Below are 57671 nucleotides of genomic sequence, written 5' to 3' on the forward strand. Positions count from 1 at the left end.
CGGTAGTTCAGTTGGTTAGAATACCTGCCTGTCACGCAGGGGGTCGCGGGTTCGAGTCCCGTCCGTTCCGCCACTTATTAAGAGCCCTGAGCTAACGCTCAGGGCTTTTTCTTTCTCTGCAATTTAATTATTGCTGAATCCGCAAAAATCCTCTGCATTTTTCACTCTTTTTCTATAAAGAGCTTGAGCTCATAATCCTCTCAGTTAACGAACATAGTGATTAAAAAGAGGAATTCTATGACTATCCCTGCATTCGGTTTAGGTACTTTCCGCCTGAAAGACGATGTGGTTATCGCTTCTGTTAAAACGGCGCTTGAGCTAGGCTACCGTGCTGTCGACACTGCGCAAATCTATGATAATGAAGCGGCTGTTGGTCAGGCGATTGCCGAAAGCGGCGTGCCGCGTAACGAGCTGTATATCACCACCAAGATTTGGATTGAAAATCTCAGCAAAGAAAAACTGATCCCAAGTCTGAAAGAAAGCCTGAAGAAGCTGCGTACAGATTATGTCGATCTGACGCTGATCCACTGGCCATCTCCAGGTGATGCGGTATCTGTTGAGGAATTCATGCAGGCGCTGCTCGAAGCAAAACAGCAGGGGCTGACTCGCGAAATTGGTATCTCAAACTTCACCATTCCGCTGATGGGAAAAGCCATTGCCGCAGTAGGTGCAGAGAACATTGCGACCAATCAGATTGAGCTGTCTCCGTATCTGCAGAGCCGTAAGGTGGTTGACTGGGCGAAAGCACACGGTATCCACATCACCTCTTACATGACGCTGGCTTACGGTAAAGCGCTGAAAGATGAAGTGATTGCGCACATTGCCGCTAAACATAACGCGACCCCGGCGCAGGTTATTCTGGCATGGGCAATGGGGGAAGGTTACTCCGTAATTCCTTCTTCTACCAAACGTGAAAACCTGGCAAGCAACCTGCTGGCGCTGGAACTGCATCTGGATGCCGAAGATAAAAAAGCGATCGCGGCACTGGACTGCAACGATCGTCTGGTCAGCCCGGAAGGCCTGGCCCCTGATTGGGATTAATTGCCTGACCCTCTGTACCCATTAACCCTCTTTCACAGCTCCTTCGGGAGCTGTTCTTATATATTCACTTAAAAAGTCGATAAATGCCCGGATGCGCGTACTGACGGCACGATCGCTGTAATAAACTGCGCTAAAAGGCATCTCTACCGGCAGACGTTTATCTGCCAATAACTCCACCAGTTCACCCCGCGCTATCTCTTTATCTATCATATAATCTGAAAGACATGCGATGCCGTTGCCATTCAGGCAAAGCTGTTTTAGCGTTTCTCCACTGTTGGAAGAAATTCCGCACTCGACCTCATGCAGCTGTCCGTCGCTACAGGCAATCGGCCAGGTATTGAGTGAAACTGGTTCGGAAAACCCCAGACACAGATGCTGGTTTAACTCCTCGACGCTCTCTGGCTTGCCAAAACGGGCAATGTAGTCCGGTGAGGCAATAATCTTACGATAGCTGGTAAATAGCGGACGCGCACGTAGACTCGAGTCAGTCAGTGTACCCGCTCGTATAGCAACATCCACTTTTCGTTCAATAAGATTGATGAATGTTTCTGAGGAGACGAGAGACAACGTCATCTCGGGATACCGTTCCCGGAACGGCTTGATTAGTGGCATCAGGAAATGCAACATCACCGGTGTTGCTGCGTCGATGCGCAGCAGGCCGCGCGGAGTATTCCGCGACTCCATGATTTCCGTTTCTGCTGCAGCCATCTCTTGCAGTATCTGCTGCACCCGCCTGAAGTAGCGCTCTCCTTCTTCGGTCAGGCTTAGCTGTCGGGTCGTGCGATTAAGCAAACTGACGCCCAGTTTCATCTCCAGCTTTTTTACTGCCCGGCTGACCGCGGAATTGGCTTGTCCAAGCTGTTCTGCCGCCCGGCTAAAGCTGCCGCTTTCCACTACCGCCACAAAAATTGCGAGTTCTTCGGAGGTTGCTTTCATTTTTGCACCTGACGCAAAATTATATTGAGATTTTGAATATTTTGTCATTAAAACATCCAGGCATACTGCGTGTCATCTGATTACTGATGTTACGGAGTTATTTATGCCTCTCGCTTTATTTGCACTAACAATAAGTGCCTTCGCTATAGGCACTACCGAGTTTGTGATTGTTGGTCTGGTGCCGACCATCGCTCAACAGCTGGCGATCTCGTTACCTTCCGCCGGGATGCTGGTTTCAATCTATGCGCTGGGTGTGGCAATTGGCGCACCGGTACTGACGGCTCTGACCGGACGCCTGCCACGTAAACAGTTACTGGTTGCGCTGATGGTTCTGTTTACGGCGGGGAATTTGCTGGCATGGCAGGCACCCGGGTATATGACACTCATTGTTGCTCGTCTGCTGACTGGGCTGGCACATGGCGTATTCTTCTCGATTGGTTCTACCATCGCGACAAGTCTGGTGCCAAAAGAGAAAGCGGCTTCCGCCATTGCCATTATGTTTGGTGGCTTAACGGTAGCGCTAGTCACCGGCGTGCCGCTGGGAACATTTATCGGTCAGCACTTTGGCTGGCGTGAGACTTTCCTCGCGGTATCAATGTTAGGCGTGATTGCACTGATCAGTAGCCAGTTACTGATCCCTGCCAACATTCCCGGTCGTGCTGCCGCCAGCATTCGCGACCAGGTGAAGGTGCTGACTCATCCCCGTCTGTTGCTGATTTACGCCGTTACGGCACTGGGCTACGGCGGTGTATTCACGGCATTCACCTTCCTTGCACCGATGATGCAGGATCTGGCGGGATTCTCCCCGGCAGCAGTAAGCTGGATCTTACTGGGTTACGGTGTTTCAGTGGCTATCGGTAATATCTGGGGTGGTAAGCTTGCAGATAAGCATGGTGCGGTTCCTGCGCTGAAATTCATTTTCGCCGCGCTGTTTGTTCTGCTGATGGTCTTCCAACTGACGGCCTCCACGCAGTACGCCGCGCTGGCTACCATTCTGGTGATGGGGATCTTTGCCTTTGGTAACGTACCGGGATTGCAGGTCTACGTGGTACAGAAAGCTGAGCAATTTACGCCAAATGCTGTAGATGTGGCGTCAGGGTTAAACATTGCGGCGTTTAACATTGGGATTGCGCTGGGGTCAGTGATTGGCGGGCAAACGGTCGAGCATTATGGTTTAGCACAGACGCCGTGGATTGGCGCCCTCATTGTTCTGGTAGCTTTTCTGCTGATGGGTGTCAGCGGTCGTCTTGATAAACCCGTGCGTGTTGCTCTGGGGTAAATCATTGATGTAAGCGCCCACTTACAAAACAAACTGCAATTGTTCGTTGAAAGTGAGTGCTAAAATCCCTATAACAGAAGAACCAGTCCGGCTGCGGACTGGTTGACGTTACAGAGGTTTGAAAGTCTAAAGTGCGAAAAAACACCTATGCCATGCGTTATGTTGCCGGACAACCCGCCGAGCGGATTTTACCGCCGGGGTCGTTTGCGCATATTGGCCAGGCATTACCCGCAGGCGTTCCGTTAAGCAGTGAAGACCGCATTCGCGTGCTGGTATGGAATATTTTTAAACAGCAGCGCGCAGAATGGCAGTCGGTGCTGAAGAATTTTGGCAAAGATGCGCATCTGGTATTATTACAGGAAGCGCAAACCACGCCAGAACTGGTGCAGTTTGCGACCGCTAACTACCTTGCTGCCGATCAGGTTCCTGCCTTTGTGCTGCCTCAGCATCCCTCTGGTGTCATGACGCTCTCTGCTGCTCATCCTGTTTACTGTTGTCCATTGCGCGAGCGTGAGCCTATTTTACGGCTGGCGAAATCGGCTCTGGTAACGGTGTATCCGCTGCCTGACTCTCGATTATTAATGGTGGTGAATATCCACGCGGTTAACTTTAGCCTCGGCGTCGATGTTTATAGTAAGCAGTTACTTCCCATTGGCGATCAGATCGCTCATCACAGCGGTCCGGTTATTATGGCCGGCGATTTCAATGCCTGGAGCCGTCGACGGATGAATGCGCTGTACCGCTTTGCGCGTGAAATGTCGCTGCGCCAGGTACGTTTTACTGACGATCAGCGCCGACGCGCGTTTGGTCGCCCTCTCGATTTTGTGTTCTATCGTGGTCTGAACGTGAGTGAAGCCTCTGTGCTGGTCACCCGTGCATCCGATCACAACCCGCTACTCGTTGAATTCAGTCCCGGCAAACCTGAACAATAACGGTGTGTCAGGTCTGCCGTAGGGCAGGCCTGTGATGGTTGCCCTTCCTATTTCACAACAACCGAAGGACAACACAATGACAACACGCTCTCACCATGACAACGTCGAAAAACAGTTTGGCTCTCAGGCTAATGCCTATTTAACCAGTGCGGTGCACGCCTCTGGCCGTGACTTGCTGCGTCTGGGGGAAAGGTTGTCGGCATTTCCGCAGGCCCGTGTGTTGGATATGGGATGTGGAGCGGGGCATGCCAGCTTTGTAGCCGCGCAACACGTAAAGCAGGTTGTGGCTTATGATTTATCGTCGCAGATGCTTGAGGTGGTCGCTGAGGCGGCAAATGACAGAGGCCTGGAGAATGTCGCCACACGCCAGGGTTATGCCGAAAGTCTGCCATTTGAAGATAGCGAATTTGACGTGGTGATTAGCCGCTATTCTGCGCATCACTGGCATGATGTCGGACGCGCGCTGCGGGAAGTGAACCGCATTCTGAAGCCCGGTGGTGTATTAATTGTGATGGATGTGATGTCGCCAGGCCACCCAGTACGTGATATCTGGTTGCAAACCGTGGAGGCGTTACGTGATACCTCGCACGTTCGTAACTATTCCAGTGGAGAGTGGCTGTCGTTAATCAACGATGCCAATTTGATTGCCGATACTTTGTTAACCGATCGCCTGCCACTGGAGTTCAGTTCGTGGGTCGCGAGGATGCGCACGCCCGCGGCGTTGAGCGACGCGATTCGTGCATACCAACAAAGTGCTTCTGCAGATGTGAAAGCCTACTTTGCGTTACAGGAAGATGGCTCGTTTACCAGCGACACGATAATGGTTGAGGCACATAAAGCGGGATAAATAAAAAAGGCACTGGGGGGAATCCAGTGCCTTCATTTCTACAATGCTATCAGGAGTCCGGCATTCCGTTGTTTTTCACAAACAACGTGAGCTGATCGCCTGGCTGTAGATTGTCCGTATCGCTGTTCCAGCGCATGACATCTTTGATGTTAACCCCGTGACGTTTGGCAATGCTCGACAGCGAGTCGCCTTTACGCACACGATAGGTGATGCTATCGCTGTTGTTCGCCAGACGCTGTGCGCTGGTACCCGCACCCACCGTCAGGTTTTGACCCACTTTCAGGGATGACCCGCGCAGGTTATTCCACTGCTTAAGGTCATTGGTGCTCACGCCAAGGCGTGACGCGACGCCAGAAAGCGTATCGCCAGAGCGAACTTTGTAGCTACGACTGTTCAGCGGCGTGTTATCCGCGACCAGCGTTGACTGCACGGCTGCAATTTCGCCTGAAGCCAGAGACTCACGCAGCTTCTCTGCATGCTTCTTTGGCACCATCACATATTGCGGGCCGCTGGCACCCAACGTGGAGCCTTTCACGCCTGCATTGAAGGTCTTCAGCTTGCTGACGGAAATACCCGCCATATCAGCAACCTGAGCCATCTCAACCGGGCTACTCAGGCGAACACGTGCCAACGCGCGACTTTCGTCTGTTGTTGGCAGACGTACGCCATAGCGTTTGCTGTTTTTGAGTATATCGCTCAATGCTAGCATTTTGGGCACGTATAGCTTCGTTTCCTGAGGCAATGGCAACGACCAGAAGTCAGTGGGTTTACCACGTGCTTTGTTCGTTTTGATTGCCTTCATGACACGACCTTCACCGCTATTATAAGCAGCAACGGTCAGCAGCCAGTCGCCATCAAACATCTTGTTCAGACGCTGCATCATGTCCAGCGCGGCGGTGGTGGAAGCCACAACGTCGCGACGTGCATCATAATTGCGGGTCTGTTTTAAACCATAATTGCGCCCCGTGCTCGGAATGATCTGCCAAATACCTGCGGCATTGGCGCCAGACGTTGCGTGAGGATCAAAAGCGCTCTCCACTATGGGTAGTAGTACCAGTTCCATAGGCATGTTACGTTTCTTAACCTGCCCGGCTATCCAGTACATATACGGCTCTGCCCGTAAAGTTACATCGTGGAGATAGCTCTTATTGCGTAAATACTTCTGTTTCTGTTCGCGAATCCGGCTGTTTTCCGGAATTCCCATCTTTAGCTCGTCACCAATGAAAGCCCACAAATCTTGATCAGCAGCGATAGATGTTCCGTCGTCCATCCATCGCGCCTGACTTGTAAACTTTCCTGCTTCCCCTTGACCAGCTGCAGAAAGGCTCTGTGCGTGTTGTTGGACGTTACCAGTATTCTGGCACCCAACAAGCAGGACAGAGGCGAGTAATATCGCTTTTGCCTTCATGTGTGTGTCAATAGTTGCTTAAAAGACGACCGATCATAACGGCGAAGTTTTCAAAAGGCAACCCGGAATTGTCAGAACGTATCTTTCTTTGACCTTAACCAGGCAAAACGCTCTTCAGGTTGTTGCAATATTGTTTCTTTGTTGATTTCATTAATTAAATCAATATCTTCCGTTCTCAAAAAAAGATTATTTCGCCGCTCATTTTTCAGAGTTACGGGTAGTGTCATTTGTTTTTTTACGCGTAACTCATTAACTTTACGATAATATTCATTTATGAACGAATCGTGCGGGAGAATGCTTAAGGCAAACTTCATGTTTGCTAATGTGTACTCATGTGCGCAACAAATTAATGTATCGTCAGGAAGTTCGTTTATTTTTTTAAGTGATTGATACATTTGGGTTGCTGTACCTTCGAAAAGTCGACCGCAACCGCCAGAAAAGAGCGTGTCACCACAAAATAAGTAAGGATGGCTAAAGTAACAGATATGTCCTAAAGTGTGACCCGGAGTAGCAATTACCCTAAATTCATGCCCCAAAACGAGTGCAATATCGCCATCTTCGACTACGTGTGTCGTTCCCTTATCTTGCGTTTCAGCCGGTCCGTATACCACTATTTGTGGGAAATGTTGCAGGAGTTCTTTCACTCCACCCACGTGATCCTGATGATGGTGGGTTAGCAGAATGGCTTCCGGCACCCAGTTATGCTCTGCAATGGCTTTCAAAACAGGAGCCGCTTCACCCGGGTCCACAATCAGACAATGCTGGTCATTATTTGACAGGACCCAGATGTAATTGTCCTGAAATGCAGGAATACTGTTAAGATTCATATATTACCTCTCAATGCGTAACGGAAGGTTGTGATGAAACCGGCAAGGATCCCTCAAACTGTCGTAGCGCCCGTTAGCTGGGATGATTTGCCCTGGGGCGAACACTATCGTGAGGCGCTGGAGTATCAGCTTAACCCGTGGTTTGCAAAAATGTACGGTTTTCATCTGCTTAAGGTTGGTAATTTAAGCGCAGAAATCGATTCTGAAGCGTGCGCGGTTTCTCATCAGGTAAATGTTTCTTTGCAGGGATCTCCCATGCAGGTGACGGCCGATCCTTTGCATCTTCCCTTTGCCGATAAGTCCGTGGATGTCTGTTTATTGGCCCATACGTTACCGTGGTGCTCTGATCCGCATCGCCTACTGCGTGAAGCCGATCGCGTGTTGATTGATGACGGCTGGTTGATTCTGAGCGGCTTTAACCCGGTAAGCTTGATGGGATTGCGTAAACTGGTGCCCGTATTGCGCAAGACATCGCCCTATAACAGTCGGATGTTTACCCTCATGCGTCAACTGGACTGGCTATCATTACTGAATTTTGAAGTGCTGCACTATAGTCGTTTTCATGTTCTGCCCTGGAACAAGAAGGGCGGGAAAATGTTAAGCGCCCATATCCCCGCGCTGGGCTGTTTACAGCTGGTGGTTGCGCGCAAGCGAACCATTCCGCTTACGCTCAACCCGATGAAACAAAATAAAAGCAAAACGCCTATCCGTCATGCCGTTGGCGCGACCCGGCAATACCGTAAACCGGACGCTTAAGCCTCAGTCTGATACCCAATATCATCCTGAGTCGGGCTCATGGCCGCGGTGCGCGCAAGCTCATCGCAGCGTTCGTTTTCCGGATGGCCCGCATGGCCTTTAACCCATTCCCATTTGATTTGATGCGGCCCCAGCGCGGCATCGAGACGTTTCCACAGATCGACGTTCTTCACCGGTTTTTTATCTGCTGTTTTCCAGCCGCGCTTCTTCCAGTTGTGGATCCACTGCGTAATGCCCTGGCGCACATACTGGCTGTCCGTGCTGAGTATCACTTCACACTGTTCTTTCAGGGCTTCCAGCGCAACGATTGCCGCCATCAGCTCCATGCGATTATTAGTGGTGAGGTTGTAGCCCTCGCTAAAGGTTTTTTCGCGCCCGCGATAGCGTAAAATCGCCCCATAACCACCAGGCCCTGGATTTCCCAGGCAAGAACCATCGGTGAAAATTTCTACCTGTTTAAGCATCTCTGGTAGACTTCCTGTTTTAGCAAATCGAAATCAAACGATAAGTCTGACATAAATGACCGTTATGAGCACTGGAATTACACGACAGATCGTCCTCGATACCGAAACCACCGGTATGAACCAGATTGGCGCCCACTATGAAGGCCACAAGATCATTGAGATCGGTGCGGTTGAAGTGGTGAACCGCCGCCTGACCGGCAATAACTTCCACGTTTACCTGAAGCCGGACCGGCTGGTGGACCCGGAAGCGTTCGGCGTACACGGAATCGCAGACGAATTCCTGCTCGATAAACCTACGTTTGCCGATGTAGCCGACGAGTTTCTCGACTACATTCGCGGCGCGGAGCTGGTCATTCATAACGCATCGTTCGATATCGGCTTTATGGATTACGAATTCGCGAAGCTCAAGCGTGATATTCCGAAGACGAATGAATTTTGCAAAATAACCGATAGCCTGGCGCTGGCGAGGAAAATGTTTCCTGGCAAGCGAAACAGCCTTGATGCGTTATGCTCGCGCTATGAGATAGACAACAGTAAACGAACCCTGCACGGCGCATTGCTCGATGCCCAGATTCTGGCCGACGTTTATCTGATGATGACCGGCGGGCAGACCACGATGGCGTTCTCAATGGAAGGCGACAGCCAGCAGCAGAATGACACGGGGATCCAGCGTATTGTGCGACAGTCCAGTAAACTACGCGTTGTTTTCGCCACTGATGAAGAGTTAGCGGCCCATGAGTCACGCCTTGACCTGGTGCAGAAGAAAGGCGGAAGTTGCCTCTGGCGGGCATAGTTTGTACGTTTACCGTATGAAAATGGCCATTCGGGTGATTTTTGCAGCAAACGATTAAAAACGTGAGAAAAAGCGTTGACGAGGCGCGAGGCAATCCGTAATATTCGCTTCGTTCCCAAGCGGAACACAACGCGGAGTGGTAGTTCAGTTGGTTAGAATACCTGCCTGTCACGCAGGGGGTCGCGGGTTCGAGTCCCGTCCATTCCGCCACTATTCAGAAAGCCTGAATCAGAAATGATTCAGGCTTTCGTCGTTTTAGCCTGCAAAAATAATATTCTCATTACCACGCTTTATCGACCGCGCCCGAGCTTTCGGGTGGGCAACACATCAGGTCATCCTTAACCCGACGGATATCCAGAAGGCGATTAACTCGCGAAGTGATTCATCACGCAGGCGAAGCGGGGTGAAAAGTTATCGCCAATAAGAACCGTTTCCTCATTCAGGTGCTTTAGCATATACAGCTTGTCGGCACGTTCGTAAGCGTCGAAGAAGAGATAGTCGACAGCGTCCGTTGCATCATCATCGGGGGATTTTTCCCGACCATCGGGAGTGAGCATAAAAACGCCTGCGGTATGGCCGAGTGGACGGGCATAGCGAAAAAACAGTTTTCGGTTAACAGCGAACTCGCCGTCGTCACTTTTGAGTTTCCCCTGGACTGACAATGAAAGGTGTCCGGAGTTGTAGCTGGTTATCAGCATTATTCCGTGGAGTTCCTTTTTTGTATTCTGGATGTCGAGTATCGACGTGAATTCCGAGGAGCAGGAAAAACTGATTTCTTGTTTTTTCGCATTCCCGGCGATAATAAAAAAAGCGATAGCCGCTAGCCCAAAAATGGCAATCACGACTGACCATAGTAAAGGAGAGTGATCGCTTTCCTGCTTCATATCATTCCTCATGATGGCGATACTGGCTGATGCAATGGTAATAACCGAGGTTTAGCCCGCATTCAGCGGCAAACGACCACTCAACCAGATTATGGTTGCTCGCCCAGGTATTGAGATACAGATCTTTTGGGTACGAACAGTTGGGGTTAATACCCACGGACTTGAAAATATCCAGCGCTTTTTTTTCGGTTATGGTGTCGGTGAGGGCGTTTCCTAATATATGCACACGGCATTGCTCGTAGTCGATAGTCCGCAGGATCGCCGCGTCCGTCATCGCGATTTCATTGGGTATCCATGTTAACCACGCTGTCGCCAGCACGGCGATGCCGGTAATTAACGTTGTTATCGTGACAGGCCACAGGTTTCGTTTCTTTTTCCTGGGCGTCAATGCAACATTGACTATTCTGGTGGGCGCTTGCGATTCCTCCAGTTGCTGAATATTGATACTGGCGTCGCTCATCCGAAATCCTATTCGCGGAATGGTGACGATCAGTTCTGCAGGATGGCCCGTAGACGTTATTGCTTTGCGCAGAAATGAAATGTGCTGATTGAGATTAGCATCCGTCGCTCTGGCGCCATTATGCTGGAAAACATTCCGCAGAATTTCATCGCGCGAGGATATCTCTTTACCATTTTGCAACAGATAGAGCAGTAATTGTGTTGCCACATTATTCAATGTGGCCATTTCACCAGATGCCAGGTCTTTTAGGGTATTTTTATGTGGTCTGAAAACTAAGCCTTCACCAATAATTACGGATTTAATTTTGTTTATTGGTATATGAGAAATCACTGATGTCTCCTTTAAAGCAGGATATCTCGCATTCGAGTGGGGGAAGCAATAGCATAACATAATTCATTTATAAAAAATGATTGCACCATAGATCGCTTTATTAATATTTATATAACAATCTCTTAATATATCTAATAGAATCCTCCAATCTCCTTCCTCTCTTTCACTATCTTATTGTCATTACTCGCTTTTGATGCCCAATTTCATTTTTACAAAACATTCATAAATACATTTTGCCTGTTCTTCTGGCTAAATAAAAAAATAGTTGATAGATAAAAACTCTATAAAAATTATAAATAATAGACATTAACACTGGTATTGGCGTGTTTTTTGGCTATTTTTTAGGTAAACGATCGCTCTACAGACAGTGTTACAACACGATTCCCTGAGTTTGATTAATACCGGATTTTTGCATTGTGTCATTTTTTCGTCGACTTAATATAAGCCCCGAAACAGCGTAAACAACTGTGGGCGGTATTTCGGATGGAATACCAATGAAGTTCAAAATACAGGGTGGCTTGAGATGGATTGTTTGCAAGGAAATGCGCTTCCGCCACCAGCAGATCAGGGTTTCCCTTGCATAAATTGTCTGTGGAAATAGATCGTCGGAATAACCAAAAAACAGATATAAGGTTAAGTAGTAATATGAAAATGAAAAACGTGGCTGTGGCTTGTGCGCTGATGGCGGGAATGACTTTTACTGCATCTTCTGCTTTCGCTGCAAAAAATGTTGAACCGACTAACGGTAAAATTCACTTCACTGGTTCTCTGGTTAATTCCGCATGCGGTCTGGCCCCAGAATCCAGCCCGGTGCAGGTTAATTTTGGTGAGATCCCAACTTCTCAGTTAAAAGACAACCAACGTGCTGGTGTTAAGCATGCCAAGATCGTTCTGCAGGGCTGTGATACAACTGTTGCGAAAACCGCCACAGTAACCTACACCCCGGCAACGATTGATACCGACAACAATGCGCTGGCTGCATTTACCTCGGGTACAGCAAAGGGCGCGGGCATTGGTATGATTGACAGTGGTAACCAGGACGTGAAATGGGGCGAAGCCGCATCTCAGGTCAACATTACCGATGGCGAAACCGACATTGATTTCGTTGCTTACCTGCAGGCCAACAACGCATCCGCAGCCGTAACCCCGGGTGACTTCGAATCTACCGTTAATTTCCAGATCGATTATCAGTAACGATCTGCTGCGGGCGCAATTATGCGCCTGCTTAACCCTTCCTGCGAATAACTGAAAGGAAATGCGGTGATGCCTGGATGGCGTATTTTACTGCTTTTTATCTTCATATCGCCTGCATGGGTTTTGGCTGACACCCATCGTCTTGTCAGTACGCCCGGCAAAATGCGCATGCGGGGAAATATTATTGAGGCTGCCTGTTATGTCGATCCACGCGACCGGTCGCTGCTGGTTGAATTTGATGACCTCTCAGCCAGAGATATTTCCGGAAAACCTGAAAAAGTATCTGCGCATGATTTCAGCATTCATTTGCTGGGATGTTCATTAGGGGATTCTCAACACCCCGGGAATCTGTTCCAACGCGCCAATATTACCTTTTCCGGCGCACCGGATAGTGACAATCCTGATTATCTGAGCGTGCAATCGGAAACTGAAAATTTAGCGATAGAAATATATGACGGCAAAGGCAAGCAAATTCATTTGGGTGAGCCATCACCGGATTATGCGCTTAACCCAGGGAAAAACACGCTCAATTTTACGGCTTATTTGATCTCCCGCGACGGAAGAATGACGTCTGGTGAATTTACTGCAGTCACGCATTTTGTTGTGAATTATCTCTGAGCTGCACAGCAATTCGGGTATCTGAAGGTTTGCGAACGAAAATGATCACGCTGAAAACAGATAAAAAACGTCTGGCGCTTTTAATTGCTCTGGTCTGTGCCTCTTCATGGGCTGAAGCGGATGAGTCTATTGAATTTAATACTGACGTCCTGGATGCCAGTGACAGACAAAATGTCGATTTACAGCGTTTTTCCGAAGGCAACTTTGTGACTCCCGGAGAATATCTGCTGGATGTTCGTATTAACAGCCAGGAGATCCCTCAGCAGTCGATCCGTTATATCGTTGATCCTGCCAACTCGCATAAATCCATGGCGTGCCTGACGCCGCAACAGCTCGAATTACTGGCGCTCAAAGAAGAGGCGCTGACCTATATTCATCCGATTAGCGCGACCTGCTATGACATTTCCCGCCTGCCGGGTGTGGTGCTGAATAATAGCGCAGGCGTACTGGACATTACCGTGCCTCAGGCATGGATGAAATATACCGATCCAGACTGGACGCCGCCGGAGCGCTGGGATAACGGCGTCGCGGGACTGATTTTCGACTACAGCGTTTCGGGCCAGGCCACACATTACGAACAAGGTGGCGATCATTACCGCTCACTGTCTGGTTATGGACAGACGGGCTTTAACCTCGGCGCGTGGCGCTTTCGTGGTCAGTATCAGGCCAATTATGCTTCGGATGAAAATCGTGGGCGTATCGACTGGGATCAGATCTATGCCTATCGCCCGTTACCTATGCAGGCTGCAAAACTGACGGTCGGTGAAATATATCTGAATTCCCAGGTGTTTGATTCAGTGCGATTTACGGGGGCTAACCTTGCCAGCGACGAGCGCATGCTACCACCGAATTTGCAGGGCTACGCGCCCGAAGTGCACGGCATCGCCCGCAGTAATGCGAAGGTCACCGTCAGTCAGCAGGGGCGTGTTATCTATCAAACCACTGTTCCAGCAGGGCCATTTAATATTCAGGATCTACACGGTTCGGTACGCGGCACGCTGGATGTTCGCGTCGAAGAGCAGGATGGCAGCGTACAAACCTTTCAGGTCAATACGGCAGATATCCCTTACCTGACGCGCCCGGGCTATGTTCGTTACAACGCCGCTGTCGGTAAGCCATCGCGTTATAACCACGACGTCCAGGGACCTGCATTTTATAGCGGTGATTTTTCATGGGGGGTCAGCAATGCGTGGTCACTGTACGGTGGCGCGTTGCTCACTGGCGATCGCTATAACGCCTGGTCGATGGGGATTGGGCGGGATTTGAGCTGGCTGGGCGCGCTGTCGGCTGATGCGACGCAATCCGTGAGCCGAGTGAAGCATCAGGCTGAACAAAAAGGGATGTCCTTTAAGCTCAGCTATGCCAAAACCTTTGATGAATACAACAGCGCCATCACCTTTGCCGGTTACCGTTTTTCACAGCGTAACTTCCGCACCTTCTCGCAGTTCCTCGACGAGCAGTATGAAAATAACAATAGCGCCGGCAACGAAAAAGAGATGTACACCATCACCGGTAACAAGACCTTTTTTGCTGACGACCCGCAATTAGCGACCACGCTGTACCTGACCTATACCCACCAGAATTACTGGGATCGTGGCTCTCAGGATCGTTACGGGATGTCGATGGGGCACAGCTTTTCGTTCGCAGGCATTCAGGGGATCAGCGCTAACCTTGCCGCTTACCGCTCTGAGTATCAGGGCAAACGGGACGACAGCCTTTCGCTGTCCATTTCGGTGCCATGGAGCGATGGCCGCTCAATGGATTATGAAGTGCAAAACAGCGGCAGCCAGACCAGTCAGATGGTTTCGTATTCCGATAACCGCGACCGTAACAATCCATGGCGACTGCGCGCAGGGGTTTCCGGTGAAGGGCACACCGCGTTTGATGGCTACTACAAGCATCGCAGCATGATGGCGGAACTGGAATCTAACGTCAGCTGGCAGCAATCACGCTATTTCTCCGTTGGCGGCACGATGCGCGGCGGCTTTACCGCAACGCGTCATGGCGTGGCGCTACACAACAGCCAGGCGTCGATGAATACCGCCAGGGTGATGGTTGATACCGACGGTGTGGCGAATGTACCGCTGAACGGCGAACAGGCGCACTCAAACCGCTTCGGTATTGCCGTCGTACCGGACGTCGTCAGCTATCACAGCTTTGATACCCGTATCGATGTGGACGCAATGGACGAGGACATTTCCGCGACCAAAGCCATCGTCACCAACACCCTGACGGAAGGCGCGATTGGTTATCAGCGCTTCGCCGTGGCGCAGGGGCAAAAAATGATGGCGCTGCTGCGCCTGGAAGATGGTTCGGTACCGCCGTTTGGTGCCGAAGTGTTTAACGCCAACGGTGTCAGCGTAGCCATGGTGATGGAAAACGGCATGGCCTGGATTGCGGGTGTGAATCCAGCCGAGCGTCTTTCTGTTGCCTGGGGCGGTCGCGCGCAGTGTCACTTACAGGTGCCGCAACAAATCAACCCGGAAGGTAACGTGCTGTTGCCTTGTGAATAATATCAATAACCTGAATGAATTTTGTCATGAAAAATCAAGCATTTTACTCCGTGCAGCGTTGGCTCAAACCCGTGGTCTGCGGTCTGCTTTTTATTACAGAGATCAACGCCTCATGGGCGGGCATTGCACTTGACCGTACCCGCCTGATCATCACCGGTGATGCGCGATCGGTCAGCGCGAACTTAACCAACACCAGTCCGAGCATTCCGTTTCTGGCTCAGTCGTGGGTGGAAGACGCCAATGGAACAAAAATTACCTCGCCGTTGATGGTTTTACCGCCGCTGCAACGGATTAACGGCGGGCAAAAGGGCATTGCGCGTGTGACAAAAACCAGCGGTATTAACGCTCTGCCGCAGGATCGCGAAAGTCTGTTCTACCTGAACGTGCGTGAAATTCCGCCCAAGCCGGATAAGCCGAACGTGCTGCAACTGGCGATGCAGTCGCGCATCAAACTGTTCTACCGTCCGACCGCCATCGTGCCGGAAACACCGGGCGCCGTGTGGCAAAACCAACTGGTCTTTCATAAGCAGGGGCTGCGCTGGAGTGTGGATAACCCAACGCCGTACTTCGTTACCTTAATCGGCTTAAGCCGCAAGCCTGAAGCGCAGGGCGGCGACAGGCTGACTGACTTCCCTGGGATTATGGTTTCACCAAAGTCCTCTCTCGATTTCAGCGTGACCGACGGCAGCGTTAGCCAGTTCAGCATGATGTATGTGAACGATTTTGGCGGTCATCCCGAATTGAAATTCAGCTGCACAGGCAATGTGTGTAAAGCATTGCCGATGGAGCAACAGCCCCGGTAACAGGATTCGTAAATGAAAAAGATGCTTTGCGCTCTGCTGATGGCGGGCATGGCCTGCTCGGTTCAGGCCACAAGCGGTCGCCAGGATATGAGCAATGTGTCCGGCGAGTATGGCAACGTCCGCTTTCATGGTCGGGTGTTCGTTTCGCCATGCGTGCTGGATATGGCCTCCCGCGATCAGACTATCGATCTTGGTGATATTTCCGCCGGCCGATTTCGCCAGGGCGGCGATCGCAGCGATCCGGTATTGGTCACGCTGTATCTGAATGGCTGTTTAAAGGGCTCCGGTCATACCTTAAGGGATTTCCCCGGGCAGACCAGTGAGATGCCTGAGCTTGCGCACAGCACGGTGGAGCGTGGTGTTTCGATGACGCTAATGGCTGAAGGCGCACCGGAAAACAGCGATTTGGGGCGCATTCGTGGTGATGTTCGCGGCGCGGGCATCCGGCTACTGACTGAACGTAATCAGTTAATCCACCTGAACCAACCGCAACGCATGTGGATCCTCAAACCGGGCGATAACGCCATTCATTTTCTTGCCGCGCTGGAATCTTTTGGGCGAGAGGTGACCGCCGGAGAATTTAACGGTCTGGTCAGACTCAAGCTGGAGTATCTATGAGCGTATTACGTAAAACGCTGTTGTGGGTGGTGCTGGCAGGCTGTCCGTTGGCCGGGCAGGCATTTACACAGGGAGAAGGTGAGCCGGAAGGTGGGTCGCCGCATCAGTACGATATTGAACTGAACTCGCTGGATGTCAGCAAAAACCACGTGGGTGGCAGAACGGAGCCGTTCCCATGGAATCTGGGTGGCTGGTATGTGGTGAATTTCTATTGCGAACAGGCTGACATCTCCCGAGCACCAATTTACTACACCACCACAACCACGATGCCGCCTTCAAATCAGGGGGCGAACCGTTTTCGGCTAAACGAGTATCTGGATGTGGAAGTTCAGGTGTGGGTTGCCGGGGGCTATAAAAAATATGTGCAGGCGCCTTTTACCAACGTTTCAAACCGCAACAGCAACAACAGCTGTAAAAAGCGTAAGGGCTACACGCGAGCGACTAACGTTGAAAGTGGTTCAAAAGGGAAAGTGACGTTTATTGTCACTAAACCCATTATCAATGGCATCAATATCACTTCCCAGTCGCTGGTGGAGGTGGCCGGGCGTATGGGAAGCGCGGGACCTACGCCAACCACGGCGATTTCTCGCGTGGTGATTAAATCCGGGCTAATTACCGTCCCGGACAAATGCACCTTCAACCGGGGAGACAAAATCAGCATTGAGTTTGGCGATCTGCCTGGATCCGCTGCCCGGCTCAACGGCACTAACTACAGCAAGTCAGTCCCTATACATGTGGTCTGTGAAGGCGGGAGTTTCGATCAGGGCGCGCTGAACATTAATCTTGGTATACAAACGACCACGGCGTCAGGCACGGCGGGGTTTAACGGTAATCTCCTTGGCACGCTGAGCGGCGGACAAAAGCGCGACGATCTCGGCATTATGCTTAAAGACGAGAGTGGTGGCACCGTCGTGCCCAATCAATTCTACAACGTGAAGGGATTTTACCAGAATCAGGGCGACTGGAATCTCACCGCCGCGCCGGTGGCAAAGCCGGGCGTGGGAAGCGTGAAAGAAGGTGAATTTGAAGCCTCTGCCACCGTTGTCGCGCAGTTTCAGTAGGGGGATGTCATGAGATTCTCGGCGTTATTCGCGACCAGTATGTTACTGCTAGGTGGCATGGCGCAGGCCGACACCAAACTGGTCGGCGGCGATATGTATTTTCACGGCACCATCAGAGCCCTGGCCTGCAGCCTTGCACCGGGAGGCGACAAAATCGAGGTCGATTTCAAGCAAATCGCGACACAGGATCTCTATCTCTTGGGGCGCAGTAAGCCGGAAAAATTCAGCATCCAGTTACGCGACTGCAACCCGGAGGTTTTCCGTGGGATCTCGGTTACCTTCAGCGGTCGTGAGGATGCGGAGCTGACCGATCATCTGGCGCTGGATAGCAGTGAACAAGGCGGTGCGTCAGGGATCGGGATTGGGATGAGCGAAGAGGACGGCACGGCAATCCGCCTTGATGAGAGCACGTCAGTCAAAGAGATAACAGAAGGTTCGATGACGCTGAATTTCTTGGCGTGGGTCGCTGCGGAACCATCGGCGATAAAAAATCAGTCTCTCGAGTACGGTCCGTTCAGCGCCAGCGGGACCTGGACGTTGAACTACCAGTAGCATGATGAACGTACTGAATCGCATTGCGCCGCTGCCTGCGCAGAAATTATTGCTCGGTATTAGTCTGTTTTTCTGGTGTGGAGTCATGCATCTCTACTGGCCGAACAACGGCGGCAGCGGTCTGTCGTTGCCGCTTAATATTACGAGCTGGATCTACGCTGTTGTACTGTCTGCAAGCGTATTGATGCTGGTGCCTCGTCAACGCTGGCGCATCACTGTGCCCGCTGCGGGTTTTACAGTCGGGGCGTTCATCCTGACGTTGCTTTGCCTGCTAACGCCTGATGTCTGGCAGGCCGAGGCACTGCTGGTGGCGGGGGCGTTACTGGGCGGTGTGAGCGTCTATCTGGTCACATTACAAATTCCGCTCACGGCAAACACCCTAACGGCACTGCTGGCTCTGCTATGGGGAGCGTGCGTCATTGAATGTCTGGCGTTTGTCTATCAGTACTGGCATTTGCCGGGCGTTGAATACTGGGAGTTTGCCTGGCGGCGCGGTACGCGACCCTACGGGATATTTCAGCAGGTCAACCTGATGGCCAGCTTCACGGCATGCGGTGTGCTGCTGTCAGCGCCGCTCTTTTTACGTCTGCACCGCGGGTATCGAATTGCCATTGGGATAGGCCTGATAATGATGGGATTTGTGCTGCATGAATCTCAGTCGCAAACCGGCTACCTGTCTCTGGTCGTCGGTGAAGTGCTGCTGCTGCTGCTGGTTTTCCCGGCGCAGCGCCGTACGCTGCTGCTACTTCTCCTGCCGTTAGCGTTAGGTATGGCGACAGGCGCAGCCGCTCGCCATTTTTTGTCCGTGGTCACGGTCGATCATCTGACGACTTCTCAAGTGCGCTGGACGGTGTTGAAAACGTCGCTGGCATTATTTGCCGAACGCCCGTGGATGGGGTGGGGCGTGGGCAGTTTTGCTGCCGTGTTTCTCGAACGCGCGGGGCCATTGGGGCTGGGCAGCATTTCGCATCCGCACAACGAACTGGTGCTGTGGTTGGTGGAGGGCGGTCTGGTTGGGCTGGCAGGGGCACTCTGTTTTATAGCGGGTGGTTTATGGCTCTGGCTGCACGGTAATTGCTGGCGTCGCGCCTGCCTGGTGGCGGCACTGCCGGTGGTTATTCATATGTTGACGGAATACCCCGTTAGGCAGTCAACGCCACACTGGCTGCTGTTGATCCTGTTGCTTCGATGTGCAGACAGCGCGCGAACGGGAATACGCCTGGCGCTTACGTCGACGTCGCTGATTCGCGCGGCAGGGTTTATCTCGTTACTGACCGTCGCGCCATTGCTGCTTCTCACGCTGCACACGCAACAGCAATTGACGCTGGCGGAGAGGCAGTCAACACAGTGGCATCTTGCCGAACCGCTCCCTGTCGGAGGCTGGCTTCTTACCAGTCGCTATCGGTTTGATGTCCAGATGGGGTATCTGCAACGGTATCAGCGTACCCGGGACGTACGTTGGCTGGAGGCAGTTCGCCGCTGGGCGCCTGATTATGTGCGCGTTCACCCAGACCCTAATGTCTCCTTCACGCAAATCTTACTGGCGTTGCAACAGCGCGACCTGGTCGAGGCGCATCGTCTGGCGACGCACTTTTGCCTGATATACCCAAACGATCGCCGTATCCCGTGGCTGCAGGATGCACGACGTCCTTTTAATAAAATAATGGAATGATATGAACAGTTTCAGCGAACAGGCCCGTTATGTGCCAGAACTTCCCCGCAACGCCGAGCTGCTGCGGATCACCGGGATCCGTTTGCAGCGCATTCATTTTTTTGATGACGCATCGCTGGATGTCTGTGAGGTGTTAAGTCAGGTACGCACACCGCTCCCACTGGATTTGTTTTTCAAGCACCTTTCCATCACGGCAAAACAGCAGCTTTTTCTATGGCAAATGCAGCGGGTGCTGGCCCTCTCTGGAAGCTATTCGCTGAATTTATCCGTCAGGATGCTGACCAGTCTGTCATGGATCACACGTCTCACAAAGCAGGTGCATCAGGGGAGGATTGTTATTGAAATTCAGGATCCGGGCTCCATGATGCGCCTGGATAAGGCAGAGCAGCAGGCCGTATGCATTGCCGTAAAAACGCTGGTGCGTCACGGGTTTCGCGTGTGGCTGGATGATGTTTCGCCTGAGCTATTTTTTGTCTGGCGGCTGTCGGGCATCCGTTTCGATGCCATCAAAATTGAAAGTGGAATGTTTCATCAGTTCAGAACATCGGAGTGGCAGTTGAGGGTTCTGGTCAATCAATTTCGTGGGCTGGGTGAGCGGGTTGTCATTGAGGGAGTAGAAACGCCACAGGATTATGCCATTTGCCGTATGAGCGGCGCAGATGCTGTACAGGGCTTTCTGTTTGAGCAGGAAATTTTACCGAAAAGCCTGAATCATTGCTGACTCAGGCTCTGACAATTACTCGCTCAGCGTCTGTGCGATATCTTTTTGCACCTGCTGGCGCTGTTCTGGGGTCAGCACTTTGTTCAGGTCGAAATAGTATTTTACGCGATAATAACGCGCCTGCTGTTCGATGTTGCTGAACGCAGAAAGCTGTTTCTGAACGGCAGCTTCATCCCATTTCCCGGACTTGATGACGTCAATCAACGCGCCGTCTTTAACATCTTTCACCGAAATCTGGCTTACGTTGGTTTCAAGCTGCTGGTGCAGTTTTTTAATCTGCGCCACCTGGTCGTTGGTCAGCTTAAGATGCTGAACGACCGGGTCCTGAGCTGGAGCAGGAACATTGGATACGTTTGCTGCAAGCGTACTAAAAGAAGCGCCCGCTAAGGTAGCCGCCAGCAAAGTCATGCGTAAGAAGTTCTTCATTATTGAAATCCTGATAAGGAAATTATCGACATTGTCTGCCACTCGCTGGTTACGAGTGATTATCCTTTGCAGAATACGATGCCCGCCGCATGTCGCCACGCGAATTTGTTTTGCGGTTGGTTACGGAGTGAAACAATCCCGCCACAGGAAACGTAGTGCAGCGGGAGTGAAGGCGATAGTTATAGCGTAAACGGGTCGGCGTCCTGCCAGGCGGGAAACTTCTCGCGATACTCTCGCAGCGCTGAGAGTGACAGTTCGGCGTCAATGCGCGTGGCCTGATGCGGCTCGGCGGTGGCAATAATCTCACCCTGCGGATTAATCACCCGGCTGTCACCGCGATAATGATGCCCGTTACCGTCTGTGCCCACGCGGTTACATCCTGCTACATAAGCCTGGTTCTCAATCGCCCGTGCGGCAAGCAGAAGCTGCCAGTGCAGCGAACGCGGCGCAGGCCAATTGGCAACATACAACGCCAGGTCGTAATCGTTGCGATTACGCGACCATACCGGAAAACGCAGGTCATAACAGACCAACGGCAGAATGCGCCAGCCGCGCCATTCAACAATAACGCGCGCGTCACCTGCATGGTAATGCTGATGCTCGTCCGCCATGCGGAACAGATGGCGCTTGTCGTAGAAATGCACATTACCTTCTGGCTCAACCAGAAAAAAGCGGTTTACCGGGCCGCGTTCAGACTGGATAGCAGCGCTGCCCGCGATCAGGGCGTTGGTCTGTTGCGCCTTGACGCGCATCCAGCTTACGACTTCTTCTTGCGGCAACGATTTATTTGCCGCTTCCATGGCAAATCCGCTGGTAAACATCTCGGGCAACACGATGACATCACGTCCGGCGACGGTTTCCAGTTGTCGGTCAAAATGGCGCAGGTTGGCCGGGCCATCCATCCAGATCAAGGGTTGTTGCAGCAGAGTAATTTTCAAACCAGGCACGATCGAGGCTCCTCGTTGAACAACATTTTGACACTGTAGCATGAGCATTAATGAAAATGTGGCAATAAAAAGCCCCGCATTAAGCGGGGCTAAACGTTGTGCGTATATCGTTATGCGGCTTCGACTTTACGCACTTTCTCTGGCAGCTTTACCGGCTGAGTCGCCAGCTCCTCGGGTTCAAAGTCATCCACGTTGATACTGCGCAGGCGGCTCGCTTCGGCTTTCACCAGAATCGCGGCTTCATCTTTATCAATCAGCCCTTTCGCCAGCGCATTGTGCGCCAGTTCGTCGAGACGGGTAAATGGCAGGTTTTTACCCAACTCTTTACAGATCCGCTGGTGGATAGGGTCGGCTGCAATGACATCCAGCAGCGCCTCTTCCAGCAAACCAACCGGGTTATGCTCGCTTGGCGTCAGATATTGACCGCGACCAATACGAGAACGAGTCGCGCTCGGAACCTGCAAAATCTTCGCGACTTTATGGTCCAGCTTGTCAGATGGTGCGTCGTAGTGGCGACCGGTCGGGAAGATAACCACGTTCAGCAAGCCCGCGACCAGACGGTTCGGGAAGTTTTTCAGCAGATCGTCCATCGCCTGTTCCGCTTTGTACAACGCATCCTGAACGCCCCAGTGAACCAACGGCAGGTCCGCTTCATTACGGCCTTCATCGTCATAACGTTTCAGTACCGCAGAGGCCAGATACAGCTGACTTAACACATCGCCCAGACGCGCGGAGATACGTTCGCGGCGCTTCAGGCTACCGCCCAGTACGGCCATGGACACATCTGAAAGCAGGGCCAGGTTGGCGCTCAAACGGTTAAGGTGCTGGTAGTAACGTTTGGTCGCATCGCCGGTTGGCGTGCTGCTGGTTAAGCCACGCGTCAGACCAAGCCAGAAGCTGCGCACTTTGTTACTGCCAACGTGACCGATGTGTTTGAACAGCAGCTTGTCGAACGCATTCACATCGTTACTCTGTGCCGCAGCCATTTCTTCCAGAACATACGGATGGCAGCGAATAGCACCCTGACCGAAGATCATCATGCTACGGGTCAGAATGTTGGCACCTTCAACGGTAATGGCGATTGGCGCACCTTGATAAGCGCGGGCGAGGAAGTTGCTTTCGCCAAGCATAATGCCTTTACCGCCAGTGATATCCATCGCATCGATGATTGACTGCTGCCCGCGGTGGGTACAGTGATATTTCACGATAGCCGACAGCACCGCCGGTTTTTCACCCAGCATAATGCCGTAGGTAATCAGTGATGCCGCAGCGTCCATCACGTAGGCGTTACCGGCAATACGTGCCAACGGTTCTTCAATACCTTCCATCTTGCCGATGGAGATTTTGAACTGGCGACGAATGTGCGCATACGCGCCGGTGGCCATCGCGACCGATTTCACGCCGCCCGTCGAGTTAGACGGCAGGGTAATGCCACGTCCCACAGACAGACATTCCACCAGCATTCGCCAGCCCTGACCGGCCATTTTCGGACCACCGATGATGTAATCAATCGGTACAAACACATCTTTACCGAGGGTCGGACCGTTCTGGAACGGCACGTTCAGCGGGAAGTGACGACGCCCAATTTGTACACCCGGCGTTGAGGTTGGGATCAGCGCACAGGTAATACCGAGATCTTCTTCACCACCCAGCAGTTTTTCCGGATCAGAGAGTTTAAATGCCAGACCCAGTACCGTGGCGATAGGCGCCAGCGTAATATAACGTTTGTTCCAGGTCAGGCGCATACCCAGCACCTGCTGGCCCTGCCAGTCGCCCATACAAACCACACCGGTATCAGGGATCGCCCCTGCGTCGGAGCCTGCTTCCGGGCTGGTCAGAGCAAAGCATGGGATCTCCTGACCGCGAGCCAGACGCGGCAGGTAATGATTTTTCTGCTCTTCGGTGCCGTAATGTTGCAGCAGTTCGCCTGGGCCTAATGAGTTAGGTACGCCAACGGTGATCGCCAGGATCCCGGAAACGCCGGAGAGTTTCTGCAGAACGCGAGCCTGAGCATATGCTGAGAATTCCAGCCCGCCGTACTCTTTCTTAATGATCATCGCGAAAAAGCGGTGTTCTTTCAGATATGCCCACAGTTCCGGCGGCAGATCCGCGAGTTCGTGAGTGATCTGGAAGTCGTTCGCCATGCGGCACGCTTCTTCCACTGGACCATCAATAAACGCTTGTTCTTCAGCGGTCAGATGCGGTTGAGGATAGTTATGCAGTTTTTTCCAGTCAGGCTTGCCCTGGAACAGGTCACCCTCCCACCAGGTTGTACCGGCATCAATCGCTTCCTTCTCAGTACGCGACATCGGTGGCATGACTTTACGGAAACCGCGGAACACCGGCGCAGAGATCATGGATTTGCGCATCGGCGTAAAGTTAAACGGCACGAGGATAATGGCCAGAGGAACCAGCAGCCAGACTGACCACAGGCCAGCCACGCCAAGCGCAGCCGTCCAGGCGAGCAAAATTAAACTGCTGAGGAATAAGCTCACGCGGTGATAAAACAGAACGCTGAGCAGAACAACCGTAGCGATAATACTCAAAATCATCATAACGAAAAGCTCCCTTGCTTGTAGGAGGTCTGACCACTTGTGATGATATGTTTGTAGTGGATGTAAATTCTTTTAGCAATGTGTTTACAAAATAATTACAACAAAGCTCACATTGTTGCTGTTTTAACCGGCACAAAAAATCAAAAGCGACAGCCATTCCTGTGGCTTGGACTTCTCGCAGGTAGCGCTATCCGGTACACTGCGTCTTGTCATTTACATTCATGCTGAAGGATATCCTCATGTACCAGGATCTTATTCGTAACGAACTGAGCGAAGCGGCGGAAACGCTGGCTAATTTTCTTAAAGATGACGCCAATATTCACGCCATTCAGCGCGCGGCGGTTCTGTTGGCAGACAGCTTTAAAGCGGGCGGTAAGGTACTTTCTTGCGGTAACGGCGGTTCCCATTGCGACGCGATGCACTTTGCCGAAGAGCTGACCGGACGCTATCGTGAAAACCGTCCTGGTTACCCTGCTATCGCTATCTCTGACGTTAGCCATATCTCCTGCGTCAGCAACGATTTTGGTTACGATTATGTGTTCTCTCGCTACGTAGAAGCCGTGGGTCGTGAAGGTGATGTCCTGCTAGGCATCTCGACTTCGGGTAATTCCGGTAACGTAATTAAAGCGATTGCCGCAGCGCGTGAGAAAGGGATGAAAGTGATCACCCTGACCGGTAAAGATGGCGGAAAAATGGCGGGCAGCGCGGATATCGAAATTCGTGTGCCGCACTTTGGCTACGCTGACCGTATTCAGGAAATTCATATCAAAGTGATCCATATCCTGATCCAACTGATCGAAAAAGAGATGGTTAAACCATAAGAAGACGATTGCCGGATGGTGGCTGAAGCCTCATCCGGCCTACATGAGCGCCACGTAGGCCTGATAAGCGCAGCGCCATCAGGCAGTTCACGGTTTTAAGGTAGGTGATGTATGTGCGAACTGCTCGGGATGAGCGCCAATGTGCCAACCGATATCTGCTTTAGCTTCACCGGGCTGGTTCAGCGCGGCGGAGGGACCGGGCCGCACAAAGACGGCTGGGGTATTACGTTTTATGAAGGTAAGGGCTGCCGTACGTTTAAAGATCCGCAACCCAGCTTTAATTCGCCTATCGCCAAACTGGTACAAGACTACCCCATCAAATCCTGTTCCGTGATTGCCCATATTCGTCAGGCGAACCGTGGCGAAGTGGCGTTGGAAAATACCCATCCCTTTACCCGCGAATTGTGGGGACGCAACTGGACCTATGCTCATAATGGACAGCTCAGTGGCTATAAATCGCTGGAAACCGGAAATTTCCGCCCGGTCGGGGAAACCGACAGCGAAAAAGCTTTCTGCTGGCTGCTCCACAAGCTGACGGAGCGTTATCCGCGCACGCCTGGCAATATGACGGCAGTGTTTAAATATATCGCAATGCTGGCAGGAGAGCTGCGGGAGAAGGGCGTCTTCAACATGCTGTTGTCTGACGGACGCTATGTGATGGCCTTCTGTTCGACCAACCTGTTTTGGATCACGCGTCGTGCGCCGTTTGGCGTGGCGACATTGCTGGATCAGGACGTGGAAATCGATTTTAGCTCAGAGACCACACCCAATGATGTGGTCACCGTGATTGCCACTCAACCGTTAACCGGCAATGAAACCTGGCAAAAGATTATGCCAGGCGAGTGGGCATTATTTTGTCTCGGGGAGCGTGTAGTTTGATGCCAGTTGCGGCTGAACCACTTCGTGACTCAACGGCTTGCTGACGACGTAACGACCATTGACGACAGAAACGGTCGGTGGTTTACGTGTTTGTTCAAAGTAATCGTATCCCGGCTTTAACTGGGCCCAGAAATCTTTGTAATACGAGAACTTATGGCGTTGCATGTTGGCATCGGTCATGCGGAACGGGTAAATGCTAACCTGTACGCTGGACTGCCCGAACACCAGAGCACCGGTCACAAACTGGAAAATCTCATCAATGCCGTTGTCGGTCATTGCGTAGCAGCCGACGGAAACACAGGCACCGTGGATCATCAGGTACTTACCTTCATAACCGTGTGCGCGGTCATAGGCATTAGGGAAACCAATGTTAATCGCTTTATAGAAGCGACTATCTGGTTTCAGCTGTCCACGTTGTACGCTGTAAAACCCTTCCGGACTTTTGAAATCACCCTGACGCTGCTTCGGACCTAAGCCACCGGAATAATTACAGATCTTATAACTGTCGAGCAATTGATACTGTTCGCCCATCTTGACGTACAGATCTAAGGTTCGCTCTTCTTTGAAGATCTGGATATAAACGGGGGAGCCCATTAATTGCTGCTTATATTCTTTGCTGACAGGCGTAGTCGGGCTGCTGCTGCTCAGCAAACCGGCAAATGAAACGCACGGCAATAAAAGCATCGCAAGAAAAAATGCGATTTTACGCATACTGCTTATTCCTTGATAAAACGATCACACACGCCAGGACGGCAAAAAGAATCCCCAAATCGGATAAATCTGGATCTGGAGCGCTCACATTAGCACCAAGAGAGTTTTTCGCAAGTCTCTCGTGCGGCGTTTACACTTTAGTTTTTCTTTATACGGAAAATTGCGCTTAAAGGCAGTCAGACACTGGCGTATTTTGCTGGTTACTGCGCTTCATTGGGTCTTATTCGTGCTGGATGGATAATGGGTCTGGAACGGCCCAGCATTAGGTACAACCAGACTTCTCACAACATAAAAATACTGTATACTTAAACAGTGATGTGGGAGACAAACGATGCGCAAAATCATACATGTCGATATGGACTGCTTTTTCGCGGCGGTGGAAATGCGCGACAACCCCGCCCTGCGCGACATTCCCATTGCTATTGGCGGCAGTCGTGAACGTCGGGGGGTCATCAGCACGGCCAATTACCCGGCGCGCAAATTTGGCGTGCGTAGCGCAATGCCAACGGGAATGGCATTAAAGCTGTGTCCGCATCTCACTTTATTACCTGGTCGTTACGAGGCCTATAAAGAAGCCTCCCGCCAGATTCAGGCTATTTTCTCTCGCTATACCTCGCTGATAGAACCCCTTTCGCTGGATGAAGCCTATCTGGATGTGACCGACAGCACCCACTGCCACGGCTCAGCTACGTTGATCGCTCAGGAAATCCGTCAGACAATTTTTAACGAGTTACAGTTAACCGCCTCTGCCGGAATTGCGCCGGTAAAATTTCTGGCAAAAATAGCCTCCGATCTCAACAAACCCAATGGGCAATATGTGATTACCCCTGCCGATGTTCCTGAATTTCTCAGAACATTACCGTTAGGTAAAATTCCCGGCGTTGGCAAAGTCTCCGCCGCTAAGCTGGAATCAATGGGATTACGTACCTGCGAAGATGTTCAAAAATACGACCTGGCAATGCTGCTCAAACGCTTCGGCAAGTTTGGTCGCGTGCTGTGGGAGCGCTGTCAGGGGATTGACGAGCGGGACGTCAACAACGACAGGCTGCGTAAATCCGTCGGCGTGGAACGTACGCTGGCGGAAGATATTCACGAGTGGTCGGAGTGTGAGGCGATAATTGAACGGCTCTATCCTGAACTGGAACGGCGTCTGGCAAAGGTAAAGCCGGATCTGCTGATCGCTCGCCAGGGGATAAAACTCAAGTTTAATGATTTTCAGCAGACTACGCAGGAGCACGTCTGGCCGCGCTTAAATAAAGATGACTTAATTACGACAGCGCGTAAGACCTGGGACGAGCGTAGGGGAGGGCGAGGTGTCAGGCTGGTGGGATTACACGTCACGCTGCTGGATCCACAAATGGAAAGACAACTGCTATTGGGGCTGTGATTCAGAACAATTGCCGGATGTCGGCGTAAACGCCTTATCCGGCCTACAAACCAGCGTGCAGGCCAGATGGCTACGTAAAAACTTTATCCAGCCTACAAACCAGCGTGTAGGCCGGATAAGCGCAGCGCCATCCGGCAATTAGCGCAGAATCTTACTTCGCCGGAATAGACTTCAGCAGTTCAGTCAGCAGCGTCCAGTAATGGCCGACGCTTTCGATATGAACCTGCTCATCCGGGGAGTGCGGACCGGTGATAGTTGGCCCGATGGAAACCATGTCCATATCCGGATACGGTTTCTTGAACAGACCACATTCCAGACCAGCGTGGATGATCTGGATATTCGGCGTTTTGTTGAACAGACGCTGATAGGTTTCACGAACCAGGTGCATAACCGGAGAGTTAGCATCCGGCTGCCAGCCTGGGTATCCGCCTTTTGCCTGGGTTTTCGCGCCAGCCAGTTTACCCAGTGAATCCAGCATGCTCACCACGTAGTCTTTACCGCTGTCGATCAGGGAACGGATCAGGCAGTGAATTTCAACGTTGTCGTCAGTCATGGTGACAACGCCGACGTTCAGAGAGGTCTCTACCACGCCTTTGGCGACGTCAGAGTTGCGGATTACACCGTTCGGGGTGGCGTTCAGCAGACGCACAAAGCTGTCGCGAGACTGAGCGGTCAGCGCGGCTTTGTCTTGAGTTACGGCATCCAGCAGCAGAGCCAGGTTCTTCTCTTTGGCTTCCAGTTCGTTTTTCAGGATTTCCTGATAGGTGTTGACCAGCGCTTTTAACGCATCAACTTTATCTGCGGCCACGGCGAGGGTGGCAAAGGCTTCACGCGGAATCGCGTTGCGCAGCGTACCGCCGTTGAAATCAACCAGACGCAGATCCAGCTCTTCAGCGTGGCCCGCCAGGAAGCGTACCAGCAGTTTGTTCGCGTTACCGAGACCCACGTGGATTTCGCCGCCGGAGTGACCGCCTTTCAGGCCTTTTAACGTCAGCTTAAAGCTCTGGAATCCAGCCGGGATTGCTTCACGGGACAGCGGCAGGTTAGAGGTAAAGTCGATACCGCCTGCGCAACCCATGTAGATCTCACCTTCTTCTTCTGAGTCGGTGTTGATCAGGATATCTGCCTGCAGCCAGTTAGCCTGCAGACCAAACGCGCCATCCATACCCGCTTCTTCGGTCATGGTCAGCAGCACTTCCAGCGGACCGTGTACTACGCTGTCATCAGCCAGAACGGCCAGCGCAGACGCCATACCGATGCCGTTATCCGCACCCAGCGTAGTGCCACGGGCTTTCACCCATTCGCCGTCAATATAAGGCTGGATAGGATCTTTAGTGAAGTCATGCACGGTGTCGTTGTTTTTCTGCGGGACCATATCCAGGTGCGCCTGCAGAACGACCGGCTTGCGGTTTTCCATGCCTGCGGTAGCGGGTTTGCGAATCAGGATATTACCGACTTGATCGCGCTCGACGTGGAAACCTTTCTCTTGGGCCCAGCTCAGAATGTGTTCAGCGAGCTGCTCTTCATGATAGGACGGATGAGGAATAGAACAGATTTTGGCAAAAATATCCCATAGCGGTTGCGGGGATAATTGAGACAGTTCAGACACGTTGAGTCTCCTTGGCGATGTCCTACAAAACTTGCTTGCAGGCCACGGGGTTAGCAGAATTAAAAACACCACAAGTCAGGCTTGCGCGATGCGATTGAGAATACCACTTTCTCCGCTGACGGCTAGCATAAAGCATGCAAAAAGAGGCGCGGATTCCGCGAAACACTGGTTTTTAGTGCGTCAGATCTCTATAATCTCGCGCAACCTATTTCCCCCTCGAACACTTTTTAAGCCGTAGATAAACAGGCTGGGACACTTCACATGAGCGAAAAATACGTCGTCACCTGGGACATGTTGCAGATCCATGCACGTAAACTGGCAAGCCGCCTGATGCCTTCTGAACAATGGAAAGGCATAATTGCCGTTAGCCGTGGTGGTCTGGTGCCGGGCGCATTGCTGGCGCGTGAATTGGGTATTCGTCATGTCGATACCGTATGCATCTCCAGCTACGATCACGACAACCAGCGCGAACTGAAAGTGCTGAAGCGTGCCGAAGGCGACGGTGAAGGTTTCATCGTAATCGATGACCTGGTTGACACCGGTGGTACCGCCGTTGCGATCCGCGAAATGTATCCTAAAGCGCATTTCGTCACTATCTTCGCTAAGCCGGCTGGTCGCCCGCTGGTGAATGATTATGTTGTTGATATCCCTCAGGATACCTGGATTGAGCAGCCGTGGGATATGGGCGTAGTGTTCGTCCCGCCGATCTCTGGTCGCTAATCTAAAAAGTTTTCAACGCCTGGCAACTGCCAGGCGTTGTTCTTTTTGTGCTGTGTCAGGTTACACTATGCCTTAGTGAGTACTCATGGAGGCTGCAATCATGTCACAGGCTAACCTCAGCGAAGTCCTGTTTAAACCCCGCTTCAAACACCCTGAAACGTCAACACTGGTTCGTCGTTTTAATCACGGCGCGCAGCCGTCCGTACAATCTGCCCTGGATGGCAAAACCATTCCGCACTGGTATCGCATGGTGAATCGCCTGATGTGGATCTGGCGCGGCGTCGACCCGCGCGAAATCCTTGAGGTGCAGGCACGTATCGTGATGAGCGAAGCCGAGCGTACAGATAAAGAACTCTACGATACGGTTATCGGCTATCGCGGTGGGAACTGGATCTATGAATGGGCGAAGCAGGCGATGGACTGGCAACAGAAAGCGTCTATGGAAGAGGATCCGCAGGTGAGCGGACGCCACTGGCTGCATGCGTCTACGTTGTACAACATTGCCGCTTACCCACACCTGAAAGGCGATGAGCTGGCAGAGCAGGCACAGGCTTTGGCGAATCGCGCCTATGAAGAGGCCGCACAGCGATTGCCGGGCACGCTGCGTGAGATGGAGTTTCCCGTCGCTGGCGGTGCGCCGATCACCGGCTTCTTACATATGCCAAAAGGTGACGGTCCGTTCCCGACGGTGCTGATGTGTGGTGGTCTCGATTCCATGCAAACGGATTACTACACCCTGTATGAGCGCTATTTTGCCCCACGGGGTATAGCCATGCTGACGCTGGATATGCCGTCGGTTGGGTTCTCGTCAAAATGGAAACTGACTCAGGATTCCAGCCTGCTGCATCAGCATGTATTAAAAGCGCTGCCTAATGTTCCCTGGGTGGATCACACCCGCGTGGCGGCCTTCGGTTTCCGCTTTGGCGCTAACGTAGCGGTACGTCTGGCGTATCTGGAATCATCGCGTCTGAAGGCGGTGGCCTGTCTGGGGCCAGTGGTTCATGCGCTGCTTAGCGACCCGCAGCGTCAGGCGAGCGTCCCGGAAATGTACCTTGATGTACTGGCTAGCCGCCTGGGGATGCATGACGCCTCCGATGAAGCGCTGCGCGTTGAACTTAATCGCTATTCATTAAAAGTGCAGGGCCTGCTGGGGCGACGCTGCCCGACGCCAATGCTCTCGGGATTCTGGAAGAACGATCCGTTTAGCCCGGAAGAAGAGTCACGTTTAATCACATCTTCATCTTCAGACGGTAAGCTACTGGAGATCCCCTTCAACCCGGTGTATCGCAATTTTGACAAAGGGTTGCAGGAAATAACCGGTTGGATCAATCAGAGATTGTGTTAAAAGTTTGCTAAATTTTAGCGATTTGGTAAAACAGGTGCTTCACCTAAGGAGATCGTAATGACGTTACCGAGTGGGCATCCGAAAAGTAGATTGATCAAGAAATTCACCGCGCTTGGCCCGTATATCCGGGAAGGGCAGTGCGAAGATAATCGATTTTTTTTCGATTGTCTGGCTGTTTGCGTCAACGTGAAACCCGCCCCTGAGAAACGCGAGTTCTGGGGCTGGTGGATGGAACTGGAGGCGCAGGAAAAACGTTTCACGTACAGCTATCAGTTTGGTTTGTTTGATAAAGACGGTAACTGGACGGCGGTGCCGGTGAAAGAGACTGAAGTGGTAGAGCGACTGGAATACACCTTACGTGAATTCCATGAAAAATTACGTGGCTTGTTAACGACGCTGAATCTGGCGCTGGAACCTGCTGACGACTTTAAGGATGAACCGGTTAAGTTAACGGCATAATGAACAGTAAAATGCCGGATGGCGGCGCAACCCCATCCGGCATTTTTTTTATGCTATATCAGAACTGGTAGACCATACCGACAGCAACGATGTCATCATCGTTGATGCCCAGTTTATTATCGCTATCCAACTGGTTGATTTTATAATCAACAAACGCGGACATATTTTTGTTGAAATAATACGTTGCGCCCACGTCGATATAATTCACCAGGTCTTCATTGCCGACGCCTTCAATATCTTTCCCTTTAGAAAGCACATAACCCAGCGACGGACGCAGACCAAAGTCAAACTGGTACTGAACAACCGCTTCGAAGTTCTGTGTTTTATTGGCGAAGCCGCCGGAAATTGGCGTCATATTGCGTGTTTCAGAATAGAACGTCGCAATATAAATATCGTTAGCATCATATTTTAAGCCGGTTGCCCAGGCTTCAGCTTTATCACCCGTACCGCGAGTTTGCAGATTCTGCTGGTTGGTTCGATCGGAGTTGGTATAAGCGCCGCTCACCGCGAAATCGCTGCCGCCAAAGTCATAGGTAACAGAAGTACCAAAACCGTCGCCGTTCTGTTTTTTCACATCGCGATCCTGGTTTTTACCCTGGTATTGCAGGGTCAGATCCAGGCCATCCACGACGCCGAAGAAGTCGGTGTTACGGTAAGTTGCCAGACCGCTGGCGCGTTTGGTCATAAAGTTATCGGTCTGTGCGGAGGAGTCGCCACCAAATTCCGGGAACATATCGGTCCAGGCTTCCACGTCATACAGCGCACCCAGGTTACGACCATAATCAAACGAGCCAAAATCTTTTAATTTCACACCGGCGAAGGCCAGACGTGTTTTTTGTTGGTTAGAGTCGCTTTCAGCTTTATTGCCGGCAAACTCTGCTTCCCAACGACCATAACCGGTTAGTTGATCGTTAATTTGCGTTTCGCCTTTAAAACCTAAACGGATATAGCTTTGGTCACCATCTTTGCTGTCATAATCCGTCATGTAATGCATGGCTTTTACTTTGCCGTACAAGTCCAGCTTATTACCATTCTTGTTATACACTTCCGCTGCCTGTACGGATGCTGATGCAACAATTCCCATCACCACTAATGCCAGAGTGCTCTTTTTCATTTTCATTCCTGATTAAAAGTACGCGCTAATATTCACTGGGTGTGATCCCCGTTAAAAGACAGGAGGGTTTTTAACGTCTGGCAATGAACGTTTTATGACAAAGTAAGAATATTTTTAAAAAAGGATGTTTTTTTGTTTCTGTAATAAATGCGTCAAAATCTGCCGCTACGCTTGCTGATCCTGCGCAATAAAATTTCATGCTTTGTGCGCTGGTTGTTGGCAACCGGGGCCAGTCCTGCTAAAACGTTCGTTTGATATCATTTTCCCCAATTTTGAATGGCAGAGAATCATGAGTGACAGCCAGACGCTGGTGGTAAAACTTGGCACCAGTGTGTTAACGGGCGGATCCCGCCGCCTGAACCGCGCCCACATCGTAGAACTGGTTCGCCAGTGCGCGCAGCTTCATGCCGCAGGGCATCGTATTGTTATCGTTACCTCTGGTGCGATTGCCGCCGGACGTGAGCATCTTGGTTACCCGGAGCTCCCGGCAACGATAGCTTCGAAACAGCTGTTGGCGGCGGTCGGGCAGAGCCGACTGATTCAGCTGTGGGAACAGCTGTTCTCGATTTACGGTATTCATATCGGGCAGATGCTGCTGACGCGTGCAGATATGGAAGACAGAGAGCGCTTCCTCAACGCCCGCGATACGCTCAGCGCGCTGCTAGATAACAACATTGTTCCTGTCATTAATGAGAATGACGCCGTAGCGACCGCCGAGATTAAAGTCGGCGATAACGACAACCTCTCCGCGCTGGCGGCAATTCTGGCTGGAGCCGATAAGCTGCTGCTGTTGACCGATCAGCAGGGGCTGTTCACCGCCGATCCACGCACCAACCCGCAGGCTGAGCTGATTAAAGACGTGCACGGCATTGATGATGCGCTGCGCGCCATTGCCGGGGATAGCGTCTCAGGTCTGGGAACCGGCGGCATGGGCACAAAACTGCAGGCCGCCGATGTCGCATGCCGCGCCGGGATTGACACCATTATTGCCGCAGGCAGCAAGCCGGGCGTGATTGGCGACGTGATGGAAGGCGTTTCCGTTGGGACGCGTTTTCATGCTCAAGCCTCTCCGCTGGAGAACCGTAAACGCTGGATCTTCGGCGCTCCGCCTGCCGGAGAGATTACCGTCGATGAGGGCGCGACCGCAGCAATTCTGGAACGCGGCAGCTCATTACTGCCAAAAGGCATTAAAAGCGTGACAGGTAACTTTTCTCGTGGTGAAGTGATCCGCATCTGCAATCTCGAAGGGCGCGATATTGCCCACGGCGTCACCCGCTATAACAGTGACGCGCTGCGCCGTATTGCCGGACACCACTCACAACAGATCGACACCATCCTGGGCTATGAATACGGTCCGGTTGCTGTCCATCGCGACGACATGATCACCCGTTAAGGAACAGGCATATGCTGGAACAAATGGGCATTGCTGCCAAAGCCGCGTCATACAAGCTGGCGCTGCTCTCCAGTCGCGAAAAAAATCGCGTACTGGAAACCATTGCTGATGAGCTGGAAGCGCAAACGGAAAGCATCCTCAGCGCGAACATACAAGATGTTGAGCAGGCGCGAGCCAATGGCCTGAGCGAAGCGATGCTCGACCGCCTGGCGCTGACGCCGGCGCGTCTGAAAGCGATTGCTGACGATGTGCGCCAGGTCTGTAATCTTGCCGACCCGATAGGGCAGGTGATTGACGGCGGCCTGCTGGATAGCGGTCTGCGTCTGGAGCGTCGTCGCGTCCCGCTGGGCGTGATTGGCGTGATTTATGAAGCGCGTCCAAACGTCACCGTTGACGTTGCCTCCCTGTGCCTGAAAACCGGCAATGCGGTGATTCTGCGCGGTGGGAAAGAGACCTACCGGACCAACGCCGCCACCGTGGCGGTTATCCAAAAGGCGCTGGAAGCCTGCGGTTTACCCGCGGCTGCCGTACAGTCAATTGATAACCCGGACCGCGCGCTGGTCGCCGAAATGCTGCGAATGGATAAGTACATCGATATGCTGATCCCTCGCGGTGGCGCGGGTCTGCATAAGCTGTGCCGTGAACAGTCGACCATCCCGGTCATCACCGGCGGTATTGGCGTATGCCATATTTATGTTGATGATACCGCGGAGATCGCCCCGGCCCTGAAGATTATCGTTAACGCCAAAACCCAGCGTCCAAGCACCTGTAACACTGTAGAAAATCTGCTGGTACATCAGGATATTGCTGAGCGTTTCCTGCCTGCGTTAAGCCAAAAGATGGCGGATAGCGGTGTTACGCTGCACGGTGATGAAATCGTGATGCAAGTTCTGCATGGCCCTGCCAAACTGGTGCCACTAAAACCGGAAGAGCTGGATAACGAGTTTCTGTCTCTGGATCTGAACGTTGTGGTGGTCGAAAATATGGATGGTGCTATCGCCCATATTCGCGAACACGGTACCCAGCACTCGGACGCCATACTGACGCGCACGCTCAGCAACGCCAACCGTTTCGTGAATGAAGTGGACTCTTCTGCCGTGTATGTGAATGCTTCCACCCGTTTTACCGATGGCGGTCAGTTTGGACTGGGGGCGGAAGTGGCGGTGAGCACGCAAAAACTGCACGCGCGTGGCCCAATGGGGCTGGAAGCACTGACCACATATAAGTGGATTGGCTTCGGTGACGACACGATCCGGGCGTAATTGAAAACGGGCGATGCCATAATAGCGCTCTTAATTTTAAAGCTATTAAGGCATCTCCCGCTTAATTCTAACCTTCACTTCGCTGCCGCATTTATTTTTCTATCCTGCGTTTTAACATCATCCGCATCAGTCTGTTTTTGACCTATGCTCTCACCAGCGCCCGAAAGGCGACGTATCACAGAATTTTCCCTGCCAGCATGAATTTTCCTGGTCTTCGTTTCACGTATTGTTCCCATGGCCCGATCTATTAGAATCAATCTCATTTTTATGAGGAGTTGTTGCGTGAAATCGGATATTCACAAACTTAGTATTCCTGTTGTGCCGCTTGGCAACCCGTTTCCTCCCCGTCATTGTTCGCTGTGCCCAAAGGGAGCGGCAATTGACCGTGATAATCAATACAAATTAATAGACAAAAGAAGGCGGTTTAAAGCTGGGGAGATACTCGCTCGGCAGGATGAAACCGCGGATATGCTTTTTGTTATCCATGAGGGGTACTGCAAGTCCAGCGTGGAATGTGGCGATAACGTTTTTATCAGCCGCTTTTATGTTCCGGGAGATATCATGGCGCTGGATGCTGTCGAAGGAGGGAAGTATCTGACAACTATCCAGGCCGCAACGGCTGCAGAGGTTTGCCACATTGATATTGCGCGATTGTTCAAGGTAGCAGATAAGGAGCCTTCGGTTGCTGCCGCAGTCATCAAGTTTCTCTGCAGGGACAATGGATTCATTGTTGAAAAACTGCGGCGCTATGCGAATAAACATGCTGAGGCCAGGATCGCGGCTTTCCTGGTGGAATTTTACGAGATGCATTTGCGCATCGGCAGGCCAGAAACGACGCTTCGCTTGCCATTTTCTCGGGAGGAAATTGCCAGTTATCTCGATCTTAAAATTGAAACCGTTAGCCGCTCATTAAAATCACTTGAACAGCAGAATTTGATTACCTTACATAGGGTACGTACCGTAACTATTAATAGTTATCTTGGTTTAAAACGTTTTATCTAATTTTCTATTTAACGATAATCATTATCTCTCCTGATAAGCCAGGAATATTCATTTTATATGGAAAATTCCTGGTTTTAATTTTGTCAAATAATTATCAATTAGAATGTGGTTTCTGTAGGTGAATGATTTTTTTATAAGAATATTCCCTCGCAAATGGATATATCATGAGAATTTTCTTGCGGCGTTAAAAATTTAGCATAATTGCAACAAATAATAAGCATTATAGAGAAACTATGGAGGTGTTAATTATCTTTATGTTTTGTAAGGGTTTTGCTCTCGTGGTATTTGTATGATCTTTTTGATATTTATCAAAAACATAAAAAAGATGAATTGTTTGATTTGTCTTATTTATTTGGGGGATAGTTCTGGTTCATGGTGTTATTTAAGCAAATTAAACTTAGGAAACTTCTTAGATTATCGTTTTAGTGGGAAAATTCTTAGTCTTTTTGTAATTTTTGCGTTTCAGGGTTTGTTGAGATGTTACTTAATTCAAATGATAATTTTTGGGCGCGGCAATTCTGGCTCGCAATTAATGGAACCGCTGGAGTGACTTAATAATAAGACTCGGTGGTGAGTTTGTTCTTAGGAGAAGATAAAAATGAAAAAATTATTATTAGTGACCTCTCTGGCGTCTGTATTTGTTGCGGCAAATGCAATGGCAGATGTCACTGCTTCTGCAACGGCCTCGTGGGACGCGACGGCAACAAAAGATACCACCAGCATGTTGGTCGTCACTCCGCTGAACTCTTTGACTTTCCAGTATGCGGAAGGTCTGAATGGCTTCAACTCCCAGGATGGCGCGTTTGATGTGACTATTCAGGGCCAGGAAACGGCAACTGATTTTGAACTGACCGCTCAGATTATTAGCAATACTCTGACCAACGCCAGTGGCGATGCGTCTACCCTGAACGTAGGGGTGGCATGGAATGGCACCGCGTTGACCAATTCATCAGATACTGTCCTGGTAAATTCCAGCTCGACTTCTGGTCTTGAAAGCCTGATGGCTGATGGCGCTTACAACGGTGCTGACCGCGTCAGCGATCAATCCAACTTCAAATTCACCATTGCGTCTGCGACTTCTGATGGTAGCACGCCGGTAACGGATTACTCTGCACTGCCAGACGGCTATTGGACTGGTGATGTAAAAGTACAGTTCAATGCAACCTGGACGACTCCGTCCGCCTAAGAAATAAAATTTCGGGAGGAGAAATTCTCCCGAATTTATCAGGAATGGTGTCATGAATAAATATTTACCGGCAGCAATGTTGGTAGGGTTGGTAATCTCTTTTTCCAGCTGGGCAATTAACGTTGGTGATATCACGTCGATAATGACTTCTTCTGAGAGTTCATTATCGAAAGAAATTACTAATACGACAGATTCGGCTCGTTATGTCAGCGTATCGGTAAAACAACTGTCATCACCTTTAGCGGGCGGAGTCGAAATAAAACCCGTTAATTCCGGGGAATTACTCTCTACGCCTGCCAATCTAATTCTGCCTGGTCAGGCAAAGGATGTTTTTCGCTTCTTTTATAAAGGGCCAGTTGATGATATCGAGCGTTATTATCGTCTGCAATGGATAGATGAGCCGGTCACCGAGAGCGCGGAAACCAGGGCCAATAAATTGGCTGTTGCGACAGCGTCAGCAGAAATTGGCACAATCTTGGTCGTTGCGCCGCGAAAAGAGCGTTTTGAATATAACCGTAATGGTGATGTTATTAGCAATACTGGCAATGTTTCATTTCGAGTAATCGCCTATGGGGCTTGCAAAGATAATGCTCGCGATCAGGGACGGGGCTGTCGTGAACGTTATTACATTATGCCAGGTACAAAAATAAAACTGCAGTTCACCGACATTAGTAATAGCCGCTCACGCATCGGTATCTGGCACGGTAAGCAGTTTATTACAGTGAAGTGATGGTCAATGGCAGCCATCTGTACGGGATAAATAAAAATACCGGATTGTAAGGATGCATATGACAACAACATATATTGTTGGCGGTAGCATTTGTCTTTTTCTTGCGCTGACACCAGGAACTTCACATGCAGCCCCAGTAAAAGTGGGTAATTACGTTATTCCCAGCGCTTTCGCCCGTTCACTGGAGCAGGGAATGACGGTGCCGGTATATATACGTTACAACGAGACTGATGAGAAAAGTCAGCAAAAAATTGCCGATGCGGTGATTTCGCTTGTTGATGGCAATATTACAGTTAAAGCCCTGACTCTTGCTGAGTTGCCTAATAATGCCGTGTTATCTGGAAAAACTCGTGCGTTGGTAGAAAAAATTCGTGATGTGAAATTTCACGATAACACCAGTATCGAGCTATCGGACAATGCACGCCTGCAGCTCAACGTTTCTTCATTTCACCTGGAGATGATTGTCAGCAAAGATGCGTTAACTGAAGCGATTGTCGCACGCAGTAGCCTGCTTGGACCTTCCAGCGTGGAGTCTCTCTCTAACGTCCTGAACTATAACTTTGGTACCTACTACAACGATTATCATAATGGCAGCAGTACCCGCAGCTATCTGACGGTGGACAACACAACATCGCTGCGTGAGCACCATATCAACATTAACGGTTCGTTTTACGGCATCGGCGACAGCAACGGCACCAGTAAACTCTATCGTGCGATGTATGAGCGTGATTATGACGGTTATCGACTGGCGCTCGGGATGCTCGACACCTGGAATGTCCAGTCTATCGCCAGCCTGAATGCGCTGAATGGCGGGAAAATTTACGGTGTGAGCTACGGAAACAAAGGAAGTACGGTTGTTGAGAATACCGCGCTTTCACTCACGCCGATTACCGTATTTTTGCCAGCCGCTGGCGAGGTTCATGTCTTCCGTGATGGGCGTTTGCTCAGCGTCCAGAACTTTAATATGGGCAGTTATGAAATTGATACCAGTCGTTTTCCGTATGGTGTTTATGACGTCACGGTAGATATCGTGGTCAATGGCCGGACAATTAATAGTCGTATCAGCAGGGTTAATAAAATCTTTGCCCGCCAACAAGCTGCTGGGATTGATCAGCTCTCGTGGCAACTGTTTGGGGGCTCACTGGATTATGACCGTGTGAGTTATAAGCGAAATCATTATCAGGATTTGGGCAGCGAGCAGACCTGGATTGCCGGGGGGGCCGCATCGGTGACGCTGGCAATATTGTCGGGGCTGGGCCTGAAGTCCACGCTCTACGGTTTTGACAACAATGCGGTTAATGAAACGGATGTCACGCTGAATGTGAATGAATACGTCAGTATTGGCAATCAGATGTTGGTAGCGAACGATTCATCATGGCGAAACATCAGTAACATTAATCTCAATGTCCCTGAGGGATATGGTTCCCTTTGGGCATCTCGTGAAGACAGTAAAATTGGCGATCGCTTGCCTATGCAGGAGCGTGATAACTATTCCATTGGCGGAACTCTTAACCTCGGAAAGTTTATTCCTCATGGTGGTTCACTCACCGTTAGTCAGACGGAGAATCGTTACTCAGGCAATAAATACCGTAATCTGGATTACAACACGACTCTCTATTCGGGAAGGTATGCCACGATTGGGTTACGTGCAGGAATTCAGCGTTATTACTACAACAACCGAAATGACGATGGGCGACAGGAACGTTATGTCAGCCTGGATTTATCGTTGCCGTTGGCATCCTGGTTGAGCATGGGCGTCTCCCGGGATCGCTATGGCAGTACTCAGGGTAATCTCAGCGCGCGCAAGCAGTATGCTGAGGGCCCGATTAAATCGGTCGGATTGTCGGCATCAACGCGTCTGAGTGGCGAACAGAATTACGACAATAATTATTCGGTAAACGGCAATCTAAGTTATGACACGAAATATAACGCTGGCACCGTATCGGTAACACGTTCTGCTGACAACTCCACCAATATGAACTTCTCTTCCCAAGGTTCTCTGGCATGGGCAGGTAAAGACTTCGGTCTGAGTAAAGAGAGGCAGCGTTCTGGCGTTATCGTAAAAACAGATTTGACCGGCGAGGGGAAACTGGCTGCGAAGATTAATAACCGCAATTATCGTCTCAGCGGTAAATCAAACTTCATTGCACTGCCGCCTTATGCTCAGTACAAGCTGGAGATCCTTAATGATAAAAATTCTGAAGACAGCTTCGATATTGTTTCAGGGCGAAAACAGGAACTGACGCTTTATCCGGGCAACGTTGGCGTTATCAACCCTGAAGTGAAAAGCATGGTCACCGTATTCGGTCGCATTCGTTATCCCGATGGACAGTTGGCTGCAAATACCGATATTCATAACCACATCGGTAAAACACGTACGGATGCAAAAGGTGAGTTTGCTATCGATATTGATAAAAAGTATCCGGTTATTACGTTAATTTCTGCCAATGGCGGGGTATGTGAAGCCGATCTGGATCTGGAAAAAGCACGCGGCGCGGCGTGGGTTGGCGATGTGAAATGTGCAACGCAAACCACGATGGCACAACGATAAGGTATTAATAATGAATAAATCTCTATCTCTTATTTTTGGGTGTGCCTTTGCCGTGTTATCCCCATCTGCCTGGGCGCTCTCGGCATCCACTCAGGCAGCAGTCAATAACAATTATCTGTTTATAGAAAACAATGTTGATAACGAATACTTTATTACACCTTCCTCTCTTGATCCCCGCATTAGCGGGTCGAACACCTGGGTAAAATATGGAAACGATCAGGATAGCCTGGGATACATAGGTATCGTTGGCTGGGTGGCCAATACCTCATATTATAAGGATATGTGGATTGATAATTCACCAATCAGTGAACCATTCCGGGGTATTCGTTGCACCACTGGTGCTAATTGCCCTGCATCTGGCTATATTGCTGCCGAGCTAACCGATCAATTTGGTTTTTATCACACTAAAGCAACCGGATCCGGGATCGCCGGTGGATATTATGGTTTTGCATCGCTGACAGACTCGGCGTATGAATACTTTCGCAATATGTCGGTCGGAAGCGCAGAGACATATAACCTTAATTTTTGTCGAACCACGATTGACTATGATTATGCGGCTGGGCAACGTTGTAAAGACCAGAGCAGCGGTAATTGGTATATCAGACCTTATACATTAAATAAAATAGGTCATTTATCTTTGGTTTCTACCAATGCATTTCAGGAGTTATGGGTTGCCAGTGATGGCACCCCGAGCATCACTAAAGACAGTGGTTATTGTGAGCTGGGTGTGGTCAGTCGTGAAGATGGTGTTATCTGTAAGATGATTTCATATAATTTAAATCAAACCAGCAATCTGACGGCTTCACTACGTATTCGTATGTACGCGGATAGCGGTTTGCTCGGTTTTACGCCTGCGGCTGCCACAATAAAATATTCTGGTGATGGTCAAACCTGGACTAACTTTAGCTCGACGTCGGTTTATTATAATATTTTTAGTAATAGTGGTGAGTATGTCTATGTTTTTCTGTCGAAAACATTCCTGAAAAATATGGTGGATCGTGGCGTCAGTATCACCAACAGCCAACCATTTACATTTGCTTTTACAAATAGCGTGACGCCAGAGTCGGGGTATTACCAGTTTACTCCTTCGCTACAGCTCAATATTGTGCCAAAGGAATATGGGATCAGTATTATCTCATCGGATAACAGCACCTCGGCAAGCGGCAGCGGCACAATTGGCGAGACCGCTCCGATTGAGATGGATTACACCGTGACGGTCTCGGGGCCTCGTCAGGCTGATAGCATTACCGCACAAGTTATTGGGGAAAGTACGACGATAAACAATGTGCCTTATTGCCTGTTCACTTCTACGCAAGGTGGGTTATCTGTCCCAATTCCCGCCTTTCTGCAATACAACAGTCAGTCGGGTGGCGTGGTACAGAAACGAAATAGCTGTAGTGAAGCGGCGATCAGCATGAGAGATGCGCAATGGCAACAGACGCCCTGGGACGCAAATAATACAGATGATGGAAGCTACTTTGCGACTGATTTAAAATTGCTTTTCCCAATGAATGATTCGCGTTCGATGTTGACCGTTTCCGGTGCGGATTGGGAAGGTGTTGTCAGTGCCAGCGGAGAGATAAAAGTGACGGCGAATTGGGTGGGAGTGACGCCATGAGCCACTGTCGTTTGGCGCTAAGATGGATATTGGCCTTGCTTTCCGGGCTGGCGGTGTTCTCCGCACAGGCAGTCTACCTGGAGTCGACCATTTATGAGATGCCATCGGATAAATCATTTATCAGTAAACGAATCTATAACGATAGCCAGAAACAGAATTTATACAGTATTGGCGCAGTAAAAATTGATAAGCCGGGACCCGGAGGTGAAAACAGAAGTGCTATTGCTGAAGGCGAACTTCTGTTTACTCCGCTGAATTTTTCACTGGCTCCGCAGGCGAGTGAGTTTTTTAAGATTTTCTACCGTGGGCCGCAGGATGATAAAGAACGCTATTACCGAATACTGTTTCGTGAAATGCCGATAACGCTGTTTACCGAGCGTAATCAAGGGAAAGGCGGACAGGCTCTCCCGGTGATCGCTATGGATACCATATTGGTCGTTCGTCCGAGGAAAATGAACCTGGCCTACACAATTGATGAGATAAACGGGACGTTGAAAAACACAGGGAATACTTTTTTCAAAATTATCGTACACCAGGGGTGTCACTCAACTGATGATGAAGCCACCATGCGTTATGTGTTACCGGGGGAGACCTGGCATAGTAGTGAGTTGAAAACAAAAAACCGGAAATTTATCGTAGCGTTGCAGAAATACCTACCCGTGGGTCAGGGTTGCTTAAAGCTTAATCATTAAGGGTGTTGGGTCTGAACCAATATGCCCTGATTATATATTGAACCTATACTGTCACTCGCTATAGAAAATGTAGCAATAAATTTAGAGTCGATGAAACAATATGTCGTGCATATTGCCGGAAATGTTTATGAATACAAGATCTACGACATCCTCTCTTAGTTTGCCGGTCAGCATAAACTACGGTAGTATGTTATTCTGTTGGTCACTGTAGTTATATGTTTTGTAAATTTTGTATTTATAGTTTTTTGTTTTGTAATGAAGTGAAAGTGAGTAAAGGGATTTGTACTGATTAAGAAATGGAGATTTTTCTTTTTCAATTTTTAAATGGAACTTACGGTGTGATGAGAATACTCATATGGATAACTGTGATTATAAATTCTGAATTTACGTGATATGGCTTATGGATAAAGTTATATCACGAATCGCCTTATGATTATTGGAGGTCGAAGGTGTTGTATATTCTCTCGTGAATAGAGCGAGGGACCTGCTATGCCATAAATTTAAGTTGGTGATAACTATGAATACGAAAAAAATTTTTCTGCTCAGTTATGATACTTTCCTTTTTTCAGGAATAAAAGCATGGTTACCAAATCTGGTATTGATCGATGCACGGACATTTATTTCTGGCACGCAGTCAGTTATGTCGCAATATCCGTCCTGCTTGCTGGTGATCGATAACCGGTTGCCATTATTATTGGTCAAAAAATGGCTTCAGAGAAACAGTACACAGTTCATCAACATACACTGTATTGTTCTGCGGATGTGCGAAACCCTGCCTGTTAATCGGGGATATGAAGACTATTCCTTTATCAACGGGGGGGAATTGTCGGAGCAGTTGATCGCTCAATTAAAAGAGAGTTTATTGGCACCTAACAAAGTTGTGGAAGTCAATAAAGACTCACCGATGTTTACTTTTAACTTGACTGAATTTGAAGAAGAAATGCTGTATTCATCATTCACAAAAGAAAAACTGCATGATTTCTGTATTGCTAATTCGCTAACAATTAAGTCAGTGTATCGATATCGGGATAAAATTACTGCTCGCCTCGGCTTTTCTAATTTTAATGAAACTGTTATCTTTTTAACCCGAAATAATTTATTAAATGAAAGCTCTATAATCAATAATAATGTGAATGGGGATGCAGTTTACACTGACGCATATGATGTTTCGGATACTAGTAGACTGAGTATGGCAATAAGGAATGAGGAGATCATTCCTTATTTTCAGCCCATCGTGAATATCAGGGGCGACGTTTGTGGTGTTGAGGTATTGGCTCGTTGGCCACAGGGACATAACTATGCTATTTCTCAGCGAGAGTTTATTCCATTGGCTGAAAAAAGTGGCTTAATCAATGAGTTAACTAGCTATTTAATGACCGCTGTTGCGCGCAATCTGGTCTCTGGAGGCGCAAGCATTAATAAAACTCTGTTCGTTTCTTTTAATGTCAGTCCGTCAGGTTTAAATAATCCCGTATTCTATTGGGAATGCCTTAATTTTATGGAGATAACGCAAGGTCTGCCGATAAAATTGATGATAGAGATAACAGAGAACCAGACGTTCACGATCACTCCTGCAATCAAAGAGCTTATTCGTTCGTTACGAAATAAAGGTGTTTTGTTCGCTTTGGATGATTTTGGTACTGGATACGCTAATCTCTGCTATCTCAATGAGTTAGACCTGGATGTAATCAAAATTGATAAAAGCTTCATTAAGGAAATTAAAGAGGTTGATCAATATATCCCTATGCTCGAGTCAATTACTCACCTTTCAGGACTTCTGGGGTTACGTACGGTGGCTGAGGGCGTTGAAAATGACTATCAGCAACAATGGCTGGGAAAAAATAATGTTGACTATCTGCAGGGGTATCAGTTTCTACCGCCAGTGACATTTAATGATTTTATCCGGTATTACCAGCAGTCTGTAGATTTGTTTGAATCAGCGTCGGATTCACCTTTATCTACGTAATTCATTTTTGACACGGTTTTTACATTTGAAGGGTAAACCTTTAAACGAGTATGTGCTCTGAGCTGACATGGCCTGTAGCATGATTTTTTCCTGAACACCAGGGGCAGACGCCTCTGGTATGGGCGTCTTTGCATCGCTGCCTGTCTGCCTGGTTAAGTAAAAAGTCCTATAGTGAGGTGTGCACCGTTTGTTTATGTATCTTAAACGGTGTATTTATAGTGATATCAGCGTTAATCAAACAGGTACTGAGGTTTGCCCGTAGCCATGCGTCATTTCCTGACAAAATTAAGAGTCTGGCTTCCACCACCACTCATCCTGTTATTATTCCTCATCGCGGATGCGTTGACGGCGATCCCGCGTTTCACATTTGGCGCGGTGACTATCGTAATAAGTGCATTGTTGGCTAGCGTCAGTCTGGCGATGATACTGCATACCGCGTGGCAGATGCGGAAGAAACGTACGACGCTAAACCCACTGCATGCAGAGAAATCGACCACGCTTGTTACTGGCGGATGTTATGCCTGGAGCCGCAATCCAATCTATCTTGGAATGAGTGGACTCCAGTTAGCTTTTTCTCTCTACGTTGGTAGCCTGATTGGAATATTGGCTGCACCGCTGTTTATACTGGTGGTTGCCAGATTACATATTGATTTTGAAGAGGAACAACTGCGAAAACATTTCGGGCCGGAATGGATACGCTATGAGCAGCGTGTTCGCCGCTGGTTATAGAATTCCCTTGCCGCGTACCAGGACACCTGTGACGACACGATTCGTGCGTAATTGAATCCGGATGATGCAAAAATAGGCGTTTGATTCGCAAGGCCATTGACGCATCGCCCGGTTAGTTTTAACCTTCTACCCCGTGTTCACATTCGTGGGCATGTCCTTATCAGGGCCGATATAGCTCAGTTGGTAGAGCAGCGCATTCGTAATGCGAAGGTCGTAGGTTCGACTCCTATTATCGGCACCATTTCAAACTCTTCCCAAGTCTACCGAAATCAACTAAAAGCCCGTTTACTGCGGTTTTCAGCGCACATCTTATTTTTCGGGTAACCTGCACCACGTTCTCCGTATCGCCATTCTTGGTTGGTAGTTCAGAGGCCGTTAATCAGGCCTCGTCGAAATGGCTGATAATATCGAGCGGCCCTGTGCCAGGACCGATTCGTTTACTGAGCAGATTCAGCAGGATGTAAATGCAATACGCTTCAACCCCTCTACCGCTTTTTCGAGGTAGGCGCGTGGACATCCCATGTTCAGGCGGATAAAACCTTTTCCAGCAGGACCAAAGCCATTTCCCATTGAAGGCGCAATACCGGCAACATCAAGCATTACCCATTTGAGCTGCTCATCATCCAGTCCAAGCGCTTTGCAATCTATCCACAGTAGATACGTTGCCTGGGAAGGAACAACCCGAGCCCATGGGAGATATTCATCAATTTGTTGAATAAACCAGCGTCGATTTTCAGCCAGATAGCCAAGTAAATCGTCTAACCATGGTGCACCATGTTGCCACGCAGCCGTACTCGCCTCGACGGATAGCGCATTGAATACATCCAGTCCATGCGCATCCAGACGGCGTAAAAAGTGTTCACGCAATGCCGGTGCCGGTATCAGAAAATTAGCAATACGCAATGTCGACAAACCAAACGTTTTACTGGCTGAAGTAGCTGAAATTACACGCGAATGCCAGCGTTCTCCCAGATGCAGAACTGAAGTAAATTGTTCTCCAGGAAGCAATAAATCTGCCCATATCTCATCAGACAGCAACGTCACATCATAGGTCTCGCATAGCGTAAGTAGCTGTTCCAGCTCCTGTGCAGTCCAACAACGACCGGTTGGATTATGCGGATTACATAAAATCATCAACGGCGGACGTTCAGTCCGGAATAACATTTCCAGGTGAGCAAAATCCATTTGATAACCGGTAGCCGGGTCCTCATACAACGGATTTTCCAGCAGCTGTCTGCCGTTCAGAGAGATAATTTTAGCGAATGAGCCATAATAAGGCCCCTGAACGACCACGCCTTCACCGGGTTGACTTAGCATTTGTACGAGTAGCGATAATCCCGGAACAACACCTTCAATACTGCAGATCCACTCTTGCTTGATTTCCAGCTGATGCCGGGTTGAGAACCATGAAATTAATGAATCAAAGTAGCTTTGTGGTCGTTCGCTGTAACCAAAAATACCGTGCCCGACGCGGTGAGTTAAAGCCTCCTGAACAGCGGGCGGGCAAGTAAAGTCAAAATCAGACACCCACATTGGCAACAGTTGATGTGTATCCTCGCCGAAATATCGCGCCATAAAGTCCCATTTCAACGAGGCGGTATCGTGACGATCGATAATCTTATTAAAATCCATTACATGCTCTCCCTATTCTGTTGCCGTAATATTTTTTTCTGTTTCGGCCACTGATGGCGCCTTCGCAATACCGATTCCCGTGAAACCGTAAATCAAGGCGAAGAAGATTGCGGCATAGCACTGAATCGCCCATGGCAATAAATCCAGCGTGCTCACTCCTAATGTCGTGGCCATATAAACTCCGGCAGCGGTCCACGGCAACAACGGCTCAATGACGGTGCCAGCGTCTTCAATGGTGCGGGACAGATTTTTGGTATCCAGTCCCATACGACGATATGCGTCTTTAAACAGTTCAGCTGGAACCAGAAGAGCCAGCTTGCCGTCGCTTGTCGCTCCGGTCACCAGAAGGGTGGTACCAATGGTTGCCGCAATTAACTGACCGACACTGTGAATGACCGTCAGTAAGCGGTTAATGATAATGTTGAGCGCGCCGGTTAACGTTAAGGCTCCGGCAAAAGAGAATGCGCAAAATACCAGAAGGATAGTGCTCATCATTGAGAACATTCCGCCGCGGTTCAGCAGGCGCGGAACATCAGCAATAATGCCCTCACTCCCTTGCGGGAACATAGTAATGTTGAATCCATCTATAAAGGCATCCAGTCCCTGCTTGATGCTGAGTCCTTGCATGACAACGCCCAGAATCAGGGCTAATACGCATGCACTCAGCATTAAAGGAATGACCGGTTTTTTACGAATTGCACCTCACAACACAATAACCGGCGGCAAAATCAGAATGATATTGAAGTGGTACAGCGACTCCAGAGCGTTGACAATATCGGTAACCCGTTGCGGCGTGGCGACCTCGCCGAGCATATTGCTGTGGCCGGCAATAAGATAAACCACGGCGGCAAGCAGAAAGCTGGGAATGGTGGTCCATAATAAGTGCTGGATGTGCTCGAAAAGGGTGGTATCTGCAACAATGGCCGCAAAGTTGGTGGAGTCTGACAGCGGCGATATCTTGTCACCGAAGTAAGCGCCAGAAACAACGGCACCTGCCGCTGCTGCCATCGAAACATCCAGTCCGGCGGCAACGCCCATCAATGCTACGCCAACCGTTCCGGCGGAACCCCAGGAGGTTCCGGTCCACACCGATACGACGCTGGTCAAAAAGAAGGCGGCGATGAGAATGTATTCGGGGCTGATGAGTTTAAGTCCCCAGTACACCATGTAAGGGATGGTGCCGCTGAACATCCATGTACCAATCAGGCCGCCAACACAGATAAGAATCATGATAACCGGCATTGCTTTGGCGAGTTTATCAACCACCGAATTAATGATGTCTTCCCAGCAATACCCTTGCCACCAGGCCATGCCCGCGGCGACTGCAGCAGAACATAGCAACAAGGGCTCAATACGTAGCCCCATGATGCCGTAGCCAATAATTAGCAGCAGTAGCATGGCTAAAATAGGGATCACTGCCAGTCCAAATGAGAGTGTTTTTTTCTGATTTTGAGAGGCATTCATTCATGAATCTCCAGTCTGTAAGGTCGCTCAAGAGTAGAGAACACCCTTTTGCCTGACTGTGATCGCTCATTGGCCCTCATGTAAGCGATTACATGAAGACGTTAAACTTGAAGTCGATCACAATTCAGGGGCTTGACGATTTACGCATTGATTTCAGAGAGAGGGGGGAAGAACAGAATCGCGGATCACTAAATCCGCAGTGAAACTATTCACGCTGGGACGCTGAGTTGCGCCCTTAAAAAGCTGTATCGCCAGCTGCGAAGCGCAGCGAGCCATGCGCTCAACGGGATAATGCATTGTTGTGAGTGCGGGGTAGAGATAGCGGGCCATCACCACATCATCAAATCCAACGATCGAAAGCTGCTGCGGAAGTGTAATTCCCTGCTGATGGAGGATGCGCATAATCCCGGCGGCCATTACATCATTAAACGTCACTGCTGCGGTGAAAGGAATGCCGCAATTAAGCAGCTGGTGTGCAGCGCGTTCGCCACCTTCTTCATTAAAGGGCACGCTAATCACCCAGTTTTTATCTGGCGTAATGCCATATTCGGCCAGCGCCTGGCGATAGCCTTCCAGCCGCTCACGGCGATCGATAATCGGTAAATCACTTGTCACGCAGGCAATACAACGGTGCCCCTGTTCCAGGAGATGTAGCGTGGCTGTTTTAGCTGCCTGACTATTTTCCAGCCACACGCAGCGATTGGCCATCCCGGCAATATAGCGGTTCACGACCACCATGGCAGGAAAATGAGCGGCATATCGCAACAGTTCCTTTTCAGAAAGCCTACTGGCATGGACCACAATAGCTTCACAGCCCTGGTTTATCAGGAAATCGAGTCCTGATTTTTCCATTCCTTCATCGTGGCCACCGCTGCATACCATCAGCCGAAATTGCTGCTGGCGTGATACTTCTTCCACGCCTCGGGCAAGCCTGGCAAAAAAGGGATCGGCAAGGTTGCCGGTCAATAACCCGAGCATGTCACCGCTGCGTTTCGCTAATGCAATAGCGGCGGCATTGCGATGATAGTTCAGTTCGCGCATGGCTTTTTCAACACGCTCACGCGTCACGGGTTCAACCCATGCGGTTTGATTAATAACACGTGAAACTGTTGCGGTGGACACTCCCGCTAACTCTGCAACATCCTTTATCGTTGCCATGCTGGCTCTTTACCTTTTTGATTCTTAAGAATTTGCTTATCGCTGGGTCTTTTCCTTATCTTATTCAGGTTGGGGGGATTTGTCACCGAGACATCCTCTGAGTATATCTACTCAGAGGCTTATTTTTAGTACTGAATAATTAAATACTATCCTGAGTATTATTATCCTTACATACGATATTCGATCATCCCGCTCTTTTGGGCCACCCAGTCATACAGACGTTGTCCACGGAGATTGGTTTCATGCGTATGCCAGTATAATCTTGACGCGTGGTGTTTTTTGGCTTGTTGTTGGACATATTCGATAAGCTGTTTACCGATATGTTGACCACGTACCTCTTCGCTAACAAATAAATCTTCGAGATAGCAATAGTTGGATTCTGCCCATGTTGAACGGTGAAAGAGATAATGCACCAGCCCCACTATTTTTCCATCATATTTTGCAACAGCACAATAAACAGGTTCGTTCGGGGTAAGGAAACGCTCCCACGTTAATTTTGTTACTTCATCTGAAATTTTAGTGCGATAAAATGTTTGATAGTTTATCCATAAAGGAAGCCAGCTGGCGTAGTCTTTTTGTTCTGCACTTTCAATAGTAACGGTATTCATGTTAGTCATATATATCCTGATATTTTATACGAGTAATGTGTTAGTATGATGATACTAAGAACTTTATAATTTCTCGTAAAGAGACACTTTCGATATATTGATAGGATCCACTTTTAGTATAAAGGTTAATACAATGAAGAAAAACAATGCGCCTTTATTTCAAGGATTTGTTTTAGGAAAAGGCGCGGTTAAGGAGCAGGTTTACCACATCCTCCGCGATCACATCCTCGAAGGGCGATTGCCGCCAGGAACAAAAATGCCATCAACCAGGGCATTGTCCGAGATGATGTCAATTTCACGAAACTCAGCGATCGCCGGTTATGACAGGCTTTTAGATGAAGGGTATATCCTGACCCGTAAAGGGTCTGGAACATATGTCTCACATAATATTCCGGATCGGAGTATCAGCAATAGCTATCCAAAGATGGCGTCGGGGGACGTCGTCTCGCCTGATGAACAGGTTCACAGCCGAAATAATCCTGTTCGCGATTTGTGGTCAAATGAGTATGAAGGGCGCGGCATGAACCGCCTATTTGCGGTTGGTGTCGGGTGTACGGATCTCTTCCCGCATGCGTTATGGGGAAAGCTACTGCAACGTGTCTGGAGACAATCCCGGCATCAACTGGGCGCTCACACTCATCCTTGCGGGTACTTTCCTTTGAGAAAAGCGGTTTGCCGCTACATTAAAACAACGCGTGGAGTGAACTGTAACGAAGAACAGATAATCATCGTAAATGGTATTCAACAGGCATTGAACATTACTGCACGAGCATTGCTGTCGGCAGGAAGTGATGTTTGGCTGGACGACCCGGGTTACAAAGGCGCTCGCGGAGCCTTCATGTCAGTTGGCGCGATGGTGAGGCCGGTACCGGTAGATAGCGAGGGAATGAACGTCCGCTATGGTATTGATCATTTTCCTGACGCTAAGCTGGCCTATGTCGTCCCGTCGGATCAATATCCATTAAGTGGAACGTTGAGTTTATCCCGACGTTTTGAGTTGCTGGAATGGGCGAAGTCGAATCAGGCATGGATATTTGAAGATGACTATAATAGCGAGTTCCGTTATGCCGACCGTTCTTTACAAGCTCTGCAAGGATTAGATCAGAATCAACGCGTAATCTACGCCGGAACATTTTCTAAAATGATGTACCCGGAATTCCGTTTAGGTTTTTTAGTTGTCCCGCCGGGTTTACAAGAACAGATTATGGTGACGAAATATTTTTCCGATCTTGGCACCAGTTATCTTGAACAGGCTGTGATGGCGAATTTTATTGAGGATGGTCACTATGCCAGTCATGTGCGCCGAATTCGTAAGGCATGCTATGAAAGAAGAACTGCGCTGGTCAATGCTATTCAAGAATACCTGGCTGATAAAATGATTGTGCAACCTTCTGACTCTGGCGTCCATATTGTGTGCTGGCTACAAAACGGATTAACCGGAAATGAAGTTGAGGAGCAAGCCAGATTACTAGGGATGGGAATATTATCACTAAGTCGTTATTACCAGAGCGATGTCTCACGACAGGGGATTTTGATTGGTTTTGCAAATCATCCGGTAGAGGCAATTGTTGATGGGATTCGCCGTTTGGCTCAGGTTATTTAAATTATAATTTATTCAGCTCTTAGCATTAATGCAGTAAATACGTTTCTTTCGCTACGGGCAAAAATATAGAGTTTGTTTTTTGTACAATTAAATAGTGTGGATCCGTTAAAAACACGCATTGTGGTTCTTTTGGGCCGCTCAGTTTGATCATACCCTGCGCTGGTTTAGTTCTGTTTTGTAAGAGGTACAGATATGCCGGGCGTCTTTAATCAATTCCAACAACCCGTAGGTATGACTTTGTCTGACTGGAAAGGCGCACCCTTTCCACAGGCTCAGCAAATTACAGGTCGCTATTGTAAGCTTGAACGCATTAACACCGAACGCCATGCAAAAGAGTTGTATGAAGCGTACTGCGAAGCAAGCGATTGTCGCGACTGGACATATCTGGCGGTCGGGCCTTTTGAAACTTTTGATGCCTTCCTGGTTTATTTAAAAAACATGGAAGAACAGACAGATCCGATGCATTTTGCCGTGATCGATTTAACCAGTATGAAACCTGTTGGGACGTTTGCTCTTATGCGGATTGATCCCGCAAATGGTGTGATTGAGGTAGGGCATGTTTCTTACTCCGTACGCATGAAACGCACGCGAATTTCAACGGAAGTCATCTCATTGCTTTTAAAGTACGTTTTTGAGGATCTGGGCTATCGCCGCTTTGAATGGAAATGTGATGCCTTCAATGCGCCTTCCCGTAGGGCGGCAGAGCGCTTTGGCTTCAGTTTTGAAGGTATATTTCGGCAGGCTATTGTTACCCGTGGACGAAATCGTGATACCGCATGGTACTCAATCATCGACGGCGAGTACCCGACACTTCGACCTGCCTACGATCTGTGGCTCGATGAGGGTAATTTCGATAGCCAGGGACGGCAGATTCGGCGCCTTGGCGAACTGATGGAAAGGGGATAAAAAAGCTCCCCGAATAAACCGGGGAGCCAGAAAGCGTAGCGCACGCGCAGTATTATTTCTGCCGCGACTCCAGCCAGACCAGCGCCAGCGTGGAGAGTGCGCACATCAGCAGAATGCCGACAAACCAAAACAGATACCACATCGTACGGTCCTCCCTAGTAAAGTTCGTGATTGTGGCGGCGGATCGTTTCTACATTGATTCGTCCCAGCATTTTGTAATAACTCCACACGGTATAAAGCAGAACGATCGGTAGAAAAATCAGCACAATAACCAGCATGATACTGAGCGTCATCTGGCTGGAAGTGCTGTCCCACACCGTCAGACTGGAGAGCGGATACGCGCTTGAAGGCATCACAAACGGAAACAGGGTGATTCCGGCGGTGAAGATCACGCAGGCCTGGGTCAGTGAAGCGCACAAAAATCCCCATACGGCCCGACGTTGCCCGCAGGCATAGATCGCGAGCATCGGGAACATCATGCCAAGCAGCGGAATAATTAACAGCAGTGGTGACTGATAAAAGTGCGCCATCCACGCGCCCGGTGAGGTCGTTACCATTTTTAATAGCGGGTTGGAAGGACCATTCGGATCCTGGCTAAGTAGCACATAGCCGTCGATCCCCGTCCATAGCCAGTAACCGGCTAACAGAAAGCAGAGCACGACCAGCATTGCGCTACGACGGGTAGCAGAGAGCGCGCGTTGGTGAAGAATGCCGTCGGTCTTCAACTGGAGCCACACGCCCCCTTGCAGAATAACCAGCATCAGGCTTAATGCGCCGCACAGTAGCGCAAAGGGTGAGAGTAACTGCCAGAAAGTGCCCAGGTATTGCACATGAAGCTGTGGTGTGAAGATAAAAGGCACGCCCAGGAACAGGTTACCGAACGCGACGCCGAAGATAACAGGAGGGACCAGGCTCCCGATAACCAACCCGGTGTCCCACATAGCACGCCAGCGTGCATTGGCTATTTTGCCGCGATAATCAAAGGCCAACGGGCGAAAGAAAAGGGCACACAGCACCAGGATCATCGCTACATAAAACCCCGAAAATGCGGCGGCATAGACCCGTGGCCAGGCCGCGAATAATGCACCGCCCGCCAGAATGAGCCACACCTGGTTACCTTCCCAGTGCGCCCCGACGCTATTAATCAACACCCGACGCTCATCATCGTTTCGCGCGATCAGCGGTAACAGGCAGCCGACCCCCATATCAAACCCGTCAGTGACCATAAAGGCCACCAGAATGATGCCAATCAGCAGCCACCAAATGAGCCGCAACGTTTCATAATCCAACATGATTGTCTCCTTTATCCCTGTTGTTGCGCTGGTTGCTGGTTATGCATTGCATCTGGACCAAGGCGCGCGTATTTCTGCATCAGGTAGACCTCAGCAATTAAAAACAGGGTGTAAAGCGTGAGGATAAGCCCCATCGAGAAGGCCAACTGGCCTGCGCTCAGCGCGGAGTGGGCGTACCATGTCGGCAAAATATCCTGAATCGCCCACGGCTGGCGGCCAAACTCCGTCATAAACCAGCCAGCTTCGATGGCAATCCACGGGAGCGGCAGGCTCCACAGCGTCATGCGCAGTACCCAGCGATGCCGGTCGATACGCCAGCGTAAGGTCTGGATCAACGCAATCGCCATCACCAGTAGCAGCAGCGAACCGCAAGCAATCATGATGCGAAAGCTCCAGAACACGGGGGCCACTTGCGGAATGGCGCCGCGTTGCGCGGCCTGATATTGCGCTGGCGTAACGTGGTTCATGTCAGGCGTGTAGTTCGCCAGCAGGATGCCGTAACCCAGATCTTTCTCCACAGCGTGAAAAGCGTTCAGTACCTGAGGCGTGCGGTTACCTTTGGCAATTTCCTGCATCAGTAACCATGCCTCACGGCCCCGCTGCAGGCGTGGGAGCGCGTCCGCCATCAGGTTTTTCAGCCCCGGAACCGGCGTATCCAAAGAGTGGGTCGCCAGAATACCCAGCAGGGCCGGTATTTTCACGGCAAAGGCGTTACGCTCTTGCTCCTGCTGCGGCCAGGCGATGACATGAAAGGGCGCGGGGGCCGGTTGGGTTTGCCATTCGCCCTCCATTGCCGCCAGTTTTACCGGCTGGAGCTGGGCGACCTCATAGGCTGAGCTATCACCCAGTTGTAGCGTGCCGAGGATAGCCAGCGTGCCAAAGACGGAACCCACCGCGAAGGAGCGCCGGGCGAACTCGCGATTGCGACCACGCAGCAAATACCAGGCGCTGATGGACATCACAAACATGGCGCCGGTGACATAACCAGACATCACGGTATGCACAAATTTCACCTGGCTGACGGGGTTAAAGACCAGCTCGCTAAAGCTGGTCATCTCCATGCGCAGGGTATCAATATTAAAGTGAGCGCCAGTTGGATATTGCATCCAGCCGTTGGCGTTGAGGATCCACAGGGCCGAAATGTTAGAGCCAAACGCAACCAGCCAGGTCACCAGTAAATGCTGATACTTGTTTAAGCGCTGCCAGCCAAAGAAGAACAGCCCCACGAAGGTGGATTCAAGAAAGAAGGCCATCAAGGCTTCCATCGCCAGCGGGGCACCGAAAATATCACCCACATAGTTGGAATAAAGCGACCAGTTAGTACCGAACTGAAACTCCATGGTCAGGCCGGTTGCCACGCCGAGCGCAAAGTTAATACCGAATAGCTTTCCCCAGAAACGCGTCATGTCGCGGTAGACTGTTTTGCCGGTCACCACGAACAGGGTTTCCATGATGGCTAGCAAAAAAATCAGCCCCAGCGTCAGGGGAACAAACAGAAAATGGTACAGCGCGGTCAGCGCAAACTGCCAGCGCGATAGGTCAATGACGTCCCACATGCGAACTCCATCAGGCATTAGAGAGTGAATAGGTAAGGAAGAAAACGTCAGATCCGCAGTAGAAAAGTACGCAGATCTAAAGAGGGGGATCAGGCAGGCGGGCCGGATGCCAGCCAGCCGCAGACTTCATCCAGGCGCTCGAGCGAGTCGAGCAGATCTTCCGGTGCGGCCAACACCAGTTCCGGCAACGGACAGATCTCATAACTCTCAAGCAGAAGCCCTTTCAGGGTATCCAGACAGCGCACATGCCAGACATGGCGCAACGCCGTGGCGTCGATTTGGCTCTCGCCGTAGCCGATGGTGCGGATTTGAATGTGCCCTTCGCCGCACAGGCGGGCGAGGAACAGGCGATCCGCGTCGCTAATCGGCAGTTGGGTGAGGTTAATGCTATGGGGTTGCGCTGCCGGATCGCGCACGTGCGCCAGCAATTCCTGGGCCAGCGTCAGGCCATTCATCAACCCATCTATAGGCGGAGGCAGCAGGCTATCGTCCGGCAGCGTATTGATTGTTGCCGCCTGCCACAGTGCCCGTGGTGCGCTGCCTACTTCCAGATGTTCCTGCCATTGCCCCTTGTCATCCTGACAACGCACCCGCCAGATACCGCAGAAAATCGACTCCTGAATCTCGCTCGCCCTGCCGTC

Annotated in this window: 52 protein-coding genes, 2 tRNA genes and 1 pseudogene (1 of these 55 running past the window's edge); 35 read left to right on the forward strand and 20 right to left on the reverse strand. The window is 50.2% G+C overall.

Features of this window, described 5'->3' with window-relative positions; all coding sequences use genetic code 11:
- Positions 1-237: 237 nt before the first annotated feature.
- Complete coding sequence (gene dkgB / locus OGY10_RS06700; RefSeq protein ID WP_191226403.1) at positions 238-1041, forward strand: 2,5-didehydrogluconate reductase DkgB; 804 nt, start codon at positions 238-240, stop codon at positions 1039-1041.
- Positions 1042-1062: 21 nt separating this feature from the next.
- On the opposite strand, the gene yafC is transcribed toward dkgB, so the two are convergent.
- On the reverse strand, positions 1063-1977 hold the full coding sequence (gene yafC / locus OGY10_RS06705) for a DNA-binding transcriptional regulator YafC (RefSeq protein ID WP_008783768.1): 915 nt from the start codon (positions 1975-1977) through the stop codon (positions 1063-1065).
- 103 nt (positions 1978-2080) lie between these two features.
- Between yafC and OGY10_RS06710 the strand changes: the two genes are divergently transcribed.
- From OGY10_RS06710 to OGY10_RS06720, 3 genes are all read left to right on the forward strand, one after another.
- Positions 2081-3256 (forward strand): MFS transporter, encoded by a 1176-nt coding sequence (locus tag OGY10_RS06710; protein WP_003830796.1) that lies wholly within the window; start codon positions 2081-2083, stop codon positions 3254-3256.
- A gap of 131 nt (positions 3257-3387) precedes the next feature.
- Positions 3388-4188, forward strand: coding sequence for an endonuclease/exonuclease/phosphatase family protein (locus tag OGY10_RS06715; RefSeq protein WP_008783770.1), 801 nt, complete (start codon positions 3388-3390; stop codon positions 4186-4188).
- A 76-nt stretch (positions 4189-4264) separates the two neighbouring features.
- Positions 4265-5035, forward strand: coding sequence for a class I SAM-dependent methyltransferase (locus OGY10_RS06720; RefSeq protein ID WP_060682714.1), 771 nt, complete (start codon positions 4265-4267; stop codon positions 5033-5035).
- A gap of 49 nt (positions 5036-5084) precedes the next feature.
- On the opposite strand, the gene mltD is transcribed toward OGY10_RS06720, so the two are convergent.
- Together mltD and gloB are read right to left on the reverse strand one after the other, a co-directional pair.
- Positions 5085-6443 (reverse strand): murein transglycosylase D, encoded by a 1359-nt coding sequence (gene mltD / locus OGY10_RS06725; protein ID WP_111466085.1) that lies wholly within the window; start codon positions 6441-6443, stop codon positions 5085-5087.
- 71 nt (positions 6444-6514) lie between these two features.
- Positions 6515-7270, reverse strand: coding sequence for a hydroxyacylglutathione hydrolase (gloB, locus tag OGY10_RS06730; RefSeq protein ID WP_111466084.1), 756 nt, complete (start codon positions 7268-7270; stop codon positions 6515-6517).
- Positions 7271-7303: 33 nt separating this feature from the next.
- Between gloB and OGY10_RS06735 the strand changes: the two genes are divergently transcribed.
- Positions 7304-8026: a class I SAM-dependent methyltransferase gene (locus tag OGY10_RS06735; protein WP_079935334.1), complete on the forward strand. Its 723-nt coding sequence runs from the start codon at positions 7304-7306 to the stop codon at positions 8024-8026.
- Here the strand turns inward: OGY10_RS06735 and rnhA are convergent.
- A complete protein-coding gene (rnhA, locus tag OGY10_RS06740; RefSeq protein ID WP_003838896.1) occupies positions 8023-8490 on the reverse strand; it encodes a ribonuclease HI in 468 nt (155 codons plus the stop codon). The two genes, OGY10_RS06735 and rnhA, sit on opposite strands and share 4 nt — an antisense overlap.
- A gap of 64 nt (positions 8491-8554) precedes the next feature.
- Here rnhA and dnaQ point away from each other — a divergent pair, with 64 nt between their 5' ends.
- Both dnaQ and OGY10_RS06750 read left to right on the forward strand, forming a co-directional pair.
- Positions 8555-9283 (forward strand): DNA polymerase III subunit epsilon, encoded by a 729-nt coding sequence (gene dnaQ / locus OGY10_RS06745; RefSeq protein WP_095533177.1) that lies wholly within the window; start codon positions 8555-8557, stop codon positions 9281-9283.
- 133 nt (positions 9284-9416) lie between these two features.
- Positions 9417-9493 (forward strand) — tRNA-Asp (locus OGY10_RS06750).
- A 155-nt stretch (positions 9494-9648) separates the two neighbouring features.
- Here the strand turns inward: OGY10_RS06750 and OGY10_RS06755 are convergent.
- Together OGY10_RS06755 and OGY10_RS06760 are read right to left on the reverse strand one after the other, a co-directional pair.
- Positions 9649-10167, reverse strand: coding sequence for a FidL-like protein (locus OGY10_RS06755; RefSeq protein ID WP_003830806.1), 519 nt, complete (start codon positions 10165-10167; stop codon positions 9649-9651).
- Between the two features lies 1 nt (position 10168).
- Entirely contained in the window at positions 10169-10852 is a 684-nt protein-coding gene (locus OGY10_RS06760) for a winged helix-turn-helix domain-containing protein (RefSeq protein WP_008783775.1), read from the reverse strand.
- A gap of 750 nt (positions 10853-11602) precedes the next feature.
- Between OGY10_RS06760 and OGY10_RS06765 the strand changes: the two genes are divergently transcribed.
- The 9 genes from OGY10_RS06765 (at position 11603) to OGY10_RS06805 (ending at position 20709) form a co-directional block, all read left to right on the forward strand.
- Complete coding sequence (locus OGY10_RS06765) at positions 11603-12151, forward strand: fimbrial protein (RefSeq protein ID WP_003830808.1); 549 nt, start codon at positions 11603-11605, stop codon at positions 12149-12151.
- A 69-nt stretch (positions 12152-12220) separates the two neighbouring features.
- Positions 12221-12769 carry a fimbrial protein gene (locus OGY10_RS06770; protein WP_020996612.1) on the forward strand — a complete coding sequence of 183 codons (549 nt, stop codon included), beginning with the start codon at positions 12221-12223 and terminating at the stop codon, positions 12767-12769.
- 41 nt (positions 12770-12810) lie between these two features.
- Entirely contained in the window at positions 12811-15282 is a 2472-nt protein-coding gene (locus tag OGY10_RS06775) for a fimbria/pilus outer membrane usher protein (RefSeq protein WP_191226402.1), read from the forward strand.
- 14 nt (positions 15283-15296) lie between these two features.
- Positions 15297-16085: a fimbrial biogenesis chaperone gene (locus OGY10_RS06780; RefSeq protein WP_191226401.1), complete on the forward strand. Its 789-nt coding sequence runs from the start codon at positions 15297-15299 to the stop codon at positions 16083-16085.
- 12 nt (positions 16086-16097) lie between these two features.
- Positions 16098-16703 (forward strand): fimbrial protein, encoded by a 606-nt coding sequence (locus OGY10_RS06785; protein ID WP_032942421.1) that lies wholly within the window; start codon positions 16098-16100, stop codon positions 16701-16703.
- A complete protein-coding gene (locus OGY10_RS06790) occupies positions 16700-17764 on the forward strand; it encodes a fimbrial protein (protein WP_191226400.1) in 1065 nt (354 codons plus the stop codon). Before OGY10_RS06785 ends, OGY10_RS06790 begins: the two co-directional genes overlap by 4 nt.
- A gap of 9 nt (positions 17765-17773) precedes the next feature.
- Positions 17774-18316, forward strand: a complete 543-nt coding sequence (locus tag OGY10_RS06795) for a fimbrial protein (protein WP_191226399.1) — start codon at positions 17774-17776, stop codon at positions 18314-18316.
- Between the two features lies 1 nt (position 18317).
- Positions 18318-19988 carry an O-antigen ligase family protein gene (locus OGY10_RS06800; RefSeq protein WP_286576514.1) on the forward strand — a complete coding sequence of 557 codons (1671 nt, stop codon included), beginning with the start codon at positions 18318-18320 and terminating at the stop codon, positions 19986-19988.
- A 1-nt stretch (position 19989) separates the two neighbouring features.
- The gene (locus tag OGY10_RS06805; RefSeq protein ID WP_048236084.1) at positions 19990-20709 is read left to right on the forward strand and encodes an EAL domain-containing protein; all 720 of its coding nucleotides are present in this window, start codon (positions 19990-19992) and stop codon (positions 20707-20709) included.
- A 15-nt stretch (positions 20710-20724) separates the two neighbouring features.
- Here OGY10_RS06805 and OGY10_RS06810 read toward each other — a convergent pair whose 3' ends face one another.
- From OGY10_RS06810 to fadE, 3 genes are all read right to left on the reverse strand, one after another.
- Positions 20725-21135, reverse strand: coding sequence for a Spy/CpxP family protein refolding chaperone (locus OGY10_RS06810; RefSeq protein ID WP_003830819.1), 411 nt, complete (start codon positions 21133-21135; stop codon positions 20725-20727).
- A 179-nt stretch (positions 21136-21314) separates the two neighbouring features.
- Positions 21315-22082: an amidohydrolase gene (locus tag OGY10_RS06815; protein ID WP_267449261.1), complete on the reverse strand. Its 768-nt coding sequence runs from the start codon at positions 22080-22082 to the stop codon at positions 21315-21317.
- Between the two features lie 110 nt (positions 22083-22192).
- Positions 22193-24637 (reverse strand): acyl-CoA dehydrogenase FadE, encoded by a 2445-nt coding sequence (gene fadE, locus OGY10_RS06820; RefSeq protein ID WP_003830821.1) that lies wholly within the window; start codon positions 24635-24637, stop codon positions 22193-22195.
- A 239-nt stretch (positions 24638-24876) separates the two neighbouring features.
- Here fadE and lpcA point away from each other — a divergent pair, with 239 nt between their 5' ends.
- Together lpcA and OGY10_RS06830 are read left to right on the forward strand one after the other, a co-directional pair.
- Positions 24877-25458 carry a D-sedoheptulose 7-phosphate isomerase gene (lpcA, locus tag OGY10_RS06825; RefSeq protein WP_003031390.1) on the forward strand — a complete coding sequence of 194 codons (582 nt, stop codon included), beginning with the start codon at positions 24877-24879 and terminating at the stop codon, positions 25456-25458.
- A 111-nt stretch (positions 25459-25569) separates the two neighbouring features.
- Positions 25570-26337 (forward strand): class II glutamine amidotransferase, encoded by a 768-nt coding sequence (locus OGY10_RS06830; protein ID WP_003031388.1) that lies wholly within the window; start codon positions 25570-25572, stop codon positions 26335-26337.
- On the opposite strand, the gene dpaA is transcribed toward OGY10_RS06830, so the two are convergent.
- Complete coding sequence (dpaA, locus tag OGY10_RS06835) at positions 26308-27048, reverse strand: peptidoglycan meso-diaminopimelic acid protein amidase (RefSeq protein ID WP_008783787.1); 741 nt, start codon at positions 27046-27048, stop codon at positions 26308-26310. The two genes, OGY10_RS06830 and dpaA, sit on opposite strands and share 30 nt — an antisense overlap.
- A 331-nt stretch (positions 27049-27379) precedes the next feature.
- Between dpaA and dinB the strand changes: the two genes are divergently transcribed.
- Positions 27380-28435, forward strand: coding sequence for a DNA polymerase IV (dinB, locus tag OGY10_RS06840; protein WP_032942425.1), 1056 nt, complete (start codon positions 27380-27382; stop codon positions 28433-28435).
- Between the two features lie 151 nt (positions 28436-28586).
- Here the strand turns inward: dinB and pepD are convergent, their stop codons facing one another.
- Positions 28587-30044 (reverse strand): cytosol nonspecific dipeptidase, encoded by a 1458-nt coding sequence (gene pepD / locus OGY10_RS06845; protein ID WP_008783788.1) that lies wholly within the window; start codon positions 30042-30044, stop codon positions 28587-28589.
- A gap of 261 nt (positions 30045-30305) precedes the next feature.
- Here pepD and gpt point away from each other — a divergent pair, with 261 nt between their 5' ends.
- From gpt to crl, 3 genes are all read left to right on the forward strand, one after another.
- On the forward strand, positions 30306-30764 hold the full coding sequence (gpt, locus tag OGY10_RS06850) for a xanthine phosphoribosyltransferase (RefSeq protein WP_003031380.1): 459 nt from the start codon (positions 30306-30308) through the stop codon (positions 30762-30764).
- Between the two features lie 100 nt (positions 30765-30864).
- Entirely contained in the window at positions 30865-32109 is a 1245-nt protein-coding gene (frsA, locus tag OGY10_RS06855; RefSeq protein ID WP_048214870.1) for an esterase FrsA, read from the forward strand.
- Between the two features lie 57 nt (positions 32110-32166).
- Positions 32167-32568 carry a sigma factor-binding protein Crl gene (crl, locus tag OGY10_RS06860; protein ID WP_008783790.1) on the forward strand — a complete coding sequence of 134 codons (402 nt, stop codon included), beginning with the start codon at positions 32167-32169 and terminating at the stop codon, positions 32566-32568.
- A 58-nt stretch (positions 32569-32626) separates the two neighbouring features.
- Here the strand turns inward: crl and phoE are convergent, their stop codons facing one another.
- Positions 32627-33682 (reverse strand): phosphoporin PhoE, encoded by a 1056-nt coding sequence (gene phoE / locus OGY10_RS06865; RefSeq protein ID WP_003830831.1) that lies wholly within the window; start codon positions 33680-33682, stop codon positions 32627-32629.
- Positions 33683-33971: 289 nt separating this feature from the next.
- On the opposite strand from phoE, the gene proB reads away from it, so the two are divergent.
- The 11 genes from proB to OGY10_RS06920 all read left to right on the forward strand — a co-directional run bounded on the left by proB (position 33972) and on the right by OGY10_RS06920 (position 47052).
- Complete coding sequence (proB, locus tag OGY10_RS06870; protein ID WP_286576520.1) at positions 33972-35075, forward strand: glutamate 5-kinase; 1104 nt, start codon at positions 33972-33974, stop codon at positions 35073-35075.
- Positions 35076-35086: 11 nt separating this feature from the next.
- Complete coding sequence (gene proA, locus OGY10_RS06875; RefSeq protein WP_286576522.1) at positions 35087-36337, forward strand: glutamate-5-semialdehyde dehydrogenase; 1251 nt, start codon at positions 35087-35089, stop codon at positions 36335-36337.
- 282 nt (positions 36338-36619) lie between these two features.
- Positions 36620-37339: a Crp/Fnr family transcriptional regulator gene (locus OGY10_RS06880; RefSeq protein WP_286576524.1), complete on the forward strand. Its 720-nt coding sequence runs from the start codon at positions 36620-36622 to the stop codon at positions 37337-37339.
- A gap of 598 nt (positions 37340-37937) precedes the next feature.
- Positions 37938-38525, forward strand: a complete 588-nt coding sequence (gene ecpA / locus OGY10_RS06885) for a common pilus major fimbrillin subunit EcpA (protein WP_003830835.1) — start codon at positions 37938-37940, stop codon at positions 38523-38525.
- A gap of 52 nt (positions 38526-38577) precedes the next feature.
- A complete protein-coding gene (locus OGY10_RS06890) occupies positions 38578-39255 on the forward strand; it encodes an EcpB family pilus assembly chaperone (RefSeq protein ID WP_286576526.1) in 678 nt (225 codons plus the stop codon).
- A 58-nt stretch (positions 39256-39313) separates the two neighbouring features.
- Entirely contained in the window at positions 39314-41806 is a 2493-nt protein-coding gene (locus tag OGY10_RS06895; RefSeq protein ID WP_286576528.1) for a CS1-pili formation C-terminal domain-containing protein, read from the forward strand.
- 10 nt (positions 41807-41816) lie between these two features.
- Positions 41817-43424, forward strand: coding sequence for a fimbrial adhesin EcpD family protein (locus OGY10_RS06900; RefSeq protein ID WP_032942432.1), 1608 nt, complete (start codon positions 41817-41819; stop codon positions 43422-43424).
- Positions 43421-44116, forward strand: a complete 696-nt coding sequence (locus OGY10_RS06905; protein ID WP_286576532.1) for a fimbrial biogenesis chaperone — start codon at positions 43421-43423, stop codon at positions 44114-44116. Before OGY10_RS06900 ends, OGY10_RS06905 begins: the two co-directional genes overlap by 4 nt.
- A 517-nt stretch (positions 44117-44633) precedes the next feature.
- Entirely contained in the window at positions 44634-46082 is a 1449-nt protein-coding gene (locus OGY10_RS06910; RefSeq protein ID WP_149607815.1) for an EAL domain-containing protein, read from the forward strand.
- A 264-nt stretch (positions 46083-46346) separates the two neighbouring features.
- The gene (locus tag OGY10_RS06915; RefSeq protein WP_191226392.1) at positions 46347-46811 is read left to right on the forward strand and encodes a methyltransferase family protein; all 465 of its coding nucleotides are present in this window, start codon (positions 46347-46349) and stop codon (positions 46809-46811) included.
- A 165-nt stretch (positions 46812-46976) separates the two neighbouring features.
- Positions 46977-47052: transfer RNA gene (locus OGY10_RS06920), tRNA-Thr, on the forward strand.
- Between the two features lie 209 nt (positions 47053-47261).
- Here the strand turns inward: OGY10_RS06920 and OGY10_RS06925 are convergent.
- From OGY10_RS06925 to OGY10_RS06940, 4 genes and pseudogenes are all read right to left on the reverse strand, one after another.
- Positions 47262-48443 carry a MalY/PatB family protein gene (locus OGY10_RS06925; protein ID WP_137377047.1) on the reverse strand — a complete coding sequence of 394 codons (1182 nt, stop codon included), beginning with the start codon at positions 48441-48443 and terminating at the stop codon, positions 47262-47264.
- Positions 48444-48455: 12 nt separating this feature from the next.
- A pseudogene (gene nhaC, locus OGY10_RS06930) lies at positions 48456-49907 on the reverse strand (Na+/H+ antiporter NhaC).
- Positions 49908-50060: 153 nt separating this feature from the next.
- Positions 50061-51065, reverse strand: a complete 1005-nt coding sequence (locus tag OGY10_RS06935) for a LacI family DNA-binding transcriptional regulator (protein ID WP_008783828.1) — start codon at positions 51063-51065, stop codon at positions 50061-50063.
- Between the two features lie 167 nt (positions 51066-51232).
- The gene (locus OGY10_RS06940) at positions 51233-51682 is read right to left on the reverse strand and encodes a GNAT family N-acetyltransferase (RefSeq protein ID WP_191226371.1); all 450 of its coding nucleotides are present in this window, start codon (positions 51680-51682) and stop codon (positions 51233-51235) included.
- Positions 51683-51806: 124 nt separating this feature from the next.
- On the opposite strand from OGY10_RS06940, the gene pdxR reads away from it, so the two are divergent.
- Both pdxR and OGY10_RS06950 read left to right on the forward strand, forming a co-directional pair.
- Positions 51807-53276, forward strand: a complete 1470-nt coding sequence (gene pdxR, locus OGY10_RS06945; protein ID WP_284884282.1) for a MocR-like pyridoxine biosynthesis transcription factor PdxR — start codon at positions 51807-51809, stop codon at positions 53274-53276.
- A gap of 192 nt (positions 53277-53468) precedes the next feature.
- A complete protein-coding gene (locus tag OGY10_RS06950; protein WP_032942443.1) occupies positions 53469-54182 on the forward strand; it encodes a GNAT family N-acetyltransferase in 714 nt (237 codons plus the stop codon).
- A gap of 52 nt (positions 54183-54234) precedes the next feature.
- Here OGY10_RS06950 and cbdX read toward each other — a convergent pair whose 3' ends face one another.
- The 4 genes from cbdX to OGY10_RS06970 form a co-directional block, all read right to left on the reverse strand.
- Positions 54235-54324, reverse strand: a complete 90-nt coding sequence (cbdX, locus tag OGY10_RS06955; RefSeq protein ID WP_003830863.1) for a cytochrome bd-II oxidase subunit CbdX — start codon at positions 54322-54324, stop codon at positions 54235-54237.
- A gap of 13 nt (positions 54325-54337) precedes the next feature.
- Positions 54338-55474, reverse strand: coding sequence for a cytochrome d ubiquinol oxidase subunit II (appB, locus tag OGY10_RS06960; protein ID WP_057068765.1), 1137 nt, complete (start codon positions 55472-55474; stop codon positions 54338-54340).
- Positions 55475-55485: 11 nt separating this feature from the next.
- Entirely contained in the window at positions 55486-57030 is a 1545-nt protein-coding gene (gene appC / locus OGY10_RS06965; RefSeq protein ID WP_286576541.1) for a cytochrome bd-II oxidase subunit 1, read from the reverse strand.
- Between the two features lie 89 nt (positions 57031-57119).
- Positions 57120-57671: the 3' portion of a hydrogenase expression/formation protein gene (locus tag OGY10_RS06970; RefSeq protein ID WP_286576683.1), read on the reverse strand. Its footprint extends 306 nt past the window's final position; only the last 552 of its 858 coding nucleotides appear in the window; its start codon lies off the right edge, out of view; its stop codon occupies positions 57120-57122.

The organism is Citrobacter sp. Cpo148 (genome assembly GCF_030332375.1).
GTDB lineage: Bacteria > Pseudomonadota > Gammaproteobacteria > Enterobacterales > Enterobacteriaceae > Citrobacter > Citrobacter portucalensis.

Bases quoted from the DNA above. Each gene is read 5' to 3' on its own strand.
- rnhA (WP_003838896.1), bottom strand. From the start codon at position 8,490: ATGCTTAAACAGGTAGAAATTTTCACCGATGGTTCTTGCCTGGGAAAT.
- yafC (WP_008783768.1), bottom strand. From the start codon at position 1,977: ATGAAAGCAACCTCCGAAGAACTCGCAATTTTTGTGGCGGTAGTGGAA.
- OGY10_RS06890 (WP_286576526.1), top strand. From the start codon at position 38,578: ATGAATAAATATTTACCGGCAGCAATGTTGGTAGGGTTGGTAATCTCT.
- pdxR (WP_284884282.1), top strand. From the start codon at position 51,807: ATGAAGAAAAACAATGCGCCTTTATTTCAAGGATTTGTTTTAGGAAAA.
- OGY10_RS06805 (WP_048236084.1), top strand. From the start codon at position 19,990: ATGAACAGTTTCAGCGAACAGGCCCGTTATGTGCCAGAACTTCCCCGC.
- OGY10_RS06785 (WP_032942421.1), top strand. From the start codon at position 16,098: ATGAAAAAGATGCTTTGCGCTCTGCTGATGGCGGGCATGGCCTGCTCG.
- OGY10_RS06795 (WP_191226399.1), top strand. From the start codon at position 17,774: ATGAGATTCTCGGCGTTATTCGCGACCAGTATGTTACTGCTAGGTGGC.
- OGY10_RS06765 (WP_003830808.1), top strand. From the start codon at position 11,603: ATGAAAATGAAAAACGTGGCTGTGGCTTGTGCGCTGATGGCGGGAATG.
- OGY10_RS06760 (WP_008783775.1), bottom strand. From the start codon at position 10,852: ATGGCCACATTGAATAATGTGGCAACACAATTACTGCTCTATCTGTTG.
- ecpA (WP_003830835.1), top strand. From the start codon at position 37,938: ATGAAAAAATTATTATTAGTGACCTCTCTGGCGTCTGTATTTGTTGCG.
- frsA (WP_048214870.1), top strand. From the start codon at position 30,865: ATGTCACAGGCTAACCTCAGCGAAGTCCTGTTTAAACCCCGCTTCAAA.
- OGY10_RS06810 (WP_003830819.1), bottom strand. From the start codon at position 21,135: ATGAAGAACTTCTTACGCATGACTTTGCTGGCGGCTACCTTAGCGGGC.
- lpcA (WP_003031390.1), top strand. From the start codon at position 24,877: ATGTACCAGGATCTTATTCGTAACGAACTGAGCGAAGCGGCGGAAACG.
- OGY10_RS06915 (WP_191226392.1), top strand. From the start codon at position 46,347: ATGCGTCATTTCCTGACAAAATTAAGAGTCTGGCTTCCACCACCACTC.
- OGY10_RS06710 (WP_003830796.1), top strand. From the start codon at position 2,081: ATGCCTCTCGCTTTATTTGCACTAACAATAAGTGCCTTCGCTATAGGC.
- OGY10_RS06905 (WP_286576532.1), top strand. From the start codon at position 43,421: ATGAGCCACTGTCGTTTGGCGCTAAGATGGATATTGGCCTTGCTTTCC.
- OGY10_RS06770 (WP_020996612.1), top strand. From the start codon at position 12,221: ATGCCTGGATGGCGTATTTTACTGCTTTTTATCTTCATATCGCCTGCA.
- OGY10_RS06790 (WP_191226400.1), top strand. From the start codon at position 16,700: ATGAGCGTATTACGTAAAACGCTGTTGTGGGTGGTGCTGGCAGGCTGT.
- appC (WP_286576541.1), bottom strand. From the start codon at position 57,030: ATGTGGGACGTCATTGACCTATCGCGCTGGCAGTTTGCGCTGACCGCG.
- crl (WP_008783790.1), top strand. From the start codon at position 32,167: ATGACGTTACCGAGTGGGCATCCGAAAAGTAGATTGATCAAGAAATTC.
- OGY10_RS06780 (WP_191226401.1), top strand. From the start codon at position 15,297: ATGAATTTTGTCATGAAAAATCAAGCATTTTACTCCGTGCAGCGTTGG.
- OGY10_RS06830 (WP_003031388.1), top strand. From the start codon at position 25,570: ATGTGCGAACTGCTCGGGATGAGCGCCAATGTGCCAACCGATATCTGC.
- OGY10_RS06935 (WP_008783828.1), bottom strand. From the start codon at position 51,065: ATGGCAACGATAAAGGATGTTGCAGAGTTAGCGGGAGTGTCCACCGCA.
- dpaA (WP_008783787.1), bottom strand. From the start codon at position 27,048: ATGCGTAAAATCGCATTTTTTCTTGCGATGCTTTTATTGCCGTGCGTT.
- proA (WP_286576522.1), top strand. From the start codon at position 35,087: ATGCTGGAACAAATGGGCATTGCTGCCAAAGCCGCGTCATACAAGCTG.
- OGY10_RS06900 (WP_032942432.1), top strand. From the start codon at position 41,817: ATGAATAAATCTCTATCTCTTATTTTTGGGTGTGCCTTTGCCGTGTTA.
- proB (WP_286576520.1), top strand. From the start codon at position 33,972: ATGAGTGACAGCCAGACGCTGGTGGTAAAACTTGGCACCAGTGTGTTA.
- OGY10_RS06925 (WP_137377047.1), bottom strand. From the start codon at position 48,443: ATGGATTTTAATAAGATTATCGATCGTCACGATACCGCCTCGTTGAAA.
- dkgB (WP_191226403.1), top strand. From the start codon at position 238: ATGACTATCCCTGCATTCGGTTTAGGTACTTTCCGCCTGAAAGACGAT.
- OGY10_RS06895 (WP_286576528.1), top strand. From the start codon at position 39,314: ATGACAACAACATATATTGTTGGCGGTAGCATTTGTCTTTTTCTTGCG.
- gpt (WP_003031380.1), top strand. From the start codon at position 30,306: ATGAGCGAAAAATACGTCGTCACCTGGGACATGTTGCAGATCCATGCA.
- OGY10_RS06755 (WP_003830806.1), bottom strand. From the start codon at position 10,167: ATGAAGCAGGAAAGCGATCACTCTCCTTTACTATGGTCAGTCGTGATT.
- gloB (WP_111466084.1), bottom strand. From the start codon at position 7,270: ATGAATCTTAACAGTATTCCTGCATTTCAGGACAATTACATCTGGGTC.
- mltD (WP_111466085.1), bottom strand. From the start codon at position 6,443: ATGAAGGCAAAAGCGATATTACTCGCCTCTGTCCTGCTTGTTGGGTGC.
- phoE (WP_003830831.1), bottom strand. From the start codon at position 33,682: ATGAAAAAGAGCACTCTGGCATTAGTGGTGATGGGAATTGTTGCATCA.
- dnaQ (WP_095533177.1), top strand. From the start codon at position 8,555: ATGAGCACTGGAATTACACGACAGATCGTCCTCGATACCGAAACCACC.
- OGY10_RS06950 (WP_032942443.1), top strand. From the start codon at position 53,469: ATGCCGGGCGTCTTTAATCAATTCCAACAACCCGTAGGTATGACTTTG.
- appB (WP_057068765.1), bottom strand. From the start codon at position 55,474: ATGTTGGATTATGAAACGTTGCGGCTCATTTGGTGGCTGCTGATTGGC.
- OGY10_RS06720 (WP_060682714.1), top strand. From the start codon at position 4,265: ATGACAACACGCTCTCACCATGACAACGTCGAAAAACAGTTTGGCTCT.
- OGY10_RS06775 (WP_191226402.1), top strand. From the start codon at position 12,811: ATGATCACGCTGAAAACAGATAAAAAACGTCTGGCGCTTTTAATTGCT.
- dinB (WP_032942425.1), top strand. From the start codon at position 27,380: ATGCGCAAAATCATACATGTCGATATGGACTGCTTTTTCGCGGCGGTG.
- OGY10_RS06800 (WP_286576514.1), top strand. From the start codon at position 18,318: ATGATGAACGTACTGAATCGCATTGCGCCGCTGCCTGCGCAGAAATTA.
- OGY10_RS06940 (WP_191226371.1), bottom strand. From the start codon at position 51,682: ATGACTAACATGAATACCGTTACTATTGAAAGTGCAGAACAAAAAGAC.
- OGY10_RS06910 (WP_149607815.1), top strand. From the start codon at position 44,634: ATGAATACGAAAAAAATTTTTCTGCTCAGTTATGATACTTTCCTTTTT.
- OGY10_RS06735 (WP_079935334.1), top strand. From the start codon at position 7,304: ATGAAACCGGCAAGGATCCCTCAAACTGTCGTAGCGCCCGTTAGCTGG.
- fadE (WP_003830821.1), bottom strand. From the start codon at position 24,637: ATGATGATTTTGAGTATTATCGCTACGGTTGTTCTGCTCAGCGTTCTG.
- cbdX (WP_003830863.1), bottom strand. From the start codon at position 54,324: ATGTGGTATCTGTTTTGGTTTGTCGGCATTCTGCTGATGTGCGCACTC.